Origin of the sequence: Nonomuraea sp. NPDC050547, from assembly GCF_044457345.1 — a bacterium.
Classification (GTDB): domain Bacteria; phylum Actinomycetota; class Actinomycetes; order Streptosporangiales; family Streptosporangiaceae; genus Nonomuraea.
Genome location: NZ_JBITGW010000024.1, coordinates 111,881 through 166,920, shown reverse-complemented (window position 1 = coordinate 166,920; position 55,040 = coordinate 111,881). Strand labels below are relative to the sequence as shown.

Sequence of the window (55,040 nt, the reverse complement as noted above, 5' to 3'; positions counted from 1 at the left end):
GCGAGCCGGCGACCGACGGCGAGCCGGCCACCCGGATCGTCCTGGTCACCCGGCACGCCCGGCCCGGAGTGCTGCGACGCGCCCTGGCCGCCGGGGTGAAGGCGTTCGTCCCCAAAACCACCCCGGCGGAACGCCTGGCCGAGATCATCCGCGAGGTCCACGCGGGCCGGCGCTACGTGGACCCGGAGATCGCCGCCTCCGCCCTGACCGAGAACGACTGCCCCCTGACCACCCGCGAGCTCGAGGTACTGCGGGCGGCCCGATCCGGCCACTCGATCGACTGGATAGCGGGACAGGTACACCTGGCGCCGGGAACGGTCCGGAACTACCTCTCGTCGGCCATGGGCAAGATCGGCGTTTCCAGCAGGCACGCGGCGGCCCGGAGAGCCTGGGAACAGGGATGGATCTAGCCGCGGGATGTATCAGCGGGACGTGCTCGCCCTCCGGGTAGGTGAGGGACGGGGGTCAGGAATGCTGGAGATCAAGCTGTTAGGACACCATCGTTCGGTCGACCGGGGAGAAGGCACCGCGAAAGGCGGCCGCCTGCGGCTACAGCCGGTCGCGGCCAGCCTGCTCGCCTACCTGGTGCTCCGGCGGGAGCGACCTCAGCCGCGTGACGTGGTGGCCGCGGCGTTCTGGGGTGAGCTGTCCACGGCCGAGGCCAGGCGGCGGCTGAACACCGCGCTCTGGCGGCTGCGCAGGGTGATCGAGCCCGCCCACGTGGCGCGGGGCACGTACCTGCTGGTCGAGCCGACGGGGGCGATGTCGTTCAACGGCCGCAGCGACGCCCGCGTGGACGTCGCCAGGTTCGAGGCCGCGGTCACCCCCGCGCTCGGGCCGGGGCGGGTGTCGGGGGCCGACGCCGAGCGGCTGAAGGGCGCGGTCGGCCTGTACGTCGGCGACCTGCTCGAAGGCGCCGACGACGACTGGGTCGTCCTGGAGCGCGAACGGCTGCGCGAGCTGTACCTGCGGGCCCTGGCCAGGCTCCTCACCTGGTACCGGGGCAGCGGCGATCTCGACACGGCGCTCACGTTCGGCCAGGCCATCCTCGACACCGAGCCGCTGCGCGAGGACGTGCACCGCGCCATGATCGAGATGCACGCCGAGGCGGGCCGCCGCGCGCAGGCGCTGGGCCAGTACGAGATCTGCAGGCGGCTGCTCTCCGACGAGCTGGGCGTGGACCCCCTGCCGGAGACGACGGCCGCCGCGGCCCGCATCGCCGCGGGCGCGCCCGCCGCCTGGATACCGGGGCAGGAGCACGCGCTGCGGCTGCTGGGGCAGCTCGAACGCGCGGAAGCCGAACTGCGTGGCCTCGCCGACGTGCTGGGACGCGCCGCCGACGAACTGCGCGCGCTCACCCCGCACCCGGCCGGGTGACGGCCCTGCCCAAGAGGAAAAGGCATGTCGCCTGAAGGGTGGCCGGCGGTGGAGGGAAGCCTCGGACAAGGCACACACGCGTTCCTGCTCCGCGTGTACGTGGAGGCCCGCGAGGTCCCCGGCGCCGCCCCCCGGCTGGTGGCCTGGGTCCAGGACCTGCGTACGGGGGAGGGCCGCCACCTGCGGACCGTGGCCGACATCGAGGACTTCATCCGCCGGACGCTGCACGACTCCGGCGTGGACGTCTCCGGCTGGTGGCCCGCGTGATCGACGCTTTCGGCGCGGGCGGGTGGCTTCGTGACACGGGCCCGGTCACATCTCCTGGCCGGACAGGTCCATGATCGGGCGCACCTCCACGGTGGAGGTGCGGGCGCCGGGCACCCGGGCGGCGATCTCGGCGGCCCGGTGCCCCGAGTCGCAGTCGACCACCAGGTAGCCGGACAGCTGCTCCTCCAGCGCGGCCCCGCGCGCCACGCGCACGGTCACGGTGTTCACCGGATCGGCCAGCACCCCGCCCGCGACCAGCTCGCCGGGCTCGGTCACCTCGTCCGCCAGGTCCGGCCGTTCCGCGACTTCCGGGCCGCTGTAGATCAGGATCAGGTACTTCATCAAGGGCTCCCCTCGGATCACCGGCTTCGTCCAGAAGTCGAAACCCCGGGGACTTTTTCGACATCGCCCGTCTCAGAGACTGGAAAGGCTTGCATGGACATGCAGTGGTGTGTATATATTTTTGCTCGTGTCCAAGGTTCTCACCTCCCTGCCAGTCGGCGAAAGAGTCGGGATCGCCTTTTCAGGCGGCCTCGACACCTCAGTAGCGGTCGCGTGGATGCGCGACAAGGGTGCAATCCCATGCACGTACACCGCTGACGTCGGCCAGGCCGACGAGCCCGACATCGCGTCGGTCCCCGGCCGCGCCACCGCCTACGGCGCCGAGATCGCCCGCCTGGTCGACTGCCGCGAGACGCTCGTCGAGGAAGGGCTCGCGGCGCTCGCGTGCGGCGCGTTCCACATCCGCTCAGGCGGGCGCACCTACTTCAACACCACCCCGCTCGGCCGGGCCGTCACCGGCACGCTGCTGGTGCGCGCCATGCTCGAGGACGGCGTGCAGATCTGGGGCGACGGCTCCACCTTCAAGGGCAACGACATCGAGCGGTTCTACCGGTACGGCCTGCTCGCCAACCCCTCCCTGCGCATCTACAAGCCCTGGCTGGACGCCGACTTCGTGCACGAGCTCGGCGGCCGCAAGGAGATGTCGGAGTGGCTGGTCGCGCACGCGCTGCCGTACCGCGACAGCACGGAGAAGGCGTACTCCACGGACGCCAACATCTGGGGCGCCACCCACGAGGCGAAGTCGCTCGAACACCTCGACACCGGCATCGAGATCGTTGACCCGATCATGGGCGTGCGCTTCTGGGACGCCGCCGTCGAGATCGCCGCCGAGGAGGTGACGATCGGCTTCCAGCAGGGCCGGCCGGTGTCCATCAACGGCAAGGAGTTCGCCTCCTCGGTCGACCTGGTGCTGGAGGCCAACACCATCGGCGGCCGGCACGGCCTGGGCATGTCGGACCAGATCGAGAACCGGGTCATCGAGGCCAAGAGCCGCGGCATCTACGAGGCGCCCGGCATGGCGCTGCTGCACGCGGCCTACGAGCGGCTGGTCAACGCGATCCACAACGAGGACACCCTCGCCGCCTACCACAACGACGGCCGCCGGCTGGGCCGGCTGCTGTATGAGGGCCGCTGGCTGGACCCGCAGGCGCTGATGCTGCGCGAGGCGCTGCAGCGCTGGGTGGGCACCGCCATCACCGGCGAGGTCACGCTGCGGCTGCGGCGCGGCGAGGACTACACCGTCCTCAACACCGCGGGCCCGGCCTTCAGCTACCACCCGGACAAGCTGTCGATGGAACGCGTCGAGGAGCCCGCCTTCGGCCCGGTCGACCGGATCGGCCAGCTGACCATGCGCAACCTCGACATCGCCGACTCGCGCGCCAAGCTGGAGCAGTACGCCAGGCTCGGCATGGTCGGCAGCGCGCATCCGACGCTGATCGGCGCCACGCAGACGGCGGCCAGCGGGCTGATCGGCGCGATGCCCGAGGGCGGCGCCGACGTGATCGCCGCCCGCCCCGAGGGCCCCGACGCCGACGAGCTGCTCGACAACGCCGCCATGGAGGTCGGCACCGACTGACGGTCAGTCGAGGTCGCGCACCTGGCTGACGGCTTGTTCGCGGGTGAGGCCGCTCCCGTCGGCGTACTCCTTGCCGAAGGCGGCCTCGCCCAGCTCCGCCCGCAGCCGCGCCGTCAGCGCGATCACGTCGGGATGGTGGGCGGCGGGCAGGCCGCGCAGCTGCTCGGTGGCGCCCAGCACGCGCGCCGCGCGGGCGGGCTCGCCCCTGGCCGCCCACAGCGCGGCCGCGGCCACCCCGATCGTGGCCAGCACCGGCATGTCCTTGACCGACAGCGCCTGCTCGACCGCGCCACGCACCCGCCGGGCGGCGTCGTCGACGTCGCCGAGCGCCGCCGACAGGTGGGCCCGCTGCGCCAGGATCAGCGCGTGGAACTGCGGTGCGACCACCGGCAGCCGCTCGATCGTGCGCGAGGAGATCGCGTACCGGCGGGCCGCCTCGGTCAGGTCGCCCTCGCGTCTGGCCAGGTCGCCGAGCTCCAGCTGGGCGAAGGCCACGCTGCTGGTGTTCCAGCCGCGCGGCGGCTCGGCCGCCAGCGCCTCCAGCTCGGCCCGTCCGCGCGCGGCGTCGCCCTGCAGGATGCGGGCGCCGGCCAGCCAGACCCGCTGGTGGCCGGTGGTGTTGGCCGAATCGAGGGCGCGGATCAGCTCGATCGCGGTCTCCAGCGCCGTCACCGCCCGATCGAAGTCACCCAGCAGCACGTGCGAGCCCGCCAGAATCGTCAGCGCCTGTGAACGTGCCCAGTGCTCGCCGAGCGCCGCCAGTTCGGCCTCGGCCACCAGCAGGTCGGCGCGCATGCCGAGGGAGTCGCCGCGGTTCTCCAGCAGCGCGCCCCTGGCCATGCGCAGGACCGCCCGGGTCCACGGGTCGGGGTGGTCCAGATTGCGCTCCACCGCCGCCAGCCCGAGCGCGTCGTCGTCGGTGAACAGGCCGAGCGCCGGCTCGATCAGCGCCAGCAGCGGGTGGTCGTCGCCGGGGTCGATCGCGTCGATCAGCTCCTGGACGCCCTCCACGGCCGCGCCGGGGCTGTTCGGCGCGCCGCCGAACGCGCTGTTGGTCAGGAAGACGGCCGTGGCGATGGCACGGGCTCGCACCGGCGCCGGACCGGGCACCGCCAGCGCCGTCTTCAGCCAGCCGACCGAATCGCTGTTGTTGCCCCACGTCATCCAGAACTGGCCCAGGGCCGCGGCCAGCCGTACCGCGGTGTCGGCGTCGTCGCGGGCGGCGGCGTGGTGCAGCGCGGCGAGCAGGTTGTCGTGCTCGCCGATCAGCCGGTTGATCCACTCGCGCTGGCCGCCGCCGCGCAGGTGCGGCTCCGCGGTCTCGGCCAGGCGCAGGAAGTACGCGGCGTGCGCGTCCCGAGCCGCCTCCGCACCACCGCCGGTGGCCAGGCGCTCCAGGGCGAACTCCCTGATCGTCTCCAGCATCCGGTAGCGCCCGCCCGGCGCCTGCTGCAGCAACGACTTGTCCACCAGGGCGGCCAGGGCGTCCAGCGAGGCGCCGACGCAGCCCGCCGCACCGGCGTCGAACGTGCCGGCGAACACCGACAGCCGCTCGGCCAGCGCCCGCTCGCCGTCCTCGGCGAGGTCCCAGCTCCACGCCACGACCGCGCGCAGCGTCTGGTGCCTGGGCAACGAGGTACGGCTGCCGCCGGTCAGCAGCGCGAAGCGGTCGTCGAGCCGCTCGGCCACCTGGCTCAGGGTCAGCGAGCGCAGCCGGGCCGCGGCCAGCTCGATGGCCAGCGGCAGCCCGTCGAGGCGGCGGCAGATCTCGGTCACCTGTGGTCCGGGCTCGAACGACGGGTCCGCCGCGGCCGCCCGCTCCTCGAACAGCCGCACCGCCAGGTCGAGCGGCAGTGGCCCGACCGGGGAGAGCGCCTCGCCGGCGATGCCCAGCGGCTCCCGGCTCGTGGCCAGGACGGTCAGCTCGGGGCAGCGGCCGAGCAGGTCGCCGGCCAGCCGGGCGGCGGCGTCGACGAGGTGCTCGCAGTTGTCCAGCACGAGCAGCACGGGGCCGCCGGACAGCGCCTCGGCCAGCCGTCCCATGGTGTCGCCCGGCGGCCGCCGGGGTGGCATCGCGCCCAGCACGCCCTGCACGGCCTGCGCCACGTCGCCCGGATCGCTGACCGCGGCCAGCTCCACCAGCCACACCCTCTCGCGTACGTCGTCCGCGGTCGTGGCGTCCGGGTCGAGGACGAGGGCGGCGACGGTGGCGGCCAGGCGGGTCTTGCCCGCGCCGCCCGGCCCGACGAGGGTGACCAGGCGGTGGCCGCGCAGCTGACCGAGGATGCGGTCGATCTCGGTGGTGCGGCCGACGAAGCTGGTCAGCGGGGTGCGCAGGTTGGTTTGCGGGGGTGGGGGCGGGGCGGCGCGCAGCAGGTCCAGGTGCAGGGCCCGCAGATCGGGGCCGGGGTCGGCGCCCAGCTCGCCGGCCAGTGCGCGGCGCAGGTGTTCGTAGGCGGCCAGGGCCTCGGCGGTGCGGCCCTCGGCGTGCAGGGCGCGGATGTGAAGGGCGTGCAGGCGTTCGCGCAGGGGGTGCCGGACGGTGAGCTCGCTGAGGCGCGCCACCAGCCCCGCCGCCCCGTGACGATCGGCTTCGGCGAGGTCGTCTCCCCGGGTGAGGAGGGTGAGGTCGGCTTCGGCGAGGTCTTCGAGTGCCGACAGGCGCGATTCCTCCAGGCGGGCGGCGTGGCCGGTGGCGAAGGGCGCGGCGGTGACGTCCGCGAGCGCCGGTCCGCGCCACAAGCCCAGGGCCCGGCGCAGCAGGGTCGCGGACGCGGCGGGGTCGGGGGTGGCGGCGGCCCGCCGTACCAGCTGCTCGAACTCGGCGGCGTCGGTCACGGCCGTCAGACGGTAACCACCGGGGACCGACTCCAGCGCCGACGGCGACGGCAGCGCGCGGCGCAGGCGGGAGACGAGCGACTGCACGGCGTTGGCCGGATCGGCGGGAACGGCGCCCGGCCACAGGGCGTCGGTGAGCTCTTCGAGCGTGACGGCACGGCCGCCGGCCAGGGCCAGGCGGACCAGCAGCCATCGCAGCCGGGGCCCGCCGATGGTGGCGGACCCGGCCGCGAGCGGGCCGAGGATCGCTATGCGCACCCGGTCAAGCGTGCCACTCGCCGGCGCCGCCCGGGATCGGCGACCCCTGCTCGTACGGCTCGCGCGTCAGGATGAAGGTGTTGAGGTCGAGGTGGCCGGCCTCCACCCGCAGGGTCTCGCCGGCGTAGTAGCCGTCGAGGCCGAGCCAGGTGCCGTCGGGCTGGGGGACGAAGCGCGAGCCGCGGCTGGAGTTGGCGACGGCGTTCAGCGACAGCTTGCCGTCGGGCAGCACCCGCAGGTGGAAAGGGGTCGGGCCCCAGTGCCACAGCCCGGTCACCGCCAGCAGCGCGGGGTCGGTGGCGACCGGCCGCCACTCCTCGGGCAGGCGCGGCTCGTGCTCGTCGAGGATGGCCAGCAGCTCGTTGAGCAGCTGGTAGCGCACGCCGGAGGTGGTGTTGGCCAGGAACAGCACGCCGGTGCCCGCGTTCGCGTCGGCCCACACGCCGGCCAGGAAGCCGGGCATGGAGCCGCCGTGCCCGCTCAGGCGGCGGCCGTCGATCCGGGCCAGTTGCAGGCCGAGCCCGAACCCGGCCACCCACGCGTCGCCGTCGGCCACCACGGCGGTCTCGCCCATCTCGGCCAGCGTCTCCCGCGACAGCACGCCGTCGCTCCGGCCGCCCAGGAACGCCGCCCACCTGGCCAGGTCCGCGGCGGTGGACCACAGCTGGCCGGCGGGCCCCATCGCTCCGTGGTCGTGCTCGGGCTCCTCCAGCAGCACGTCGGCCCACGGGTGGACGGCGAAGCCGGTGGCGTGCGGGGCCGCCGGGCGCAGGGTGGTGCGGGTCATGCCGAGCGGCTCCAGCACCTCCCGGCGCAGCGCCTCGTACCAGGTCATGCCGCGGTGCTTGGCGATCAGCCGGCCGAGCAGCGCGTAGCCGACGTTGGAGTAGTGGAAGGTGCGGCCGGGGCGGTGCTTGGCCTCGGCCGGGCCGATCCGGGCGAACAGGTCCTCGGCGGTGAGGCCGGGTGTGCGCTCCCACCACGCGGTCGGCGGTTCGGCCGTCAGGCCGCCGGTGTGTGAGAGCAACTGGGCGATCGTCACCTCGTCGAACGGCGTGCCCGGCACGTGCCCGCCGATCGGGTCGAGCAGGCTCAGCACGCCCTCGTCACGCAGCCGCATGACCAGGGCGGCGACCATGCTCTTGGTGATCGAGCCGAGCCGGTACTGGGTGTCGGCCGTCGGCGCGGCGCCCTCGACCTGCCCGCGGGCGCCGAACCAGGCCATCTCTCCGTCGCGGACGATCGCCGCCGCGAGCGACGGGACCCGGCACTCACTCTGCTCGACGGCGAGCCTGCGCAGCAGGGCCCGCGCCGTCGTCTCCTCAACCTGACTCATGGCAGACCAGGGTATCCGTCAGGGGATGGGGATCAGTTCGGGGCCGATCAGCTCCCCTTGGTGCGGCTGCGGGTGGGCCTGGTCGTGGTAGTAGTGGCCGGCGTACCAGATGACGAGGTTGGCGCCGTTGATGGATTCGCCGTTGACGAAGCGGTTGAGCATGGCGCGGTTGCGGGGGTCGGGGTCGCCGTCGTAGAGCTCGCCCGGGTGGTGGCGCAGGAACCACAGGTCGGAGATGCCGAAGGCGTCGGCGGTGCCGTCGAAGGGGCCGGGGTGCAGTTGCAGGCCGCGGCCGGAGGACTTGTCGCGCACCTGCCAGTACAGGGCGGGGTGGCGGCGCTTGCGGGAGGTCTCGCGGATGATCGGCACCGGTTCGGGGATGATCGAGCCGCTGTCGTTGATCTGCTCGACGACGTCGTTCTCGGCGCCGTCGAGGTCGAAGTCGAAGCGCCAGTACGCGTGGTGGCGGTGGACCTTGCAGGTCATCGGGTTGCGGGTGGCGGCGAAGCCGAAACGGGGCCTGATGGCGCCGTCGTCGCCCAGGCGCCAGTCGGAGGCGTAGCGGTACCAGCCGGCGGCCAGTTCGCTGACGATGCGCAACTGCTCGCCGTCGTGGTGGAAGGCGACGCCCTGGAAGTTGCCGGCGTCGGTGGAGGGACGCTCGATGATGGTGCGCGGCGCGGCGGTGCACAGGCGCCAGCCCCAGCCGACCGGGTCGCTGCCGGTGGCCGAGAAGCGGGTCTCGAAGCTGACGCCGTCGCGGAAGGTCGTGCCCTCCTCGTACTCGACGTTGAGGATGGGCAGGTGGGCCTGGCGCAGCAGCAGGCGGCCCTTGTAGCGGACGTTGCGCAGTTCGACGCCGGATCCGGCTCCGTCCTGGGGTGAGGAGGCGCGCGGCCGTACGACGATGAGGTTCCACAGCTCGCTCTCGCCGCGCACCACGCGCACCCGCACCTGGTCGGGGCCGCCGCGGTCGGCGAGCGCGCCGACCTCCTCCGGGACGGTGTCCTCGCAGTCGTGGTGCATCCGCACGTTGATGCCGGCCGGGGTCCAGTCGACGGTGCGGGCGTGGACGTCGACGGCGACGATGCGGTGGCGAAGGCCGGTGGGGTCACTCGGGGTGTAGAGGCCGAGGGCGGGGCGGCGGGTGGTGGTGCCGTCGGGGTTGTCCAGGTCGGCCAGGGGCGGCATGGGGCGGTAGACCACGACGTCCTCGCCCGCGGGGAAGGCCGGGTGGGCGCGCAGGACGGCGGCGGCTGCGGCGAGTTCTTCCCTGCTGGGCTCGGGGCGGGCGGCGGTGGGCGTGACCTCGGTGTGGCCGAGCCGGTCGAGGGTGCCGCTGAGCTCCAGGCCGCGGTTGCCGACCGGGTCGAAGACGGTGGCGCGGAAGGGCGCGTCGTCTCCCGGGTCGTGGCCGAGGGCCTCGGCGCCGCTGACGAGCAGGCGGCCGGGTTCGGCCACCTCCAGCTCGGCCAGGATCTCGGGATGCTCGGCCACGATCTGGCGGACACGCTCAGCCGACAGGCCGGGGCGCGCAACGGCCTCGATGATGACGCGAACCTCATCGCTCATGGACTCTCCCCGTCGAAGATGAGAAATCTCCCCGAGGTGTTCATACCGCCCCGGCCGTCGCGCCGGAAGGCCCATCAGCCGGTGGTCACCACGATCTTGCCGAACCGGGTTCCGGACTCCATGTGACGGTGCGCGGCCACGATCTCCTCCAGCGGGAAGACGCGGTCGACGACCGGGCGGAAGGCGCCGGCGCGCAGGCCCGCGCCGACGAAGGCGATGGCCCTGGCGAGCCGGCGCGGGTCCCTGGTCGTCTCCATCATCGTGTACGTACGCAGGTTCAGGGCGGGCATGCCCAGGTCGAAGCCCGGGTAGGGCGTGGGCAGGCCGCTCAGCGCGCCGTACAGGAAGTGGGTGCCGCCGGGGGCGGCGGCTCTGGCCAGGTCGGTGACGCCGGGGCCGGCGACGGCGTCGAAGACGTACTCGGCGCCGCGGCCGGCGGTCAGCTCCAGCACGCGCCCGGCCACGTCCTGCTCGGAGACGATCACCTCGGCCGCGCCCTCCTCGATGAGCCGCTCCCGCTTGGCGCCGGTGCGGGTCACGGCGACGGGGACGGCGCCCACGCGCAGCGCGGTGTGGATCGCGGCCAGCCCGACGCTGCTGGACGCCGCGTTGATCACCACCGTGTCCCCGGCCCGCAGGCCGCCCACCTCGACCAGCGCGCCGTAGGCGGTGACGTAGGGCATCCAGACGGCCGCGCCGGAGATCGCGTCCACGTCCGCGGGGCGGTGCACCAGCGCCGCGGCGGGCACGATGGCCCGTTCGGCGTAGACGCCGTAGTCGTTGGCGGAGAAGGCGGGCACCACGCTGACCGCCTGCCCGGCGGCGAACCCCGCCGCGTGCGGCCCGACGGGTGGCCCGACCGCCTCGATCACCCCTGCGGCCTCGGCCCCGAGCCGCGCGGGCAGATCCTTGACCGGCTCGATGTAGTGGCCGCCGCGGAACAACGCCTCCGCCCGGTTGACGCCGATCGCCTCCACCCGCAGGAGCACCTCGCCGGGCCCCGGCTCCCCGGGATCGACGTCCTCCAGCCGCATCACCTCGGGGCCGCCGATCTCGTGGAAACGCACCGTTCTCGTCATGGCCACCACTGTGGGACAGAAGTACGATGGCTGTCAAACTTCGATGTCTGTCGTACTATGGGGCCATGGCCCGCACCCCGCCCCACCCCGACACCTTCGACCTCCAGCAGGTGCTCGAAGCCCTCGTCGATCCGGTACGGCGCAGCATCGTCACCCAGCTCGACGCCTCCGGCCAGGACATCAAATGCGGCGCGTTCGACATCCCGGTCAGCAAGTCCACCGCCACCCACCACTTCAACGTGCTGCGCGAGGCGGGCCTGATCCGGCAGCACTACGTCGGCACCTCGCGCATGAACACCCTGCGCAGGGCCGAACTCGACGACGCCTTCCCCGGCCTGATCGACGCCCTCATCACCCGCCCCGCCGGACGCTGACGGCGTCGAAGGCGTCCAGGATCAGCCCGGCCGCGTCGATGCGGCGGCCGCCGTCCGGGCGTGGCCACACGTGCCCGGCGCCGCCGATCGTGTACAGCCGCAGGCTCGCCCGGTGACGGCAGTCCTTCCAGGTGCGCAGCCGTACGCCGGTCCTGACCTTGGAGGTGGCGGGCTCGGCGCAGCCCATGATGCGCGCCCACCGGCGGGCGGCGCCTTCCACCGAGGCCAGCCGTACCAGCTTGGCCAGGGTCCGCAGCCGCGAGGGCGCCCGCGAGAACGGATGCCCGCCCCGGTAGGGGACGGTGCCGTCGCCGGTGCCGTGGAAGGCCACGATCGTGGTGGGCGCCGCCTCCTCGCAGGGCGGCACGATGGTGAGCCCGCCCACCGGCGCGACGGCGGCCAGCCGGCCCTTCATCGCGCAGACCAGCGCCATGGCCATCCCGGCGCCGTAGCTCATGCCGGCGGCGAACTGCCGGTCCTTGTCCGCGCATCCCGAGGCGACGAGCTTGTCGAGCAGCGCGGTCAGGAAGCCGGTGTCGTCGGGGCCGTAGTAGCCGGGCAGCGTCCAGGCCATGCGGTAGCGGGCCACCTGCGGGGTGACCACCGCGTACCCGCGCGCGGCGCCGGCCTCGGGCAGGCGGCTCTTCTCCGCCTGGCGGCCGGCGTTGGAGCCGAGGCCGTGCAGGTTCAGCACCATCGGCCAGGGGCCCTTGCCCTTGCCGGGTAGTGACAGCAGGTAGGTGCGTTCCTCGCCGGCGAAGCGCAGGCTGTGCCGTCCCGGCTTCAGCACGCACTCGGCCTTGGCGGTGGGGGCGGGCGGGGCGGGGCTGCTCGTGCAGGCAGCCGTCAGGAGTACGGCCGGCAGCGCGCAGAGGACCCGTCTCACCATCCACCGATCATCACACGGCTTTCAGGTGGCGAACCGGGGATCCTGCCTGCCGCCGTAGATGACCGTCATCGTGAAGCGCACCGGCTCGGCGCCCGGGTTGGCGTAGACGTGCGGCCGGTCCCCGCGCATCCGCAGCGCGTCGCCGGGCCCGAGCGAGAACGCCGCTCCGCCCACCGTCACCGCCAGCTCTCCCGTGTTGACGTGCAGAAGCTCGCCGGTGCCCTCGGGGTGGCCGGGGGAGCGCACCTCCTCGCCCGGCGCGATGAGGAAGTCCCACAACTCGGCCCGCCCGTCGTTGATGAGCAGCCGCGCCCGCCCGCCGGCTCCGGCGGGGCGGATCGCCACCTCCGCGGCGCGCACCACGTGGCCCAGTTCCTCCGGCGGCTCGACGAGGCGGCCGACGGAGACGCCCAGCGTGGAGCAGATCCGGGCGAGGGTGGCGATGCTCGGATTGGTCCGGCCGGTCTCGATCTGCTGGAGCATGCCGCGGCTGACCCCCGAACGTGCGGCCAGGTCCTCCAGCCGCCAGCCGCGGGCCTGCCGGGCCGCGCGGAGGTTGGCGGCGAGCGCGCGGCTGATCGGCTCTGCGGGATCCATGTACACACTATATTGCGTCTATGGCGCAATATAGTGCATCTGTTCGCCGGTTACTCGTGTCGGGGCTGGTCGACTATCTGGGCGCCGGGTTGTTCCTGGCCTTCTCCGTCGTGTACTTCACCCAGCTCGTCGGCCTGACCATCGCCCAGGTCGGGCTCGGTATGGGGGCGGCCGGATGCGTGGCCATGGCCGCTGCGACGCCGCTCGGACGGCTGGCCGACCGGGTCGGGGTACGCCGCATGCTGGTGGCGCTTCACCTGGTGCGGGCCGGCGGCACCGCCGCGTACGCGGTCGTGGGGGAGTTCGGGGGCTTCGTGGCCGCCGTGACCGTGGTCACCGTGGCCGACCAGGCGATCGCGGCGCTGACCCAGGCGTTCGTGGGGGAACTGGCCGATGAGGAACAGCGGGGGCGCGTCATGGCCGCCTATCGCGCGATCGCCAACATCGGGATCAGCATCGGCGGGCCGCTCGGCGGGCTGCTGACCGGAGCCTCCGGACGCTCGGCCTTTCAGGTGACGTTGCTGGTCAACGCGCTGGCGTACCTGCTGACCGCGCTGCTGGTCCGCACGATCGGCCGGCGCGGCACCACCGCGCCCGCCCCCGCGCCCGCCCCCGTCCGGCGCTCGCGCGCCCTGCGCGACCGCCGGCTGCTGGCCTTCGCCGGCATCGACACCGTGCTGCAGTTGTGGCTGCCGATACTGAACCTGGGTTTCCCGCTGTGGCTGATCGCCGACGGGCAGGTGCCACGAGCCTGGATCGGGCCGCTGTACGCGATCAACACGGTGCTGGGCGTGGCGCTCATGGTGCCTTCCGCCCGGTTCACCGCCTCGGTCAAGGCGGCCAGGCGCTGCCAGGTGGCGGGAGCCGTCGCGCTGGCGGCCGCCTGCCTGGCGTTCTGGGCGTCCTGGTTCCCGGTGGCGATCGTGGTGCTGACGGTCGGCGAGATCGCGGTGGTGGCCGCGGCTTGGACCCTGTCGTACGCGTTGGCCCCCGGCGAACGCCGCGCGGAGTACCTCGCGGCGTTCGGCATGGGCCGCTCGTTCGGCCGCTACGTGCTCGGCCCGCTCCTGGTCACCGGCTTGCTGCAGGCCGTGGGCGGGCTGACGTGGGCGATCCTGGCCGCGCTCTTCTGCGTGGCCGCTCTGGCCACGCTCGTGCCGGGCGACCCCGGCACGTGAGCGGTCAGATCCTGCTCAGCGCGCGGGCCAGGATGGTCGCCGTCTTCGCGATCACCGTGTTGTCGACCGAGGGCTGGTCCCGGTTGGTGTAGACGGAGATGATGATCGGCGCGCCCGACTTGCCCGGCCAGGCGACCGCGATGTCGTTGCCGGCGCCGATCTCGGTGTTGGTGCCGGTCTTGTCGCCGATGAGCCAGGACTTGGGCAGGCCGGCGCGGATGCGCTCGTCACCGGTCTTGGTCGCGATCAGCCAGCCGTTCAGCCGCTCGCGGTCCTTGGGGTGCAGCGCCTTGCCCGCGGTGAGCTTGACCATGTCGCGTGAGATGGCCGCGGGCGTGGTGGTGTCGCGCCGCTCCTTCGGGTTCCAGTCGTTGAGCTCGGTCTCCCAGCGGTCCAGGCGGGAGATCGGGTCCTTCAGCGTGCGGAAGTACCGGGTCAGGCCGGACGGGCCGCCGATCTGCTTGAGCACCATGTTGCCGGCGGTGTTGTCGCTCAGCGTGATGGTCGCCTCGCACAGCTGCGCGACCGTCAGCCCGTCCTCGACATGCTTCTCGGTGGTCGGGGAGTTGGGCTTAAGATCCGCCTTCGTCCACTTCACCACCTTCTCCATCAGCCCGGGTTCGACGGTGCGCGCCCGGTGCAGCGCCGCCCCGCACAACGGCGCCTTGAACGTCGACAGCAGCGGGAACCTCTCACCCGCCCGGTAACCGAACGTCCTGCCGCTGCCCGTGTCGATCGCGAAGGCGCCGATGCGGCCGCCGAAGGCCACCTCCAGCGCGCGCAGTTCCTTGCGCGCACTGGCCTCCGGCGACTCCTTCGCCTGTACGGCCGGCGCCGTCGTCACACCACCGGCCAGGAGCGCGGCGGCCAGCGCGAGACCGGCTGAGATACGAGAGATGCGCATAGGGCGTGATTTCCTTGCTGATCGCTTGACTGAACGGCAGGAGCCAAACAGGCAAGGCGTCGCCCTGTCCAATAGCGATATCGTCGGCGCACCCATATCCAGTGAGATATCACCACAGGTCCATGGGCGCGCCGGCACGATCAGAGCCAGGTGATCAGCAGATCAAGACGGTAGGTCTTGAAGGGACCGATCTTGACCTTCCGTACACACCGGTACTCCTTGGCCAGCTTCTTGCCGGTCGTGTAGAACTTCCCGGCGGCCTTGCACTGCCACTTCGTTGGGTAGTGCCCGTAGGTGACCCAGCGGGCCATCTGGACGGAGGCCGCCGCGGCCGCGGGCTGCGGAGCCGCCTGGACCGCCGCGGGCGCGCTGAGCCCGAGGGCGGCGACGGCGACGAACGCGGCCGCGCCGATGCGGACCCTTCTGTTCATGACTTCGCCCTTTCAGCAGGTGACGGTCTTGTCGTAGCTGGACAGCGGCGTGCCCCACTTCCAGGCCCTGACGCTGCCCTTGCCCATGCCGTAGCAGGGGCTGTCGGGGCCGCGCTTGATGATCACCTTGACCCACATCTTCTTGTTGCAGGTGTTGCGCAGGATGATCGTTTTGTGGAACGTGCTGACGTAGCGCGCGACGCAGGCCGGGGCCGTACCCAGCGCCGAGAAGGCCGCGGTGGCCGACGTAGCGGCGGATCCCGCGCCGGAGACGCCCGCGGCGTGCGCCGGCACGCTGACGAGCAGTCCCACGGCGATGGAGGTGGCCGCGAGCGATCCGAACAGCTTCACTCTCATGTCGCCTTCCTCTCCTTGATGGAGCGAAAGGTAGGGCGGCCGATGTTGAGAACGTGTTGAGGATCCGCTGAGGCCCACGGCATCCCGAAACTTGACCGCCTCTGGACGGAAAGGCGTCCATAGGACGCCGGGCGCAGGGAAGACATGGAGGTGGCAGGCAGCCGCGATCGCTGAATGAAGGCGGTAAAGAACATGTCCGACTGGCGCGAACTGGCCCGGCAGAACGTCCCGTTCCACCAATGGCCGCTGGACGCGAAGATGGCGGCCGTACAGGACCACACCGCGGCGGTCTTCAGGGGAACGCCCACCGTGGAGGACTGGGAGCTTTTCAAACTCCAGCACCCCTACGTCGCGCAGTTCGCGCAGTTCGTCACCACGATCACGATGACCAACCTCACTCCCGAAGAGCCCCAGCCGCCGACGACGGCCAGGGCGACGTTCACGGGGCCGTTTCAGTACGAGGCGCCCGCGGGTTCACGCACCCGATGGGGGGCCGTCGTTTCTCATAGCGGCGTTCCCGCGAACGGGGATGCGATCTTCGAATTGTTCGGAAGCCTGGGACAGGTGGACCTGAAGCGCATCCGGCTCAACTCGGGATCGGCCAGCTACACGACCGTGAGCCTTCCTCCGGCGCAATACATGCTCCGCGCGCGTTACGAACCGCTCGACAGCGGCCTGACGCCTTCGGCCCAGTTGGTCTTCCTCACCGTGCACTGATCTGGGCGGCACACTCAGGTGCGGGGAGCATGCCGCGATGGTGGCGCGGGCGGGACGGGTGCGGGAGACTGCCTCGATGGCTGCTGAATATGCCCAGAGTGACCAGTTCCGTGGTGCCCGCATCCACCTGTGCGACCTTGCCGGTCTCGAGATCCGCGACTGCGAGGTCAGCGGCCTGAAGATCGTCGACTGCTATGGGGGCGACGTCTACCTCGGAGGCGCCTTCGAGCGTGTCGTGGTCAACGACGTCGACGTGACCGCCTATGTCGAGGCCGAACTCGACCGGCTGCACCCCACGCGGGTGCTGGCGCGTGACGCCGCGTCCCCCGACGACTACCGGGCCGCCTGGGAGGCCATCGAGACGCTGTGGGCGGCGACACTCGACCGCGCCGGTCTGCTGCCCGAGGCCCAGCTGCACGAGCGGGTCAACGGCGAGTGGTCGTTCGTGGAGACGCAACGGCACCTGCTGATGGCCGGCGATGCCTGGCTCGGCAATGCCGTGCTGGAGGAGGAGACGCCGTACCACCCGTTGGGCCTGCCTCACGGCGGGATGCCGCCCGAGGCGGCGGCCAAGCTCGGTCTCACCCTCGAAGCCACCCCGACGCTCGGCGAGGTGCTCGCGCCGCGGCGCGCCCGCATGGCCACGATGCGGCGGGTCGTCGACGGGCTCACCGAGGCCGAGCTCGACCGGGTGTGCGGCCGCAGGCCGGCGGACCCGTATCCCGACCAGGAGTACGTCGTGCGCCGCTGCCTCAAGGTGGTGCTGAAGGAGGAGGCCGAGCATCACCGTTACGCGGTGCGCGACCTCGCCGTGCTCGAGGCCGGTGCCTGAACCGGCCGGAGCCGGGGCGCGGGCGGCGGGCCCGGCGTCCTGGGAGGGTCCGGTGGTGAGGGCGGGGTGCGAGTGTGCGCCGGGGAGGGCCGGGGCTGCGGCAGAATACCCGCATGGCACCTGATCGTCCGCCCGGCAGCGTCCTTGAAGCCGTGCTGGAACGGGTGACCTATGCCAATGAGGAGACGGGCTACACCATCGCGCGGGTCGCGACCGAGCGGTCGGGCACTGAGTTGCTCACCGTGGTGGGGCCGCTGCTGGGGGCGCAGGTCGGGGAGTCGCTGCGGCTGACCGGGCGGTGGACCTCGCATCCGCGCTACGGCAAGCAGTTCGAGGTCTGGTCCTACAGTACGGTCCTGCCGGCGACCATCCAGGGGATCCAGCGGTATCTGGGGTCCGGGCTGATCAAGGGGATCGGGCCCAAGATGGCCGAGCGGATCGTCGGGCACTTCGGCACCGACACGCTGGATGTGATCGAGAACGAGCCCGAGCGGCTGGTCGAGGTGCCGGGGCTCGGGCCCAAGCGGACCAAGATGATCGGCGCCGCGTGGGAGGAGCAGAAGGTCATCAAGGAAGTGATGATCTTCCTTCAGGGAGTCGGGGTCTCCACCTCGATCGCCGTCCGCATCTTCAAGCAATATGGCGATAAATCGGTGGAAGTGGTGAAGAGCCAGCCGTATCGGTTGGCGGATGATGTCTGGGGCATAGGGTTCAAGACGGCCGACACCATCGCCCAGGCAGTCGGCATCCCCCACGACAGCCCGGAACGCGTCAAGGCGGGCCTGCGCTACACCCTGTCCCAGGCCGCCGACGACGGGCACTGCTACCTGCCCGCCCCCAACCTCGTCGGCGACGCCGTCAAGATCCTCGACGTGCCCGCCGAACTGGTCTCCGCCTGCCTGGAGGAGTCGGTGACCGCCGAGGAGGTGGTGCGCGAGGAGATCCCGGCCGGGGACAACACCGTCCCGGCGATCTACCTGGTGCCCTTCCACCGCGCCGAACTGTCCCTGGCCGGCGGCCTGACCTCGCTGCTGCGAGGCGGCCACGACCGGCTCAAGGCCTTCGCCGACGTCGACTGGGAACGCGCCGAACAGTGGCTGCACGGCCAGACCGGCGCGGAACTGGCCGCCGAGCAGCGTCAGGCGGTACGGCTGGCGCTGACGGAGAAGGTCGCGGTGCTGACCGGCGGGCCCGGCTGCGGCAAGAGCTTCACCGTGCGCTCCATCGTGCTGCTGGCGCGGGCCAAGCGCGCCCGCGTCATCCTGGCCGCCCCTACCGGCCGCGCCGCCAAGCGCCTGGCCGAGCTGACCGGCCACGAGGCCACCACCGTCCACCGGCTGCTGCAGCTGCGTCCGGGCGGCGAGGCCACCTATGACCGCGACAACCCTCTCGACGCCGACCTGGTGGTGGTCGACGAGGCCTCGATGCTGGACCTGCTGCTGGCCAACAAGCTCGTCAAGGCGATCGCGCCGGGCGCGCACCTGCTGTTCGTCGGCGACGTCGACCAGCTGCCCTCGGTCGGCGCGGGCGAGGTGCTCAAGGACCTGCTCGCCGCCGAGGAGATCCCGCGCGTACGGCTGACGCAGATCTTCCGCCAGGCCGCCGAGTCCGGCGTGGTCGTCAACGCCCACCGGGTCAACTCCGGCAAGCACCCGGTCCTGGAGGGCATGAGGGACTTCTTCCTGTTCCCCTGCGAGGAGCCCGAGGAGATCGCCCAGCTCACCGTGGACGTGGTGGCCCGCCGCATCCCCCGCAAGTTCGGCCTCAACCCGCGCCGCGACGTGCAGGTCCTGGCGCCCATGCACCGCGGCGCCGCCGGCGCGGGCGCGCTCAACATCGCCCTGCAGGAGGCGCTGACCCCCTCGCGCGAGGACCTGCCCGAACGCCGCTACGGCGGCCGGGTCTTCCGCGTCGGCGACAAGGTCACCCAGCTGCGCAACAACTACGACAAGGGCGCCGCGGGGGTGTTCAACGGCACGGTCGGCGTCGTGGAGGCGATCTCGCCGGATGAGCACCAGCTGACGGTGCTCACCGACGAGGACGAGAGCGTCGACTACTCCTTCGACGAGCTGGACGAGCTGGCCCACGCCTACGCGGTCTCCATCCACCGCTCGCAGGGCAGCGAGTACCCGTGCGTGGTGGTGCCGCTGGCGACCAGCGCGTGGATGATGCTGCAGCGCAACCTGCTCTACACCGCCATCACCCGGGCCAAGAAGCTCGTGGTCATCGTGGGCTCACGCCGGGCGCTGGCCCAGGCGGTGCGTACCCGCGGCGCGGGCCGGCGCCACACCGGGCTCACCCACCGGCTGACACCAGCCGCCGGCCCAGACGCTGGGCGGGCGCTTCCACCCAGCGCCAGGTGAGCGCGCTGAGCGCGAACGTGGCCGGCACCGCCCACAGCGCCGGCATCACCCGCAGCAGCAGCGGGTGCAGCAGGTAGACCGAGTAGCTGACCAGTCCAAGCCAGCTCAGCACGTACGGCACGCCCCGCCCGCGCAGCGCCATCCCGGCCAGGAAGATCGCCCAGGCGGCCACGAAGGCGGTCTTGAGGTTGGTGCCCGGTGACAGCAGCACCCCGGCCACCGGTACGGCCAGCACGATCCACGCCCTGGCCCAGGTGATCTGCCCCTGCTCGGCCCGGTACAGGGCGGTTCCGGAGAACATCGTGGCCACGACGATGAGGCTCTGCCAGGCGGGCAACCGGCCGTTGAAGGCCAGCAGGGCGGTGACCGCCACGAGGAGGACGGCCGCGCCGGCCTGCCGTACCGGACCGTCGCCGCCCAGGACGGCGGCCAGGCCGGCGGCGATGACGGCCAGCGCGAGCAGGGAGGCGCCCGTGAGGGCGCCGGTGGGCAGCAGCGCCGCGCCGGCCAGCGCGACGGCGGCCAGCCCCAGCGCGATCTCGGCGCTGCGCCGGTGCGCGCCGAGCGTGAACAGGGCGGTGACCAGCAGGTAGAAGGCCATCTCGTAGGACAGGGTCCAGAGCACGCTGACCGCGCTCGGGGTGCCGAGCAGGTCCTGCAGCATGCTGAGGTGGGCCAGCGGGGAGCCGGTGACGGGCAGCAGCACCAGCGCGCCGGCCATGCACAGCGCCCACAGCGGGTAGAGGCGGAAGACGCGGCCGATCCAGAACGCGCGCACCTCGCCGCGGCGTTCCAGCGAGGCGGGCACGATGTAGCCGCTGGCCAGGAAGAACACCATGACGCCGCACCAGCCGGCGGCGAACCAGGCGCCGCCGGCGGCGTGCACGGAGGGTGAGAGGCCGGCGACGGCGTGCTCGTAGACCACCAGGACGGCCGCCAGCCCGCGCAGCGCGTCGAGCCACGCGAGTCGTTTGCCAATCCTTTGCGGTCCGGGGGAGAGCATCCGGTCAGGGTACGCCGTACCAGCGGGGTTGACCTGTTCTTGACCTGCGCTTGACGTCACTGAGTGATCGAAATGTGACCGAACTCTCCCGAATGAATCTGCGTCATACATGCAGGAGCATTAAGGTTTTGAGAGTTGTTTTAGGTAAATGGGGGAGAGGTCCGTTGTGAGTACTGTGCCCGGTTGGAGGAGACCCGCGGCGGGCGTGGCGCTGCTGGCGGCCGCCGCGTTGACGGCGTCGTGTTCGGGCGGCGCTCCGGCCGGCCCGGGGCAGCAGGGCAAGCCCGGCCAGGCGGCGACGACGCCGCAGGCACCGGTCATCACGATCACGCCCGAGCAGGGCAGCGCCAAGGTGAGCCCGGACAAGAAGGTCGTGGTCGAGGCGGCCGGGGGCGTACTGGACGAGGTCGTGGTGCAGGCCGGGGCCGAGCAGCTCGAGGGCAAGTTCAGCGCCGACAAGACGCGCTGGGTCTCCAAGAGCCCGCTCAAGCCGTCCACCGACTACAACGTCACCGCCAAGTCGGGGGTCACCCAGGCCGCCAGCGCGTTCAAGACGCTGAAGCCGGAGCGGGTGTTCAAGGTCGTGGACGTCACGCCCAACGCCAAGGGCGAGAAGATCGGCGTGGGGGCGCCGATCATGGTCCGCTTCGACCAGCCGATCAAGGACAAGGCGAGCGTCGAGGCCGCGCTGAAGGTCGAGGCGGAAAAGCCCGTCGAGGGCGCCTGGCGCTGGATCGACGACACCTACGTGATCTACCGCACCGCCAAGTACTGGCCGGCGCACCAGAAGATCAAGTTCCACGCCGACATCGAGGGCATCAAGGGCGGCAAGGGCCTGTACGGCGGCAAGGACCACGAGACCACGCTGCGGATCGGCGCCAAGCAGATCAGCAAGATCGACACCCGCAAGAAGATGATGTACGTCTACGTCGACGGCAAGCGCAAGCAGACCATGCGCATCAGCGCCGGCATGGCCACCACCCGTGAGTACACGACCACCTCGGGCATCCATCTGACGATGGAGCGTGGCAATCCGGTGCGCATGATCTCCCCCGGCCGCAAGAAGGGCGACCCGGGCTACTACGACGTGATGATCAACCACGCGGTGCGCATCTCCAACTCCGGCGAGTACGTCCACGCCAAGAACAACGTCTGGGCACAGGGCGTGCGCAACGTCAGCCACGGCTGCATCAACTCCCGGCCCGACCAGGCCAGGTGGTTCCACGACACCATGCAGCGCGGTGACGTCGTCGACATCGTCGGCACCAACCGCGAGCTGGAGTGGAACAACGGCTGGGGCTACTGGCAGATGTCGTTCAAGCAGTGGAAGAAGGGCAGCGCCCTGCACGGCAAGGCGTGATCGCCGCCATACCCGCAGCGGTGCCGTAGGCGCCACCGGGCGTTCACGCGCCGTTCACGGCCGGTGCCTACGCTCCGGTGGGATGAGAGGCAAGATCGTTCTGCTCGCCGCGGCGCTGGCGGCGGCCGGATGCGGCACGCAGACCGGCGGCCCGGCGTCGATTTTGGACAAGGACGAGCTGGTCGTCGCGGTGAAACCGGACCAGCCCGGCCTCGGGTTCAAGACCGCGGGCGGGAGGTTCGAGGGGTTCGACGTGGACGTCGCCTCCTATGTGGCGGCCCGTCTGGGGAAGAAGGTCACCTTCGTCCCGACCACCTCCGAGGGGCGCGAGGACAAGCTGAACTCCGGCGAGGTGGACATGGTGATCGCCACCTTCTCCATCAGCCCGCAGCGCAAGGCCGAGGTCACCTTCGCCGGGCCGTACTACGTCTCCCACCAGGACATCCTCGTGCGCGCGCGGACCACGGACATCCGCGGGGTGCGTGACCTGCGCGGACGCAGGCTGTGCCAGGCCAAGGGGTCGATCTCGGCCTCGCGCATCGTCGAGGGGCGCCGGGTGATGGCCGACCTCGTCCCCGCCGCCACCTACAGCGCGTGCGTGGACCTGCTGCGCGCGGGCCGGGTGGACGCCGTCTCGACCGGGGACCTGATCCTCGCCGGCTTCGCCGCCGCCGACAAGGGCGCGTTCGCCATCGTGAACGCGCCCTTCACCGAGGAGCGTTACGGCATCGCCCTGCCGCGCGGCGACGTGGCCGGGTGCGAGGAGGTCAACCGGGCCCTGACCGCCCTGTACCAGAGCGGCACGGCGGCCAAGCTCCTGCGGGCGCGCTTCGGTTCGACGGGTCTGCGGCTGACCACCTCGGTGCCGCAGTTCGAGGGGTGTGAGTGAGCCTCAGGCGACCTCGCGGCGCAGGATCATGCCCGGCCACGCGCCGACGCTGAACGGCTTCTCCCGGGTGAAGCCCCAGCGCTCGTAGTAGGCGATCAACCGGCCGTCGTCACCGGCGTAGCAGTCCACGCGCAGCAGCTTCACCTGCCGCTCGCGGGCCTCGCGCAGCGACCGGTCCAGCAGCGCCCGGCCCACTCCGTGGCCGGAGAAGCGCCGGTCGATCACCAAGGCCTGCACGTACAGCTCCGGTTCGGGAGCCGCGTCCACATACGGGTTGGCCGCGCCCACCACCAGGCACCCGGCCGGGTCGCCCTCCACCTCCGCGATCCGCATGCCGTCGCCCTCGGCCCACCCGCGCGCCTGCGCGTGGCGCTGGGGGTTGACGCTGAACGGCTCGCTGCCCCACTGGCCGGCCCGCCCCTGGGCCACCAGCCAGGCCACCGCGCTGTCGAACATCCCGAGTACCGCCGCCACGTCCTGTGGCCCGCCTGTCCTGATCTTCATGGACGTCAGGGTATATTTCCTAGAAATCAGGTAGGAAATATTGCCAATAAGGACGGGTCCGCCTATCGTGAAGATCGTGAGTCCAGGCCTGACCCGTCGCGCGCACATCGACTACTGCCGCGTCGCCAGCGCACAGTGTTGCCGGTCCTAGCGCCGGACCCGATCCGCCGCATGCCGTAACCCGTCTGTCTGCTCTTCCGTCGAAGGACGATTCCGCATGCCCGCACATCCCCGCCCCCTGCCGGCCGTACTCCTGACCTCCGTGCTTCTGGCCGCCTGCGGCCAGGCGGACTCCAGCACCCAGCAGGCCCTCGCCCCCGACGCGCCGCTGCCCACGACCGTGCCCCGGGGAACCAAGCTGATCATCGGCGATCCGTCGACCAAGATCGCGCTGGAGCTGTCCGGCGAGATCGGCACGTTCTCCTTCCCGATCGAGTGGGCCAACCTCAGCGGCGGCCCGCAGACCTCCGAGGCCTTCCGCGCCGACGCCCTCGACGTGGGGGCGGTCGCCGAGATCCCGGCCATCCACGCCACCTGGACCGGGCTGCCCGTGAAGATCATCGCCTCGCGGTTCAGGAAGGACCCGCTCACCCATCCCACCTACGAGCTCGGCATCGCCCCCGGCGTGCTCGTCAAGACCCTGGCGGACCTGCGCGGCAAGAAGATCGCCTACAGTCCCGGCCAGGCCCAGGGCGCGCTGGTGCTCAAGGTGCTGAAGAAGGCCGGCCTCACCAAGCAGGACGTCACCCTCGTCGAGCTGCCCAGCACCGGCGACGTCTACCCCAACGCCCTGGCCGGCAAGCAGGTCGACGTCGCGCCCATCGGCGGCGTCAACATCAAGCGCTACACGGCCAAGTTCGGCAAGGACGGCGCCACCACCATCCGCCACGACCTGCGCGACGACCCCAGCCACCTGTACGTGCGCGCGGAAACCCTGAAGGACCCGGCCAAGGCGGCGGCCCTGCGCGAGTACGTCGCGGCCTGGGTCCGCGCCTCCCGCTGGGTGTATGAGCACCCCAAGGAATGGATCGCCGGCTACTACGTCAAGGACCAGGGACTCACCCCGGAAGACGGCCAGTACCTGGTCGACCTGGCCGGCGAACCCGACCTGCCCACCGACTGGAGCCAGGCCGTCGCCCGCCACCAGGAGACCATCGACATCCTCGCCGCCGAGACCGGCAACCGGCCGCTGAAGGCCGCCGACCTCTACGACCTGCGCTTCCAGACCGTCAGGGACGGTGCCTGATGCTCCTCGCCACCCCGCCCGACACCCTCGTCCAGGCCCGCGCCCGCCGCGGCCTGCGCCCCGGCCGCCCCCTGCGCCTCGGCTTCCTGTACGGCCCGCTCCTGCTGGTGGCCGCCTGGGCGGCGGGCTCGGCCACCGGCCTGCTCGACCCCCGCTTCCTGTCGGCCCCCTGGACCGTCGTGACCACCACCGGCGAGCTCATCGCCGGCGGCCGGCTGCAGGAGCACCTCCTGTCCTCCGTCCAGCGGGTCGGGCTCGGCCTGGCCTTCGGCATCCCCGCCGGCACCCTGCTCGCCCTCGCCTCCGGCCTGAGCCGCTGGGGCGAGGCCCTCATCGACGGGCCCGTCCAGATCAAACGCGCCGTGCCCGCGCTGGCCCTGATGCCGCTGCTCATCCTGTGGCTCGGCATCGGCGAAGGCATGAAGATCACCGTCATCGCGCTCGGCGTCGTCGTGCCCATCTACATCCACACCCACAACGGGCTGCGCGGCATCGACGCCCGCTACGTCGAGCTGGCCGAGAGCGTGGAACTCGGCCGGGCGGCGTTCATCCGCAAGGTCGTGCTGCCCGGCGCGCTGCCCGGCTTCCTGCTCGGCATGCGCTTCGCCGTCACCACCGCCTGGCTGTTCCTCGTGGTCGCCGAGCTGATCAACTCCACCAGCGGCATCGGCTACATGATGGACCTGGCCCGCACCTACGGCCAGACCGACGTGATCCTCGTCGGCATCGTCCTGTACGGGCTGCTCGGCCTGTTCTCCGACGCCGCCGTGCGCCTGGTGGAAAGGAGGGCGCTGTCATGGCGACGCACCCTGGCCGGCTGACGGCGGCAGCCGTACGCATCGAAGGGCTGACCCGCTCCTACGGCGAGCGCGTCATCCTGGACGCCCTGGACCTGGAGATCCCCGCCGGGGAGTTCGTGGCGCTGCTCGGCCAGAGCGGCTCGGGCAAGAGCACGCTGCTGCGCGCCCTGGCCGGGCTCGACTACGACGTGGCCGGCACCGGCCGCGTCGAGGTGCCCGAGCAGGTCTCGGTCGTCTTCCAGGACGCCCGCCTGCTGCCCTGGCAGCGGGTGCTGGACAACGTGATCCTGGGCCTGGACGGGGCCGAGGCCAAGGGCCGCGCCGGCCTGGAGGAGGTCGGGCTCGGCGGGCGCGAGCGCGCCTGGCCCAGCGAGCTGTCCGGCGGCGAGCAGCAGCGGGTCGCGCTGGCCCGCTCGCTGGTGCGCGAGCCGCGCCTGCTGCTGGCCGACGAGCCGTTCGGCGCGCTGGACGCGCTGACCCGGCTGAAGATGCACGCGCTGCTGCGCCGCCTGTACGAGCAGCACCGCCCGGCCGTCCTGCTGGTCACCCACGACGTGGACGAGGCCATCGCCCTGGCCGACCGGATCCTGGTGCTCGCGCACGGCCGGATCGCCGCCGAGCAGCGCCTGGACGGCGCCAGGAGCCACAGCGAGATCAGGTCCGAGCTGCTGCGCGCGCTCGGCGTGAGGGGAGAGGCCCGATGAGACAGCTCAACCTGAACCTGTTCGTCTACCCGGGCGGCCACCACGAGGCCGCCTGGCGCCACCGCGAGGCCCGGCCGGAGCGGGTCCTGGACATCACCTACTACCAGGAGCTGGCCCAGCGCGCCGAACAGGCCACGATGGACGCCGTCTTCTTCGCCGACGGGCCCTCGCTGCCCGACAACGTGCGCTATGCCAGCCGCTTCCGGCTGGAGCCGTTCACGTGGCTGTCGGCGATCGCGGCGGTGACCGAGCGCATCGGCCTCATCGCCACCGCCTCCACGACCTACCTGGAGCCCTACAACCTGGCCCGGCTGTTCGCCTCGCTGGACCACCTGTCCGGCGGGCGGGCCGGCTGGAACATCGTCACCACCGGCGCCCCGCAGGCCGCCCAGAACTTCGGCCTGGACGAGCATCCGGTGCACGCCGAGCGCTACGCGCGGGCGCACGAGTTCCTGGAGGTGGTCAGCGCGCTGTGGGACAGCTGGGAGGACGACGCGCTGGTCATCGACCCGGCCTCCGGCGTCTTCGCCGACTCCGCCAAGATCCACGCCATCGAGCACGCGGGGGAACGGCTGCGCGTACGCGGCCCGCTGAACACCCCGCGCACCCCGCAGGGCCGCCCCGTCTACGTCCAGGCCGGCTCCAGCGAGGACGGCAAGGCCTTCGCCGCCCACCACGCCGAGGCGATCTTCACCGCCCACCAGACGCTGGACAACGCCCGCGACTTCTACGCCGACGTCAAGTCCCGGGTGAAGGCCGCCGGCCGCGACCCCGACCTGGTCAAGGTGCTGCCCGGCATCAGCCCGTTCATCGGCTCCACCGAGGCCGAGGCCAAGGCGCTGCAGCGGGAGTTCGACGAGCTCACCCAGCCCGAGTACTCCCTGCGGCAGTTGCGCCAGTTCCTCGGCATCGACCTCGTCGGCCACGACCTGGACGGGCCGGTGCCGCGCGAGAAGCTGCCCACCCACGAGCAGCGCGGCTACGGCAGCCGCTTCGGCGTCGTGCTCGACATCATCGATCGCGAGAACCCCACCATCCGCCGGCTCCTGCACCGCCTGGCAGGCGCCCGCGGCCACTGGGTGACCGCGGGCACGCCGGAGCAGATCGCCGACCGCATCGAGCAGTGGTTCACCGGCGGGGCGGCCGACGGCTTCAACGTCATGCCGCCCTACCTCAACGGCGGTTTCGAGGTCTTCGCCGACCACGTCCTGCCCCTGCTGCGCTCGCGCGGGCTGTTCAGGCGCGAGTACGGCGGCGCCACGCTGCGCGAGCACTACGGCCTGCCCCGCCCGGCCAGCCGGTACGCGCCCGCGCTCTAGCGCCGCACAGCCGAGCCGTCCGGGTCAGGGGCCGGACGGCTCGGCTCCCGGCGCGGGCGCAGCAGCAGCGCCGTGAGCAGGGCGGCGGCCAGCAAGATCGCCAGCGCCAGCCCCAGCGCGGCGACGTAACCGGGCACCGGCTCGGTGTGCGCGGCGGCCACGGTGTTGAGCAGCGCCACCCCGAGCGCCGCGCCCACCTGCTGGGCGGCGTTGTAGGCGGCCGAGGCGGCGCCGACGTCGTGCCCGCGCAGCCCCGCCGTGGCCAGCGCCGCGGTCGGGGGCAGCACGCAGCCGAGCCCGAGCCCGGTGAGCACGAGCGCCGGCAGCAGGTACCCGCCGAGCACGCCCGTGCCGCCCTCCTCCAGCCGGGTCAGCACGAACATGCCGGCGGCGGCCGCCAGCAGGCCCGCCACGATCGGCACCCCGGGCGGCACCCGCCCGTGCAGCCGTCCGGCGATGAGGGACGCTCCGGCCAGGGCCGCGACCGCGTTGACGATCAGCGCCAGCCCGGCCTGGACGGGCGTGTAGCCGAGCGTGGCCTGGGTGTAGTAGCTCATGAACAGGTAGAAGCCGAACATGGCCACGAACATCAGGGTGATCGCCACGAACGCCCCGGCCCGCGCGCGGTCCAGCAGCACCCGCATCGGCAGCAGCGGCTCGGGCGCCCGCGTCTCCACCACGGCGAACGCCGCCAGCAGCACGACCCCGCCCGCCAGCAGCCCGAGCACCTTGGGCGCGCCCCAGCCGAGCGGTTCGGCCTCGTTGAAGGCGTAGACCAGGGCGGCGAACCCCGCCACGCTCAGCAGCCCGCCCGGCACGTCCATCCGCCCCCGCGCCGCGGTGGGCGTCTCGCGGCCGGTCCTGGCCATGGCCGCCGCGGCCAGCAGCGCGATCGGCACGTTGATGTACAGGCACCAGCGCCAGCTCGTGTACTCCGTCAGCAGCCCGCCGGCCACCAGGCCGATCGCCGACCCGGCGGCGCCGACCGCGGCGAAAGCCCCGAAGGCCCGCCCCCGCTCGCGCGGCTCGGTGAACGTGGTTGTCAGCAGGGACAGCCCGGCGGGCGCGAGCAGGGCGGCGAAGACCCCTTGCAGCGCCCGCGCCGCGAACAGCATGACGGGGCCGGTGGCCGCTCCGCCCAGCGCCGAGGCGGCGGCGAACCCGGCCAGGCCGATGACGAAGGCGCGCCGGTGCCCGAGCGCGCCGCTGATCCGGCCGCCGATGAGCAGCAGCCCGCCGAAGGCCAGCGCGTAGGCGGTGATCGCCCATTGCCGGTTGGCGTCGGTCAGGCCGAGCGCCTGCTGGGCGGTGGGCAGGGCGATGTTGACGATGGTGCCGTCCAGGACGACGAGGAGTTGGGCGGCGCTGACGGCCGCCAGTGTCCGCCGATGTGCGAGATCCATGTCTTCCAGCGTTTCGTTGAACGCCTCCCGGAACCCTGGCCCGTCTCCAGCAGGGCCGGCAGGCCGCCAACCTTCAACCGGCGGGGCAGACGGCCGTCGTGATCTCGCAGGAATGGGGCATTAGGGTGGGGCGCGTGATGTTGCCGCTTTTCGATCTGCAGATGCGCCGGCAGGCGCGGCCCGACGCCGCGGGCGTCCGGGTGGAGTGGACCGGCTCGGTGGTACGCCAGGTGGGCGGGCCCGAGGACTGGAACGGCATCCTGTGGTCGGACCTGGACGATGCCGGGGCCGATGCCGTCATCGCCGAGCAGGTCGCCTTCTACGGCGGGCTGGGCCGTACCTTCGAATGGAAGCTCTACAGCCATGACCGCCCCGCCGACCTCGCGCGGCGGCTGGCCGCGGCGGGGTTCGTCGCCGACGAGGCCGAGACGCTCATGGTGGGGCGCATCGGCGAGCTGAGCCTGAGCGAGGAGGTGCCGGGCGGGGTGGAGCTGCGGCCGGTGCGTGACGCGGCCGGGGTGGAGCTGATGGCCGCCGTGCACGAGCAGGCTTTCGGCGGGGATTCCTCGCGGGTGCGCCACCAGTTGCTGACCCAGCTGGCCGAGCGGCCGCTGGAGGTCGAGGCGGTGGTGGCGATGGCGGACGGGCGGCCGGTCAGCGCGGCGCGCATGCAGCTGCATCCGGGCACCGACTTCGCCAGCCTGTGGAGCGGCGGCACCGTCGCGAGCTGGCGCGGGCGGGGCCTGTACCGGGCGCTGGTGGCCTACCGCGCCCGGCTGGCGGCCGCGCGCGGCTACCACTTCCTGCAGGTCGACGCGGCGCCGACCAGCCGGCCCATCCTGGCCAGGCTGGGGTTCGCGGCGCTGGCGACGACCACGCCGTACCTCAGTCCGTGAACTCTTTCCTGGCCAGCAGGAAGGCCTGAGGCGCCCGCTCGTCCTCCGGCTCGCGTTCCAGCCGGGCGTGGGTGGGCAGCCCGGCCGCGCGCAGCAGCCGCGCCATCTGCTCGGCGCGGCGGCGGTGGAAGAGCAGGTCGATCGGGTGGCCGAGCGCGTCGGTCAGGTGCAGCGGCTCGTCGCCGACCTGGAAGGCCAGCAGCGCGTACCCGCCGGGCGCCAGCACCCGGTGGAACTCCGCCAGCGCCTGGGGCAGCAGCTCGTCGGGGATGTGGATGGTGGAGTACCAGGCCGCCAGCCCCGCGACGGACTCGTCGGGCACGGGCAGTTCCAGCATGGAGCCCTCGACGAAGCGCACGCCGGGCAGCGTCTTTCCGGCCACGGCGAGCATGCCGGGCGACAGGTCCACGCCGAAGACCTCGACGCCCCGCTCGTGCAGGAACCGGGTGAGGTTCCCGGTGCCGCATCCCACGTCGGCCACCGGTCCCCGGCCGCGCACGAGATCGGCGAAGGCGCCGGCCATGGCGCGGTCGAGGGGCTTGCGGTCCATCTCGTCACGGGCCAGCTCGTCGTACTCGACGGCGATGGCGTCGTAGGAGGTGCGGGTACGGGTCAGGAAGTCGGCTTCGATCACGGGGGTGCATCCTAGCCCCGGCCGTTCACGGCGTGAGCGTGTTCGCCTCCCAGGTGACCGGCAGCGCGTGCAGGCCGTAGATCATCATGTCCGTGCGCAGCGGCACCTGCTCATCCGGTACGGCCGGCCGCAACCCGGGCAGGCGGGCGAACAGCGCCGGCAGCCCGGCCGTCATCTCCACCCGGGCCAGCTGCTGGCCGAGGCACTGGTGGATGCCGTGCCCGAAGGCGACGTGCCCGGCGGTCGAGCGGCCGAGGTCGAGGCGGTCGGGGTCGGGGAAGTGCGCGGGGTCGCGGTTGGCGGCCGGGATGGAGACGGTGACCGTCTGCCCCTCGCGGATGAGCTCGCCGCCGAGCTCGACGTCCTGCAGCGCGGCCCGCGCGGTGGCGGGGACGATGCTGAGGTAGCGCAGCAGTTCCTCCACCGCCGGGCCGGGCTCGCGCCGCAGCTTCTCGACGCTGCCGGGGTTGCGCATCAGCGTCCAGGCGCCCAGGGCGAGCATGTTGGCGGTGGTGTCGAAGCCGCCGCCCATGAGCAGGAAGGCGATGGTGACGAGCTCTTCGTCGTTGAGTTCGCCGCCGGTGACCAGGCCGCTGAGCAGGTCGTCGGTGGGGTGGGCGCGTTTGGCGGCGATCAGGTCGGCGATGGAGGCGGTGGCGGCGGCGTAGGCGGCGGCCTTGTCCTCGGTGCCGGCGCGGGTGCTGGCGAAGATGGGCATGTGGTGGCGGAAGCGCTCGCGTTCGTCGTCGGGCACGCCGAGCAGTTCGCAGATCACCACGCCGGGGATCGGCTGGGCGAAGTCGGCGACGAGGTCGGCGGGCGGGCCCTTGGCCTGCATGGCGTCCAGGTGGTCGGCCACCACGGCTTCGATGCTGCCGCTCAGCCGGCGCATGCGCCGTACCGTGAACTCGCCGGTGAGCAGGTGACGGTAGCGGGTGTGCTCGGGCGGGTCCATGGCCAGGAACGCGCCGGGCGGCGCCGGCCGCAGGGGCGCGCGGGCGCCGGCGCCGGGCATGGGGGTGTGCACGAGGTCGGCGCGGTGGCTGAAGCGCCGGTCGGCCAGGACCGCGCGGACCAGCTCGTGGCTGGTGACCAGCCAGCCCTCGTGCCCGTCGGGGTAGGTCATCGGGCTGACGGGGCACTCGCCGCGCAGCCGGGCCAGTTCGTCGGGCGGGTCGAAGGGGCGGCCCGCCGGGGGTTGCAGAGGCATCATGCCTTCAGATAACACCACTCGAAGTAAAGTTACAACCGATGTAAATATACCGATGGTGTAAGGTTCGCGTATGGAGGAGACGCGCCGCGCGCGCAAGAAGCGGCAGACCAGGGAGCTCATCGCCGAGGCGGCCTTCCGGCTGTTCGCCGAGCGGGGTTTCGAGCAGACCACGGTCGCCCAGATCGCCGCCGCGGCCGACGTGGCCACCAAGACGTTCTTCAACCACTTCCCGAGCAAGGAGGACGTGGTCTTCTTCGCCGCGGGCGACTACTACGAGGTGACGCTGGAGGTGCTGGCCGGGCGCCGCCCCGACGAGTCCGTCTCCGACCTGCTGCTGCGCACCTACGAGGAGGTCGTGGCCCGATTCCTCGACCACGGCCCGCTCAGTGACGAGCCGGAGTGGGCCGCGCAGTACCGCACGCTGGTCATGACCGTGCCCTCGGTGCAGGCCAGGGCGCTGATGGTGCTGCTCGACCTGCAGCGGAAGATCGCGGCCGCGTTCGCCGAGACCTTCCCCGAGGAGATCGACCAGGTCACCGCGGCGGCCGCGATAGGCGCCCTCATGGGCGCGCTGCAGGCCGCCTCGCTGGTCAGCCACGAGCTCGGCCACTCCGAACCGCAACGGCGCAAGGCGAGCGAGCGGGCGGCCGAGCTGGCGATGCGCGGCCTGCGCTCGCTGTAGGTCACCTCGCTCGCTGCCGATCACATCGCGCGCCGCAGGGCCTTGTCGCGGCGCTGCGCCACGCTCGAACCGGACTCCTTGCGCGCCATCCTGCGCAGCACCACCGGAGCCAGCAGCAGGCCGAGCACCGCCCAGGCGGCCAGGACGCCGGCCGTCTCCAGATGCCGCCAGGACTGGCCGATCTCGACCATGACCGCCGCGTCCGGCAGCAGCGCCGCCCGCATCCCCAGGCCCAGCCAGTAGAAGGGGAAGGCCTGGGCGATCCACTGCACCCACTCCGGCAGCGTGGTGATCGGGTAGAAGATGCCGGAGATCGCGATCATGCCGAGGATCGGCAGCTGCAGCAGGCCCTGGCCGCGGGCGCTGGGGAACACCGAGCCGAGCACCGCGCCGATCGGCAGCGTGGCCACCATGCCCAGCGCCAGCACCCCCAGCAGCGCCGGCCAGGACGCCGCGCCGGGGTCCAGCCCCTTGACGATCAGCAGGCCGGGCACGAGGAAGATCGCCAGGTCGGCCAGCAGGCCGCCGGAGACCGAGACGACCTTGCCCACCAGGTAGCTCTGGATGCCGTGCGGGGTGGCCTTGGCGCGCAGCAGCGTGCCGTCCTCGCGTTCGTAGGTGAGCTGCTGGCTGAGGCTGACCAGGCCGAGCGCGGCGTTCATGCCCAGGACGCTCGGCAGGGCGAGGGTGCCCAGCAGCAGGCCGGAGGCGCCGAAGGAGCTCTCGCGCAGGAAGTACATGACCACGAGCATCAGCACCGGCCACAGCAGGTGGCTGAACAGGTCGGACCCGTTGGTGAAGGACTGACGCAGCTCGATCACGCCGCGCCGCCACCCGGCGCGCAGGACCACGGCGTTCATCGGCTCTCCTGTTCCGCGTGGCGTACCAGCGCGAGGTAGGTCTGCTCCAGGGAGGCGCGGTGCACCTCCAGTTCCTGTACGGCGGCGCCGTGGCGGGCGAACAGCTCGCGCGCGAAGCCGGTGGAGTCGGCGGCCCTGTGCGTGTGGCGGCGGCCTTCGTGCACCCAGCGGACCTCGTCCTGGCCGGCGATGCCGCGGGCCAGTTCGGCGGCGCTGCCGTCGGCGATCACGCGGCCGCCGTCCAGGATGACGATGCGGTCGGCGAGTTTCTCGGCCTCGGCCAGGTCGTGGGTGGTGAGCAGGATCGTGGTGTGCTGGTCGACGGCCAGGCCGCGCACGAGTTCGTGGAAGTCGTGGCGGGCGGCGGGGTCGAAGGCGGCGGTGGGCTCGTCCAGGAACAGCAGCTCGGGCCGGCCGACGATGCCGATGGCCACGTCGAGCCTGCGGCGCTGGCCGCCGGAGAGCGTTTTGATCTTCTTGCCGGCGTGCGGGGTGAGGCCGACCGCCGCGATGAGCTCGTCGGGGTCCCAGGGGCGGGTGTAGGCGGTGTAGTGGGCGGCGAGGTGGGCCAGCAGTTCGCGTACGCGCCATTTGCCGTGGTCGCGCCAGGACTGCAGGACCACGCCGACGCGGGCGCGCCAGCGTTCGCCGCCGTCGGCGGGGTCGGCGCCGAGGACCTGGACGCGGCCGGCCGAGCGGCTGCGGAAGCCTTCGAGGATTTCGATGGTGGTGGTCTTGCCGGCGCCGTTGGGGCCGAGCAGGGCCAGGACCTCGCCGTGGCGGGCCTGGAAGGTGACATCGTGCAGGACGTCGGTGCTGCCGTAGCGCATGCGCAGACCGTCGACGTCCAGCACGGGTGTGCCGGAGGGCATGGCGGGATTCTCCCTGTAGTGAGTGAGTGCTTACTAACCCATGGCGGCAGGGCCGTTCCGCGCGATGCGGCGAAACGGTGGACGGGCGGCCTGGGTCAGATGTCCTGGGCGCGGCTCAGCAGGGCCTCGCGGTCGACGCCGGCCAGGGCCAGGGCGCGCGGCACGGTGCCGACCTGCGCCCGCAGGATGCCCGCGAGCAGGTGGGCGGAGTCGATGTCCTTCTTGCGGACGGTGGTGAAGGCGCGCTCAAGCGCGAGCTTGGCCGAGGCGCCCATGCCGGGCGACTTGGGCGCGCCGGCGGCCGGGGGCAGGCGGTAGGCGGCGGCGGAGATGCCGACGGCGTTGAGACTGTGCTCGAACTCGCGATCCAGCGCCGCGCGCACCCCGCCGCGGTCCAGGCCCACCTCGGCCAGGAGCCGGTGGGCGTTGGTGCCCTCGTGGCCGGCGATGGCCAGCAGCAGGTGGTGGGCCTCGACGGTGGCCGAGTGGTCCTGGTGGGCTTCGTGTTCTCCTTGGGTCATGATCGTGTGGAAGTAGTGATCGAAGGGGGTCACGGCTCAGCGCCTCCTCAGCTGGACGCCCGCGGCGATGAGCCGCTTGGCGTGCTTCTTGTGAACCGCCTGGCGCGTCACTCCGAGTGCCTCGGCGACCTGCGGCCAGCTCCAGCCCGCCCGCATCGCCTGCTCAACGGCGGAGTCCTCCAGCTGGTCGGCCAGCCGCCGCAGGGCCGCCACCGCGGCCAGGCCGTCGGCGGGGTCGGAGGGAGCAGGGATCTCTTCAGCGGACATGTGAGCAACTGTAGTTGACTAAGCCCTATTGAGCAACTTGGGTTGCTTAAAGCTCTGACTCGTCCCTTAACTGGCATCGCTCCTGCTTTGGTACGATCTTGGCCCACGTTACTGGCTGGAGGCTTGGTGCCCGAGGTGTTGGCCCTGTTGGACGAGGACCCCCGGGCGGTGGGGCCCTACCGCCTGCAAGGGCGGCTGGGGGCGGGCGGCCAGGGCACCGTCTACATCGGGCGCACCGGCCAAGGCGCACCGGTCGCGATCAAGCTGCTGCACCCGCATCTGATCGCCGACCTGCGCGAACAGCAGCGCTTCCTGCGCGAGGTGGAGACCGCCAAGCGGGTGGCGCCCTTCTGCACCGCGCACGTGCTGGACTCCGGGTTCGTGGGGGCGCGGCCGTACATCGTCAGCGAGTACGTCCAGGGGCCGTCCCTGCAGGCCTCCGTGCGCGACAACGGCGCCCGCGGCGCCGCCGCGCTGCAACGCCTGGCCGTCAACACCGCGACCGCGCTGGCCGCCATCCACGAGGCCGGGGTCGTGCACCGCGACTTCAAGCCCGGCAACGTGCTGCTGGGACCCGACGGGCCCGTCGTCATCGACTTCGGCATCGCCCGCGCCCTGGACCTCAGCCAGTCGGTCGTCAGCAGCCAGCCCATCGGCAGCCCCGCCTACATGGCGCCCGAGCAGATCGCCGGCGGCGACATCGGCGCGGCCGCCGACATCTTCGCCTGGGGCGCGACCATGGTCTACGCCGCCACCGGCCAGCGGGCCTTCGTCGGCGACTCCATCCCGGGCATCCTGCACCTCATCCTGCAGGGCGACCCCGACCTCGGCGAGCTGGACGGTCCCCTGCGCCTGCTGCTGGGCGAGTGCCTGGCCAAGGACCCCGCGCAGCGGCCCACCGCGGCCCAGGTGATCGAGCGCCTGCGGGCGCTGCCGCCGCCCGCGTGGGACACCGTCCCGGTCCGCCGCACCGCCGCCACCGGCTTCGCCGCCCCGGACGTTCCCGGCCTTCCCGCCGCCGCGGGCCCTCCCACGACGCCGGTGGCCGTCGCGCCCCCGCGGGCGCGGGCGCGACGCGGCCAGCGCCACCGTACGGCGGGCGCCGGCCGGCGGGGCGCCGCGGGGACCCGCGGCCCCGCGCCGGGGGCCCCCCCCCCCCCGCGGGGGGGGGGCCCCCCGGGGGGGGGGGGGGGCCCCCGCGGCCTGCTCCTCGGTACGGCGGGCGCCGTCCTGCTGGCCGCCGCGGTCACCGGCTACTTCGCGCTGGCGCCCGGCGCGTCCGGCAACCACGCCGCCCTGACCACCCCGGCCGCCGCGAAGGCCTCCGTCCCCGGCTCTCCTACCTCCGCTCCCGCGCCTTCCACGCCCGCGCCGTCCACCCACGTGGGCGCCACCCCGGCCGTCCACGGCACCCCGGCGCCCGGGGCCACGAAACGCTCGCAGTCGGCCAAGGCCGTACCCCCGCCCAGCGGCACCCCGCACCGGGCCACCCCGAGCGCCACCCGCAAGGCGCCCCGCACCCAGGCGCCCGTCGAGCCCACCGACGCCGCGCCCACCCGCAAACCCACGCACAAGCCCACGGCCAAACCGACCAGCGCGCCGCCCAGCGAGCCGGCCGCGCCCTCCCAGGCGCCGATCACCCTCGACGACGCCCACGCCTACTGCAAGACGCAGGGCGCGAGCATGGCCGCCGGCGGCTGGGCCAACCTGTGGTGCATGGGCGGTTCCAACGCCAAGATCTCCGCCTCGACGGTCTGCCAATGGAAGTACCCGGGCCGCAACGCCGTCGCCGAGCAGCCGCAGAACGGGATGGCCCAGGAGGTGACCTGCCGCTTGTCATGACGCGCCCGCACCACGCAGACTGCCGTCATGACGCACCGTCACGACCACGACCCGGCGTGCGAGGCCGCCCACGGCCAGGCCCCCGCCGATCGGCAGGCGCGCACCCTGGTGGCGGTCTTCGCCTCGCCGGTGGCCGAATGCCTGCTGCGCTACGGCGCCGAGCTCGGCTTCCGCACGGTCCTGCTGGAGCCCGACCCCGCCCGCGCCCTGCCCGGCCACCCGGCCGAGCGCGAATCCGGCCCCTACCTCGACGCCGCCGCCGACGTGGTGCTCACCGACCACCACCGCCAGGAGATCGGCCCGCTCCTGCGCGACCTGCTGGCGACGCCGGCCCGCTGGATCGGCATCATGGGCAGCCCCCGCCACACCGGCCCGCACGTGCGAGCGCTGCGTGAGCTCGGCGTGCAGGACGCGCAGATCGCCCGCGTGCACCGGCCGATCGGCCTGAACATCGGCTCCCAGACGCCGCCGGAGATCGCCGTGGCCACCCTGGCCGGGCTGATCGCCGACCGCAACGACCGGCCGGGTGGGTTCGCCTTCTAGAGCCGGTCGCCTCTGCTAGATGGGGCGGGTGCCGGGGATGACCAGGCCGCTTTCGTAGGCGGTGACCACGGCCTGGGTGCGGTCGCGCAGGCCGAGTTTGGCCAGGATGCGACTGACGTGGGTTTTGACCGTTTCCTCGGTGACCGTCAGGCGCAGCGCGATCTCCGGGTTGGACAGGCCCTCGGCCAGCAGGCGCAGCACCTCGGTCTCGCGCGGCGTCAGCGCGCGCAGCGACGCCGCCGCCGACGGGTCCTGCTTGGGGCGTAGCTGGGCGAACTCGCTGATCAGGCGCCGGGTGACCGCCGGGGCCAGCAGGGCGTCACCGGCCGCGATGACGCCTACCGCCTCGAACAGCCGCTCGGCGGTGACGTCCTTCAGCAGGAAGCCGCTGGCTCCGGCCCGCAGCGCGTCGTAGACGTACTCGTCGAGATCGAACGTCGTCAGGATCAGCACGCGCGGGCCCGCACCGGCCGCGACCAGGCGGCGGGTGGCCTCGATGCCGTCCATGCCGGGCATGCGCACGTCCATGAGGACCACGTCCGGCGCGTGCTCGCGGCAGAGCCGCACCGCCTCGGCGCCGTCGGCGGCGGTGGCGACCACGGTGAAGCCGGGCTGGGTGCCGAGCATCTCCGCGTAGCCGGTGCGCACGACCGGATGGTCGTCGGCGACCACGATGCGGACCTGGCTCATGGCGTCTGCTTTCCCGGGAGGTGGGCTTCGATGAGGAAGCCGCCGCCGTGGGCGGCTCCGGTGCTGAGGCGTCCGCCGACGGCGAGGGCACGCTCGCGCATGCCGGCCAGCCCGTGGCGTCCCTGGATGTTGTCGCCGGAGGGGCCGGGGCCGTTGTCGCGCACGCTCAGGTGCAGGCCCTGGCCGTGGTAGTCCAGGCGCACGTCGACGGCGGCGCCGGGCGCGTGGCGGCGCGCGTTGGTGAGGGCCTCCTGGATGATCCGGTACGCCGCCAGCTCCACCCCCGGATCCAGCGCGGCCGGTGTGCCCCGCAGGATGAGCCGCATGCCGGTGCCGGAGGCCTGGCGGGCCTCGTCCAGCAGCTCGTTGAGTTCGCCCAGCCCGAGCCCCGGCTGGGGCCGGCGGGCCGCGGTGCTCGCTCCGGCGTCCTCGCGCAGCACCCCGAGCAGCCGCCGCATCTCGGTGAGCGCCGCGCGGGCGGTGTCACCGATGGCCGACAGCCGCTGCGCCCCGGCGGGCGGCATTCCGGCGACGCTGACGCGGGCGGTCTCGGCCTGCACGGCGACCATGGAGATGTGGTGGGCGACCACGTCGTGCAGTTCGCGGGCGATGCGGGCGCGTTCGCCGCGCGCGGTGTGCTCCAGCAGCGAGTCGGCGATAACCTGCCGGGCCTCGGTGTGCTCGCGCGCCTCGGCGCGGGCGCGGCGGGCGATGGCGGCCAGCGCCGTCGCGGGCGCCAGGCAGGCCAGCACGAGCGTGTGCGTGGTGGTGGCCGCGCCGGTCGTGCCGATGAGCTCCATCACCGGGTACGGCGCCGCCACCGCCACGGCCGCCACCGCGGGCCCGGTCCGTCCGGCCAGGTAGCAGGCCAGCAGCAGCGCCCCCGCCCCGGCGGCGGTCAGCGTCTGGAAGGCCAGCAGCGACAGCACCACCGAGGCGCTCACCAGCGCCGCGCACGCCACCCGCTGCCCGCGCAGCAGCACGAGCGGCGCGGTGGTGGCCAGCGCCAGCAACGGCAGCACCAGCCCGGACAACCACGGCCCCGCGCCCCCGGGCCCCACACCCCCGGGCCCCAGGCTCCCAGCGGCCGCGCTCTCCGAACCCACGCCCTCCGCGGACGGGCCCATGCCGGAGGGCGGGCGGGTGGCGGCCGGGGTGATGTCGCTCACCGACCCCCACCCCTCCATCGACAGGCCACGCACCCGCAGCAGCGCCTCGCCCACGGCCAGCACCGCCAGCGCCACGCCCGCCACCAGCTGCGCCCGTTCCCGCGTCCACCACCCAGCGCCGCCCTGTCGGCGCTGGTCATCGCCCTGTTTCACGCTAGCCATTGTGGCCTGCCCGCCGCGTGCCCGGCATCCCTCCTGGGAGGGAGGCGCCCCGGCCGGGAAGATCGCTCGTGTGCGGGACGACCCACCGGGCAGGGCCGCCTACGCTGCCGGACATGGAGGCGAGTATCGAGGTCGACGGGCTGCGCAAGCGTTTCGGCGCGGTGGCGGCGCTGGACGGCATGTCGTTCACCGCCCGGCCGGGGCGGGTCACGGGTTTCGTCGGCCCCGGCGGCGCGGGCAAGTCCACGACGTTGCGGGTCGTGCTCGGGCTGGACGTGGCGCAGGAGGGCAGGGCGCTGGTGGGCGGCCGGCCGTACCGGAGCCTGGGTGAGCCGTTGCGGCACGTCGGCGCGCTGCTGGACGCGGACGCGCTCCATCCGGGCCGCAAGGCCCGCGACCACCTGCTGTGGCTGGCTCATGCGCAGGGCGCGGGGGCGCGGCGGGTGGATGAGGTGGCCGAGCTGGTGGGGCTGGGGGCGGCGATCCGGCGGCGGGCGGGCGCCCTGTCGCAGGGGGCGCGTCAGCGGCTGGGGCTGGCGGCGGCGCTGCTGGGCGATCCGCCGATCCTGGTGCTGGACGAGCCGTTCGCCGGCCTGGACCCGCAGGAGAGCGCATGGATGGGCGGGCTGCTGCGGGAGCTGGCGGGCGAGGGGCGCGCGGTGCTGGTGGCGAGCCGGCTGATGAGCCGGCTGCAGGACACGGCCGGGCATCTGGTCGTGGCGGGGCGGGGGCGGGTGGTGGCCGACCTGGGCGTGGACGAGCTCGTCGCCGACGCCTCGCGCGGGCGCTTCACCGTGCGCACGGGCGCGCGGGAGGCGGCCATGGCGGCGCTGGCGGGCGCGGGCGCGACGGTGGCGGTCAGCGGGCAGGAGGAGCTCACCGTCTCGGGGCTCGACGGGCGTGAGCGGGTGGCGCGGGTGCTGGACGGCGCCGCCGTGCCGTACACCGAGATCGTCGCCTATCGGGCCACGCTGGAGGAGGCCTACATGGAGCTGACCCGGTGAGCGTGGCGTTCGGCCGGATGGTGCGGGCGGAGTGGACGAAGCTGCGCACCGTGCGCGCCTGGACGGCGGGGCTGGCCGCCGGGCCGCTGGCCGTCTTCGCCCTGGCGGTGGCCACAGCGGCGGGCAGCACGACCGGCTGCGGGGTGAACGACACCGCGGTGGCCTGCCCGGCGCCGCCGATCGGGCCGGGCGGGCAGGCGGTGCAGGACACGGCCTCCTTCGTCCACCGGGAGCTGAGCGGCGACGGCAGCGTCACCGTGCGGGTGGCCTCACTGCGCGCGGCGGCGCCGTGGGCCAAGGCGGGCCTGCTGGTCAAGGACGGCACGCGGCCGGGGGCGTCGTACGCGGCGGTGATGGTGACGGCCGGGCACGGCGCGCGCCTGCAGCACGACTTCACCGAGGACCTCGCCGGCAGCCCCGGCGCGGCGCCCCGCTGGCTGCGCCTGACCCGCACCGGCCAGGACGTGACCGGCGCCGAGTCCGCCGACGGCCAACGGTGGCGCACGCTCGGCACCGTCCGGCCGGCGGGGCTCGGCCCGCGGGTACGGGTGGGGATGTTCGTCGCCTCACCGGAGGAACTGTCGGTCGAAGGGGGCCATCTGGGCGGGGTCATCGCCCGGGGCCGCCCGGTGGCGGCGACCGGCGTCTTCGACCACCTCACCCTTCGGGGGGAGGCTCCCGGGCGGGCGTGGACGCGGTCGGGCGAGGGCGCCATGACCGAGGCCGCGGGCGTGTACACGGTGACCGGTGGCGGCGACATCGCCCCCCTGGGCCCCCACGGCGGCGCGACGCTCCAGCAGCTGCTGAGCGGGGTCGTGCTGGCGCTCATCGCCGTCATCGTGGTGGCCACCGTGTTCGTCACCGCCGAGTACCGGCGCGGCCTGATCGCCGCCAGCCTGCTGGCCGGCCCGCGCCGCGGCCGGGTGCTGGCGGCCAAGGCCGTGGTCGCCGGCACGGTGAGCTTCGCCGGCGCGCTGGCCGCGCTGGTCGCGAGCGCGCTGGTCGCCCTGCCGCTGCTGCGCGCCAACGGCAACCTCGTCCTGCCGGTCACGCCCGTCGCCGAGGCCGGGGTGCTGGCCGGCACGGCGGCGCTGGTGGCGCTGACGGCGGTGCTGGCGGTGGGGCTCGGCGCGTGGCTGCGCCGGGCCACCCCGGCCGTCATCGCCGCCGTCGCCGCCGTCGTCCTGCCGTACGTGCTGGCCACCACCTCGCTGCTGCCGCCGCCGGTGGGGCAGTGGCTGCTGCGGGTGAGCCCGGCGGCCGGCTTCGCCGTCCAGCAGAGCGTTCCCGCCTATCCGCACGTGCCGGGCAGCGGGCTGGCGCAGGAGGGCTCCTTCCCGCTGCCGGGCTGGGCGGGGCTGGCGGTGCTGGCCGCCTACGCCGCGCTCGCGCTCGGCCTGGGCCTGCGCCGCCTCGGCCGCGGCGACGCGTGAACCCCTTCAGCTGAACCCCCTCAGCTGATCCCCTCAGCGTCCCGCGGCCTGCTCAAGGGCGGCGATGATGCGCGGGCGCAGCTCGGCGGCGCCGATGATGGCATCCACCGACCCCACCTCGACGGCCCGCTGGATGCTGTGCACCCGGTCGAACTCCGCGGCGACCTCGCCGAGCTTCTCCGCCCGCACCGCGGACTGCACCTCGGCCAGCTGGGCGTTCAGCGCCGCCCGCTCGGCCCCGCTGGCCGCGGAGACCCGCGCCTGCAGCTCGGTGACCCGGGGGTCGGTGGCGGTGCGGTTGTTCACCTCGCCGGAGAAGACCACGGCCGCCGCCGGGGCGCCACCGAGCACCGAGGCGAACGAGCCCTCCAGCGCCAGCACCGTCATGTTCGGGTTGAGCGCCTTGGAGAAGACCACGAACGCGCCGCCGTGGTAGCGGGAGATGACGCAGAACACGATCGGGCCGTCGAAGTTGACGATCGCCCGGCCGATCTCCGCGCCGTACTCCAGCTGCAGCTTGCGCATCGATTCGGGCGAGCCGTCGAAGCCGGACAGGTTGGCCAGCACCACCAGCGGCCGGTTGCCGGAGGCGGCGTTGATCGCACGCGCGGTCTTCTTCGACGAGCGCGGGAACAGCGTGCCGGCGGTGTAGGTGTCGGGGCCGTCGGTGGGCGGGAAGCCGCGCCGCGGCACCGAACGCGACTCGATGCCGATCAGGCAGACGGGGAACCCGCCGATGTGGGCGTCCTGCACGGCGGAGGTCTCGGCGTCGGCCATGCCCGCCCACCGCTCCAGCACCGGGTGGTCCTGGTCGGAGACCGCGCGCATCACGGTGCGGATGTCGAACGGCTTCTTGCGGTCGGGGTTGTGCTCGGCGGAGAAGATCTCGCCGACGGTGGTGAAGTCGCTGCCGGCGATCTGGTGCGGGTAGGCGCGCACGTCCCGCCCGGCCGGGTCGATCGTGGACGCCCGCCGCGGCCCGCTCTCCCCGGGCACGACGTAGGTGTGGTCGTAGTGCGCCATGAGCACCTCGCGGGCGGCGGCCAGGTTCGGCGCCCAGTACTGCGCCTGCCCGTTGGGCCCCATCACCCGGTCGTAGCCGCCGATGCCGAAGTTGTCCTCGGCCGAGACCCCGCCGGAGAAGTCGAGCGACTGCTTGCCGGTGAGCACCATCGCCGAGTCCGGTGTCATCACCAGGATGCCCTTGGTGTGCATGAGCATCGTCGCCTCGGCGTTCCAGTACGGCTGCGCCCCGACGGTGATCCCGGCGACCACGATGTTGATCTCGCCGCCGGCCTGGGTGAAGGTGACGATGCGTTTGAGCGCGGCCGCGACCCAGTCCATGTTCTCGGTGCCGGAGGTCATCGAGATCCGCGCCCCGGCCGACAGCGCGAACCACTCCAGCGGCACCCGCATGCGCTCGGCCAGGTCGAGGGCGGCGATGACGCGCGCGCACTCCGGCTCCGACAGCGCGCCCAGCGCCTTGGTCGGGTCGCCGAGCAGGACGACGCGGGTGACGCCTTCGGGGTGACGCTCGGTGATCGTGGTGACCACGCCGGCCACGAGCGCGGCGGAGTTCTTGCCCGGGGGGCGCCGCACGGGCACGAGCGCGCCGTGCTCGTCGAGGTCGTGCTCGGCGAAGGCGCCGCGCGGCCCGGCCAGCAGGCCGGTCAGCTCGTAGGGGTAGACGGTGCCGCGGCGGGCGGCGCGCAGCACCTTCTGGCGGTAGTCGTCCAGCGGCTGCAGCGGCTCGGTGGAGGGCTTGCCGACGTGCACGTGCGCGCCGCGGCCCGCGTCGAGCGTGATGCGCACCGACACCTCGGCCAGCTCGCCGGATGTGGTGCGCTGGCGGGCCACGAACTGGACCTCCTCCAGCCCCGCGCCGGCGGTCGTGGGCAGAATGCGCTGGACCAGCATGTTGAGCTCGTCGGTGGAGATCTCCGTCGAGGGCCAGACGTACATCATGATGCGGTTGGTGTCGAAGCGCTTGTTCTGGGGGCGCTGGGCCTGGATGTTGCGGATGGCGTCCAGGCCGGCGGTGATGGCGTCCTCGACCGCGGGCAGCGCCACCAGGCGGCCGTCGGCTTCGCGCAGCGGGGTCAGGTCGCGGACCTGGCCCATCGCGATGAGCCGTTCGTCGGCCGGGTTGCTCTTGGCCACGGCCTTGAACAGGTAGACCTCCTCGTCGGCCGACGGCAGCCGGGTCAGGTCGAAGGCGCGCAGGCGCTGCAGTTGCAGGCGCTGGGCGATCTGCGGGTGCAGGCCGCGGATCAGCCGGTCCTCGGTGAAGCCGCCGGCGCCGTCGGGCCGGAAGGTGAAGTGGTGGTGCATCACGGCGCCGCCGGTGCCGGCGACGGTGGTGGTGATGCGGCGTACGCCGTGGGGGCGGGCGTGCTCGGCCAGGATGCGGCCGAGCCGCTGCGCCATGGCCTCGGCGTCGGGCTGGTCCTCCCAGGTGAGGTAGAGGTCGGCGACCAGCTCGCGCCGCACGCCCTGCTCCCGGCCGCTGGCCCGGCCGCTGTCTTGGCCGCTGTTTGCTTCGGTGTCCGGTTCGGTGAAGGCGGCCAGCGCGGTGACGGCGGCGGGCAGGGCGGCGATGTCGACGGCGGTGGTGACCACGCGGGCCAGCCCGTTGGGGCCGCTGTGCTCGGCGGTGACGAACCGGCTGCCGCCCGCCTGGCTGACGGCCACCTGCGACAGGGCGCGGTTGCCGTAGTAGCGGCGGGTCAACACCTCCAGCAGGGGAGCGTGCTCGCGTCCCGGGCGGCGCATGCGCTGGCCGATCAGGCGCACCAGCGGCTCGGCGCTGGCGACCATGACCTGGATGCGCTCGGCGCGGTCGGGCGCCTCGGGGTTGTGGTCGAGGTAGCGCAGCTCGTCGCGGACGGCGGCGTACACCTTGGCGCGGTTGCGGCGCAGCAACGGCTGGGCGAACCAGCGGAAGACCACGCCGCGGGCCAGGTCGGAGACGGTGGGAAAGCGCACCTGGGTGGCTTCGACCAGGTGCTCCAGGCCGAGCCCGGCGCGCTCATACAGCGACTCCAGCGGGGGCGTGCCGCCCAGCCACTGGCGCAGCAGTTCCGAGACGATGGCGACGTCGGTGCTGATGCGCTGCTGGGCCAGGAAGATCCGGAAGACCGCGGCCTCCAGCTCCGGGGTGCGGTCCAGGCCGGTGATGCCGTAGTGGGCCAGGACGGTGGCGAGCTTGGCCTGGAAGCTCTCGGTGAGGCCGGCGCGTTCGGCGTCGAGGCTCTGCAGGTAGCTGTGGAAGAACTCGCGCGGGCTGTGCACGGCGCTGTCGGGTTCGGCGTCGAGTTCGACACCCGGCTTGTTACGGCTGAGCTCGCACAGGTCGGCGAACAGGGTGAGCAGGTTCAGCTCGCCCTCCAGCAGCCGGCCGCCGAGCTCGGCGCGCGCCGACAGGTAGGCCGACAGGACCCGCTGGCCGTCGTGCGGGTCGACGTCGAAGCCGAGCAGCAGGCTGCGCAGGTCCTGCAGGCCGCGCTCGACGCGTTCGGCGGGGGAGGCGGGGGCGGGTTCGGCGGGCAGTTCGATCTCGACGTCGGCGACGGCGGCCTGCTCCTGGCCGGGGCCGTCGTCCGACAGCGGTTCGAGCCGCATGAGCGGCGCGGCGGTCTCGACCTGGCTGCCGACCGAGACCGGGCATTCGCGCACGCGGGCGCGGAAGGGCGCGCGCAGCACGGTCTCCATCTTCATGCTCTCCAGCACCAGCAGCGGCGCGCCGGCCTCGACCTCGTCGCCGACGGCCAGCGGCGTGGCCACCACCAGCGCGGGCGCCGGCGAGCGCACGACGCCGCCCTCGTCGCGGCTGACGCGGTGGGTGACGCCGTCGACCTCGACCAGGTGGATGGGGCCGTGGGTGGCCGAGACCAGGCGGAAGCGGCGGCCGTTGACGACGATCTGGCCGCAGTGCTCGTCGAAGCGCTCGACCTCGACGTCGGCCGGGTACGGCCGGCCGCCGCCGGAGACGGCGACGCGGAAGCGGTTGTGCCCGACGCGGGCGACGCTGACCCGGTAGCCGACGCCGCGCAGTTTGAGGTCCAGCGGGCGGCCGGGGTCGTGCTGGACCTGGGGCCGGCCGCCGTGGGCGGTCGACAGCAGCCGCTGCCGGCTGACCTCCTCCTCATCCTGGTAGGCCTCGATGGCGGCGGCGGCCAGCGCGATGGCGGAGTGGCGGTGGCTGACCAGGCCGCCTTCGGCGCGCACGCGGTCGATCCAGCCGGTGTCGGCGCGCGCCTGGATGACCTCGGGCTGCTCCAGCAGGTCCAGGACGAAGCTCTTGTTGGTGGCGCCACCCTCGATGATCACCGTGGTGTCGGCCAGCGCGCGGCGCAGCCGGCCCAGCGCCTGCTCGCGGTCGCTGCCGTAGGCGATGATCTTCGCGATCATGGAGTCGAAGTCGGCGGGGATGGTGTCGCCCTCGCTGACGCCGGTGTCGACACGGATGCCCGGCCCCGACGGCAGCACCAGGCGGGCGATGCGGCCGGGCGCGGGCGCGAAATCGCGGTCGGGGTCTTCGGCGTTGAGCCGGGCCTCGACGGCGTGCCCGATCTCGGCCGGCTGCCCGCCTTCCAGCCGCCCGCCCGCCGCCACGTGCAGCTGCAGGCGGACCAGGTCGGTACCGGTGGTGACCTCGGTGATCGGGTGCTCCACCTGCAGCCGGGTGTTGACCTCCAGGAAGGCGAACAGCTGCTCGCCCGGGTGGTAGAGGAACTCCACCGTGCAGGCGCCCCGGTAGCCGACCGCCACGGCCAGCCGTTCGGCCGAGGCCTTCAGCTCGGCGCTCTGAGCGGCCGACAGCACCGGCGAGGCCGACTCCTCGATGATCTTCTGGTTGCGGCGCTGCACCGAGCAGTCGCGCACGCCCAACGCCCAGGCCGTACCCTGACCGTCGGCGATCACCTGGACCTCGACGTGCCGGGCGCCGGTCACCAGGCGCTCCAGGAACACGACGCCGGAGCCGAACGCGCGCAGCGCCTCCTGGCTGGTGCGCTCGTAGGCGTCGGTCAGCTCCTCGCTGGAGGCGACCATGCGGATGCCGCGCCCGCCGCCGCCCGCGCTCGCCTTGAGCATCAGCGGATAGCCGATCTCCTGCCCGGCGGCCAGCGCCTCGGCCAGCGTGGCGACCTCGCCCCGGCTCCACGGCGCCACCGGCACGCCCACCTGCTCGGCCAGGAGCTTGGCGCCGATCTTGTCGCCGAGCCTGCGCATCGCCTCGGCGCTGGGCCCGATGAAGGTGACGCCGAGCTTCTCGCACAGCTCGGCGAAGGCCGGGTCCTCGGCGACGAACCCCCACCCCACCCACGCGGCGTCGGCGCCGCACTCGGCCAGCGCCCGCTCCAGCACGGCATGGTCGAGGTAGGGCCGCGCCGAGGCGGGCCCCAGCGGCACGGCCAGATCGGCCTCCCGCACGAAGGTCGCGCCGCGGTCGGCGTCGGTGTAGAGGGCGACCGTCTCGATCCGCTGCCCGGTCTCCGCTGAAAGATCCCGCACCGCGTGAATGAGGCGCATCGCGGCCTCTCCCCGGTTGACGATGGCCACACGACTGAACACCGGCTGAGCCTCCCCAAGACGTAACGCACAGAAGGCGACGTCCGAAACCCGGAGCGTCGCCTGCACCCTGTCCCCATACCCTGCTCGATCACCGCCGGGTATACCAATGTCCGCATCGCGCATGGTGGGGCCCCCATGTTGTGGAGACCCCACAAAAGACCTCCGGCGATCAGGACGCCGACAGCGCCCGCGCCAGCACGTTCGCCCCCTGCCCGTCGACCGCCTCGGTCAGCATGATGGGCCCCTGCGACATGAAACGGGGCTCGTGGCCGCGGTGCTCGTCGGCGGCGTGCACCGTGTACGGGTGCAGCAGGTACACATCACCCGGCGCCCCCGTCGCATACGCCGGCGGCCGGTGCGCGCTGGCCCGATCCACCAGCGGCCCGGCCACCATCGCGTCCAGCACGTCCTCGCCCAGCACGGCGAAGGCGTCGCGGTGCGAGCCCGCCCGCACCCGCGTCGGCGCGTCGTGCGGCCCCACATGCGACAGCAGCACCAGCAGCAGCATCGTCCGCGAACGGCCGCTGACACCCCAGCTGCCGTCGCCGCGCTGGGTGTTGGCGTCGATGTGCCAGCCGCGGTCCTCGACCGGCGGCAGATGCGGGAAGCGCACGGGCACCATGCCCAGCGCCCCGCGCGGCTGCCAGCCGCCCGGCCCGGCCACGGCGTCGTAGGCCGCGTGCAGCCGCGGGCTCCTCATGATCTGCCCGTACGGGCCCTCTCCGGTGTTGTCCATCGCCCACACGACCGGCTCGCGCCAGGAAGCCGGATCGTCGGGCGACAGGCCGATCTGGCGCCACAGCAGCATGCGGGCCGCATCGGCCACCTCCGGCTCGACGACCGCCTCCACCTTGGCGAAACCGTCTGCGGCGAAACGCTCCACGTCGATGACATCCATGCCCGCCACGCTAACGACCATGTCCACCGATTTACCCCCTGCGCCACCCCAGAGCCGCAGGCCAAGGCCCGGGTAGGGGTTGCCGCCGATCGGCGCCGGCACGAGCGTTACGCCCAGGCACTCCCACAGAAAGGACCACCGGCTCGATGTCGCGCTTATCCCGCATAGCGGCCGTGCTCGTGCTGGCCGTACTTCCGACCACCCTCACCTCGACCTCCGCGGCCGCGCGCACCGGCAGCGCGGTCGACGTCGCCCTGGAGTGGTACGACGCCTCCGCCCTGACCGTCAAGCTCGGCGGCGCCTCCGCCGCGGCGACCAACTCGCGCGTGTGGGCGATCGGATGGACCGCGGCCACCCGCGCGCTGGTGCGCCAGCCGCTGGCCCCGGCCGCCTACCAGCAGGCCGCGCTGGCCTCGGCCGTGCACGCGGCCCTGCTCGACTTCGCGCCGCCCGGAAAGCCGCAGCTGGACGCGGTCCTGGCCGGCACGCTGGCGCGCATCCCCGACGGGCAGGCCAAGGAACGCGGGATCGCCGCCGGCAAGGCCGCCACCGCCGCCCTGCTGGCCGAGCGCGCCGGCGACGGCCTGGACCCGGCTTCGGTCGACGCCGCCTACCACCCGCAGCCGGGCGCGCCGGGCGTCTGGCAGCCCACCCCGCCGGCCAACACCCCCGCCATCCAGTACGGCCTGCGCCAGGCCAAGCCGTTCCTGCTGGACGGCGCCGGCCAGTTCCGGCCCACGCCCGACCCCCTCGACTCCGAGCGCTACCGCCGCGACATGGAGGAGGTCCGCCTCTACGGCGCCGCCGACTCCACCGCCCGCACGCCCGAGCAGACCGCGGTGGCGCAGTTCTGGGCCACCACCCCGCTGCCGATCTTCACCCAGGTGCTGCGGGGGACGCTGGAGCAGAAGGCGTCGTGGCCGCTGGCCGCCCGCGCCGGGCTGGTGGCCGCCTTCCACGTGGCCTCCGTCGACACGCAGATCGCCGTGTCCGACGCCAAGTACGCGCACGTGCGCTGGCGGCCGGTGACCGCGCTGCGCGCCGCCGGCCACACCGGCTGGACGCCGCTGCACGAGACCCCGCCCCACCCCGACTACGTCAGCGGCCACGCCGCCTACGCCGGCGCCGCCGAGCAGGTCCTCACCGCGCTGACCGGTCCCCGCCCGGCCCGGCCCATCACCGCCTCCAGCGTGGTGGCGCCCGGGGCCGACCGCACCTACACCTCCTGGCGGCAGTTCACCCAGGAGAACCTGGACGCCCGCGTCTGGTCGGGCATCCACACCCGCGACGCCGATGACGCCGGCGCGCAACTGGGCCGGCGCGTGGCGCTGCACTCCCTGCTGCACCTGCCCGGCCTGCTCTTCTAGCCTCCGCCGCCCTTGGCGGCCACACCGCCGGGGGCGGGGGTGGAAGGCCGGTGGCGGGCCCCACCCCCAGGGCCGGCCACTACCGGCGCCTGTTCCCCGTGCCCGGGGGACAGGCGCCGCTTCCGTGAAAGACGCGCGATACCGGCAAGCAAGGAGCCGCTGTCGCGGTGAAGAGCAAGCGGCTGCTCCACGGTGACGGGCACAGGGCCGCCGAGGCGGCGGGCACCGCCCCGCTCGCGCCGGCGGGCGGGCCGGTGGCGGAGCACGGCCTCCCCGCGCGGTGCACCTCCCTCACAGCGCGCCCCCGCGCGGTCTTTCCCGGCGCGGTTCGCCGCGAAAGCCGGCGGGGTCGGCGGCGAGAGGGGGTGGTCAGGCGCGGCGGATCGTGATGTCGCCCTCATGGCTGCGGGCGCGGATCTCGACCGTCTCCTCGAACCCCTCCGGCCCCTCACGGGCCTGCAGGGTGTTGACCAGCCGCCCCTCGGCCGTGCTCACATCCAGCAGCGCCGCCGTGCCCTGCCGGATGCCGACCTCTAGGTCGCCGCCGGTGCTCGTCAGGACCACGGTGCCGCGGCTCACCTGCCCGATCCGCACGCTGCCGTACACCGTCTTGGCCTCGACGCCGGCGTGGGCGCGCTCGATGCGCATGTCGCCGTGCACGCCGCTCAGCCGCAGGTCGCCGGTGACCTCGCCGACGGCGCACTCGCCGTCGTCGTTCCTGATGACGGCGCTGCCGTCGATCTCGTGGATCCTGACCTCGCCGGATCCGGTGGTGATCTCGGCGCGGCCGTGGGCGCGCTCGACGGTGATCTCGCCACTGTCGGTGCTCAGGCGGACCGGGCCGGCCTGGTCGAGGCGGATGTCGCCGTAGTCGGTACGCAGCCGGACCTCGCCCAGCCGGCCGATGCAGCGGAACTCCCCGGCCATCGCCTCGCCCTGCACGTGCGAGCCGGCCGGCACCTCGATCGTCACGCTGGGGGAGGACTGACCCCATTCGCCCAGCATGCGCATCAGCCCGGACAGGCTCCAGCCGGGCTTGCTGCCGGCGGTGGCGGCCGCCTGCCGTACCACCCCGGACAGGCCCGGGTCGCGCGGCGCGGCGGAGACCACCAGGGTGGCGCCGTCGTAGACGGCCCGGACCTCCTCCTCCTGCTCGCCGTCGCCCGGCCGCACCTCGATCACGGTGTCGGCGCGGTCGCCGGCGATGATGGTGACGTCGCCGCCGGGCAGGTCGATCCTGACCGTGATCGGCTCGGGCGTGTCGAACGTCGGCATGGGAAACCTCCTGAAGATGCTGGTGTGGACCGCTCAGCCGACCCAGCCGCTGTGGCGGCGCCCGCCGGCGGCGGGGCTGCGCGGGCCGCGGCGGGCGGACGACTCGAACGTGGCGGCGACGGCGCGCACGAGCCAGGTGTTGACCGACAGGCCCTCCTGCCGCGCGGCCTCCTCGATCTGGCCTTTGAGCTGCTCGGGCAGCCGGAAGTTGATCCGCGCGGTACCGCCGTCCCTGGCGTCCTTGCCCGCGGCGGCGGGCGGTTCCGCGTCCTGCTCGGGGGGACGGTCGAAGGCGTGCTCGGCGGGCGAGCGCGTCAGGACGAAGGCCGGCTCGCCTCGGCGCAGGCGCACCTCCACCGAGCCGGGCGCCAGATCGCGGGTGATCTCGTCGGCGGCCTCCGACAGCGCCTCCAGCAAGATGAGCCGCACGGAGGACTCCAGGGGCGCGGCGAGCCGCCCGGCCAGCGCGACCGCCTCCTCGCCGCCGCCCTGCGCGGCGACGGCCAGCTCCCGGCGGAGCCGGTCGGCGTACGACGTGAGATCCATGACGCCACTATGGCGCCAATCCGGCGCCAGCACAAGCCAGAATGGCATCAGGACAGAAGGGCGCTAACCTGCCCACGTGATTGCTTTCCGCCCCATAAGCTCCACAAGCCCGGCTGACCTCGAGCGCGTCACCGCCTGGACCGTGCGCGAGCCCGTCGGCTGGATCGACGCCGAGCGCTACCTCCACGACCTGGCCGCGGGCATGTACCGCCCGGAATGGACCTGGATCGCCGAGGACGCCGAAGGCCGCATGGTGGGCCGGGCGCTGTGGTGGGGACCGGCCACCGCCCCGCACCCGGTCGCGCTGGACTGCCTGGACGTCGACCCGGCGGCACCCGGGCGCACGGCGATCGCCGCCCGGCTGATCGGCGCCGCGCTCGCGTCCATCCCGGGCCCGGTGCAATACGCCGTCAAGGCCGCCGGCGGCTGGCGCGAGCAGCCCGCCACCGCGGCCGCCGTGGGCTGGCGGCGCGCGGCCGCGCACGCCGCCGGGCTCACGCGCGAGGTGGAACGGCTGCAGTTCGCCTGGACCCCCGAGGCCGGCGTGCCCGCCGCCACCGGCGCGCTGCGCTTCGCCCAGGCCGGCGACGAGGAGTTCCTGGACGTGTTCGAGCGCATCGCCGAAGGCAGCCTGGACGCGCAGACCCGCGCGAGCGTCGCGGCCAAGGGCGCGCGCGCCAGCGCCCGCGAGGAGATGGACTTCTACCTCAACGCGCCGGGGGAGCGGCACTGGTGGCGTCTGGCCCACACCCCCGACGGGCAGGTGGCGGGCATGGCGATCCCGTCGGCCACGCCGTACCACGTCAACGTGGGCTATCTCGGCGTGGTGCCGCACTACCGCGGGCGCGGCTACGTCGATGAGATCCTCGGCGAGATCACCCGCCTGCACGCCGGCAACGGCGCGGCGCGCATCACCGCCACCACCGACCTCGCCAACGCCCCCATGGCCGCCGCCTTCCGGCGGGCCGGCTACCAGGTCACCGAAATCCGGCTGAATCTCTCCAGCTGACCTGCCACTGTTGAGCCCATGGATCTCAGCGACGCCACGAAGCTGGCCCGAGCCCTCGAAGAGCTTCTCCGGGACGCCCACCACGAGATCAACCAGTCCAAGCCCACCCCCGAGCTGGTCGCCCGCGTCACCGGCCACCTGGGCAGCCCGCTGCAGCACATCGCCAACGTGACCGCCACCTTCCCCGCCTGGGAGCACGTCAACCTCCAGCGCGGCATCGACGCCTACCTGGCCGAACACGCCCCGCACGCCCAGTGGTTCGGCGTCGCCGGCCAGGGCCGCGAGCACGAGGACTTCGTCAACATGCTCGCCAGCGCCGCCCGCGGCTACGAACGCTTCGAGCCCGGCGCCGTCGACTACACCACCGCGCCCATCGGCCCCGACGAGAGCGCCGAAGTCATCGCGCTCGGCCTGATCCTGGCCCGCTCACCCGACGGCGAGCCCGTCGTCATCGGGCTGCGCGGCCCGCAGCAGCACGGCCCGCCCAAGAGCAACGTCGTCGTGCTGGCCACCGACCGCGCCATCGCCACCCGGACCCGGGAGGCGATCGAAGGGCACATGCGCGCCCACGACATCTACCGCGGCCAGATCCTGTCGTTCGAATGGAGCGAGCACCGCGGCAACGACCTGGTCACCTTCCTGCCCCGCCCCCAGGTGAGCGCCGAGCAGGTCGTCCTGCCCGAGGGCGTGCTGGACGGCATCGAGCGCCACATCATCGGCATCGGCGAGCACGCCGTACGGCTGCGCGAGCACGGCCAGCACCTCAAACGCGGCCTGCTGCTGCACGGCCCGCCCGGCACCGGCAAGACCCACACCGCCCGCTACCTGATGGGCCGCATGCGCCAGTGCACCGTCATCGTGATGACCGGCTCGGCGATCAGGTTCGTCACCCAGGCGGCCGGCCTGGCCAGGCGCCTGCAGCCGGCGATCGTCATCCTGGAGGACGTCGACCTGGTCGCCCGCGACCGCTCCTACACCGAGGACGGCAACCCGCTGCTGTTCGCGCTGCTGGATGCGATGGACGGCGTGGGCGCCGACGCCGACGTCACCTTCGTGCTCACCACCAACCGCGCCGACGTGCTGGAGCGCGCGCTGGCCGACCGCCCCGGCCGCGTGGACCTGGCGGTGCGCATCCCCAAGCCGGACGCGGCCGGCCGCCGGGAACTGCTGCGCCTGTACGCGCGCGACATGCGGCTGGAGGCCGACCTGGAGCCGATCGTGGAGCGCACCGACGGCGCGACCGCCTCGTTCTTCAAGGAACTGCTGCGCCGGGCGGTCCTGATCGCGCTGCGGCGGGCCGAGAGCCTCACCACGCTCACCGGCGAGCACCTGGGCCGGGCGCTGGAGGAGATGCTGGATGAGCGCCAGACGCTGACCCGGGCGCTGCTCGGCTCCGGCGAACGCGTGCACGAGGGCCAGGAGGCCGACCTGTTCGACACCCCGGCCCCGATGTTCGGGCCCGGCATGCACCTGCACGGCCCCTGACCCGGCTACACCAGGGCCAGCTGCGCCGCCTTCGGCACGAGCGGGGGCGGGGGAGCGGGGGCGCCGAAGTCGAGGTGGTAGCCGCGGCACAGCTGCTCGATCTGGCCGAGGATGCGCTGCTCGTAGCCCGGCGCCGGCAACCCGGCCGGATCGTAGAGCTCCTCGTAGCGCTCGGCCAGGGCGGGATGGGCCCGCCCCAGCCACGTCATGTACCAGGCGCGGGTGGCCGGCGGCAGGCGCAGCACGATCGCCTCCACCCCGCCCGCGCCGCTGGCCGCGATCCGCCGCACGGTCGCGCCCAGCTGGTCGGCGGCATCGCTCAGCAGCGGCAGCACCGGCGCCATCAGCACCCGGCACGCCACCCCGGCCTCCACCAGCGCCGCCACCAGCTCCAGGCGGGCCTGCGCCCCGGGCGCGCCCGGCTCGACGGCCCGCCGGATGCGCTCGTCGACGAACGCGATCGAGACCGCCACCCGCGCGCCGGCCGCCGCCAGCACCTCCGCGTCACGCAGCACCAGCGAGCTCTTGGTGTAGACGGTGAACGGCACGCCCGCATCACGCAGCGCCGCCACCACGCCCGGCATCAGCCGGTAGGTGCGCTCGGCCTCCTGGTAGCAGTCGCCGCTCAGCCCCACCGCGACCGGCGCGCCGTCGAAACGCTCCAGCTCCGCCCGCAACCGCGCCACGGCGTTGGCCTTGACCACGATCCGGGTGTCGAAGTCGCGCCCGGCGTCCAGCCCGAGCTTGCGATGCCCGGCGCGGGCGCCGCAGCCGCGGCAGGCATGGGCGCAGCCGCGATAGGGGGAGACGCCCCACTGCTGGGCGATGCCCGCGGCCGGCGGCACCCGCTCGATCATGGTGCGGGCCTGGGTCTCGTAGAAGCCGCCGCGCAGCACCGCACGCCGTTCGATCAGCGGCTTGTGCTCGCCGGCCTCGAGTAGCGAAAGCGCGTCCCACTCCACGAGCCCAAGTGGAACACGTATTCGACTGTGTTGGCAAGCGGATCCGCCGCATCTAAACTGGCACGAACGTACCACTTTCTGGGAAGGGCTCCACCCCCATGGCCTGGATCCTGCTCGCCCTCGCCATCGCCAGCGAGATCGCCGCCACCTCCGCGCTCAAACTCGCCAACGGCTTCACCCACCTCGGCTGGAGCATCGGCGTCATCGCCGGCTACGCCACCTCCTTCGCCCTGCTCGGCAAGGCCCTGCAACTCCAGCTGGAGATGGGCACCGCCTACGCCATCTGGTCCGGCGCCGGCACCGCGGCCATCGCCCTCATCGGCTTCGCGTTCATGGGCGAGAGCCTGTCCCCGCTCAAGATCGGCGGTATCGTGCTCATCATCGCCGGCGTCGTCGTCCTCAACCTCGCGGGAACGCATTGACCAAAAAACCCCAGGCCCGCGCCACCCAGCGCCGCACCGCCCTGCTCAACGCCGCCGTCGGCCTGCTCACCGAGAACGGCTTCGCCGCCCTGACCCACCGCGCCGTCGCCCAGCGCGCCGCCCTGCCCCTGGCGGCCACCACCTACTACTTCGCCTCCCGCGACGACCTGCTCGCCGAAGCCTTCACCCACCTGGTCGA

General features: G+C 73.1%; 52 protein-coding genes (2 of these 52 running past the window's edge). 26 read left to right on the top strand and 26 right to left on the bottom strand.

The features are described 5' to 3' along the window. From ACIBHY_RS46140 to ACIBHY_RS46130, 3 genes are all read left to right on the top strand, one after another. A protein-coding gene (locus ACIBHY_RS46140) for a response regulator (RefSeq protein ID WP_397310051.1) crosses the window boundary here: on the top strand, positions 1-410 show its 3' portion. 211 nt of this gene lie to the left of the window's left edge; the window shows 410 of its 621 coding nt (coding positions 212-621); its start codon lies off the left edge, out of view; the stop codon is at positions 408-410. Between the two features lie 61 nt (positions 411-471). Beyond that, positions 472-1,377, top strand: coding sequence for a BTAD domain-containing putative transcriptional regulator (locus tag ACIBHY_RS46135; protein ID WP_397252972.1), 906 nt, complete (start codon positions 472-474; stop codon positions 1,375-1,377). 24 nt (positions 1,378-1,401) lie between these two features. Continuing rightward, entirely contained in the window at positions 1,402-1,644 is a 243-nt protein-coding gene (locus ACIBHY_RS46130; protein WP_397310050.1) for a hypothetical protein, read from the top strand. A gap of 45 nt (positions 1,645-1,689) precedes the next feature. On the opposite strand, the gene ACIBHY_RS46125 is transcribed toward ACIBHY_RS46130, so the two are convergent. After that, a complete protein-coding gene (locus ACIBHY_RS46125) occupies positions 1,690-1,986 on the bottom strand; it encodes a YciI family protein (protein ID WP_397310049.1) in 297 nt (98 codons plus the stop codon). 127 nt (positions 1,987-2,113) lie between these two features. Between ACIBHY_RS46125 and argG the strand changes: the two genes are divergently transcribed. Then, a complete protein-coding gene (argG, locus tag ACIBHY_RS46120) occupies positions 2,114-3,562 on the top strand; it encodes an argininosuccinate synthase (RefSeq protein WP_397252975.1) in 1,449 nt (482 codons plus the stop codon). Positions 3,563-3,565: 3 nt separating this feature from the next. Here argG and ACIBHY_RS46115 read toward each other — a convergent pair whose 3' ends face one another. The 4 genes from ACIBHY_RS46115 to ACIBHY_RS46100 form a co-directional block, all read right to left on the bottom strand. Then, positions 3,566-6,658, bottom strand: a complete 3,093-nt coding sequence (locus tag ACIBHY_RS46115; RefSeq protein WP_397310048.1) for a BTAD domain-containing putative transcriptional regulator — start codon at positions 6,656-6,658, stop codon at positions 3,566-3,568. A 4-nt stretch (positions 6,659-6,662) separates the two neighbouring features. Beyond that, on the bottom strand, positions 6,663-7,994 hold the full coding sequence (locus tag ACIBHY_RS46110; protein WP_397310047.1) for a serine hydrolase domain-containing protein: 1,332 nt from the start codon (positions 7,992-7,994) through the stop codon (positions 6,663-6,665). Between the two features lie 18 nt (positions 7,995-8,012). After that, positions 8,013-9,566 (bottom strand): hypothetical protein, encoded by a 1,554-nt coding sequence (locus tag ACIBHY_RS46105; protein ID WP_397252978.1) that lies wholly within the window; start codon positions 9,564-9,566, stop codon positions 8,013-8,015. A gap of 74 nt (positions 9,567-9,640) precedes the next feature. Continuing rightward, the gene (locus ACIBHY_RS46100; protein WP_397310046.1) at positions 9,641-10,645 is read right to left on the bottom strand and encodes a zinc-dependent alcohol dehydrogenase family protein; all 1,005 of its coding nucleotides are present in this window, start codon (positions 10,643-10,645) and stop codon (positions 9,641-9,643) included. 65 nt (positions 10,646-10,710) lie between these two features. On the opposite strand from ACIBHY_RS46100, the gene ACIBHY_RS46095 reads away from it, so the two are divergent. Beyond that, positions 10,711-11,019: an ArsR/SmtB family transcription factor gene (locus ACIBHY_RS46095; RefSeq protein WP_397310045.1), complete on the top strand. Its 309-nt coding sequence runs from the start codon at positions 10,711-10,713 to the stop codon at positions 11,017-11,019. Here ACIBHY_RS46095 and ACIBHY_RS46090 read toward each other — a convergent pair. Then, positions 10,997-11,908 carry an alpha/beta hydrolase family esterase gene (locus tag ACIBHY_RS46090; RefSeq protein WP_397252981.1) on the bottom strand — a complete coding sequence of 304 codons (912 nt, stop codon included), beginning with the start codon at positions 11,906-11,908 and terminating at the stop codon, positions 10,997-10,999. The two genes, ACIBHY_RS46095 and ACIBHY_RS46090, sit on opposite strands and share 23 nt — an antisense overlap. A 21-nt stretch (positions 11,909-11,929) precedes the next feature. Next, on the bottom strand, positions 11,930-12,505 hold the full coding sequence (locus ACIBHY_RS46085; protein WP_397252982.1) for a helix-turn-helix domain-containing protein: 576 nt from the start codon (positions 12,503-12,505) through the stop codon (positions 11,930-11,932). 20 nt (positions 12,506-12,525) lie between these two features. Between ACIBHY_RS46085 and ACIBHY_RS46080 the strand changes: the two genes are divergently transcribed. Then, positions 12,526-13,683, top strand: a complete 1,158-nt coding sequence (locus ACIBHY_RS46080; protein WP_397310044.1) for an MFS transporter — start codon at positions 12,526-12,528, stop codon at positions 13,681-13,683. A 4-nt stretch (positions 13,684-13,687) separates the two neighbouring features. On the opposite strand, the gene bla is transcribed toward ACIBHY_RS46080, so the two are convergent. The 3 genes from bla to ACIBHY_RS46065 form a co-directional block, all read right to left on the bottom strand. Next, on the bottom strand, positions 13,688-14,587 hold the full coding sequence (gene bla, locus ACIBHY_RS46075) for a class A beta-lactamase (RefSeq protein ID WP_397252984.1): 900 nt from the start codon (positions 14,585-14,587) through the stop codon (positions 13,688-13,690). 140 nt (positions 14,588-14,727) lie between these two features. Then, a complete protein-coding gene (locus tag ACIBHY_RS46070) occupies positions 14,728-15,018 on the bottom strand; it encodes a hypothetical protein (RefSeq protein WP_397310043.1) in 291 nt (96 codons plus the stop codon). A gap of 12 nt (positions 15,019-15,030) precedes the next feature. Then, a complete protein-coding gene (locus ACIBHY_RS46065; protein ID WP_397310042.1) occupies positions 15,031-15,375 on the bottom strand; it encodes a hypothetical protein in 345 nt (114 codons plus the stop codon). A gap of 174 nt (positions 15,376-15,549) precedes the next feature. Between ACIBHY_RS46065 and ACIBHY_RS46060 the strand changes: the two genes are divergently transcribed. The 3 genes from ACIBHY_RS46060 (at position 15,550) to ACIBHY_RS46050 (ending at position 19,287) form a co-directional block, all read left to right on the top strand. Then, positions 15,550-16,092 carry a hypothetical protein gene (locus ACIBHY_RS46060; RefSeq protein ID WP_397252987.1) on the top strand — a complete coding sequence of 181 codons (543 nt, stop codon included), beginning with the start codon at positions 15,550-15,552 and terminating at the stop codon, positions 16,090-16,092. A gap of 76 nt (positions 16,093-16,168) precedes the next feature. Further along, positions 16,169-16,924 (top strand): DinB family protein, encoded by a 756-nt coding sequence (locus ACIBHY_RS46055; RefSeq protein WP_397310041.1) that lies wholly within the window; start codon positions 16,169-16,171, stop codon positions 16,922-16,924. Positions 16,925-17,037: 113 nt separating this feature from the next. After that, a complete protein-coding gene (locus tag ACIBHY_RS46050; protein ID WP_397310039.1) occupies positions 17,038-19,287 on the top strand; it encodes an ATP-dependent RecD-like DNA helicase in 2,250 nt (749 codons plus the stop codon). On the opposite strand, the gene ACIBHY_RS46045 is transcribed toward ACIBHY_RS46050, so the two are convergent. Further along, positions 19,220-20,290 (bottom strand): acyltransferase family protein, encoded by a 1,071-nt coding sequence (locus tag ACIBHY_RS46045; protein WP_397252990.1) that lies wholly within the window; start codon positions 20,288-20,290, stop codon positions 19,220-19,222. The two genes, ACIBHY_RS46050 and ACIBHY_RS46045, sit on opposite strands and share 68 nt — an antisense overlap. A gap of 205 nt (positions 20,291-20,495) precedes the next feature. Here ACIBHY_RS46045 and ACIBHY_RS46040 point away from each other — a divergent pair, with 205 nt between their 5' ends. Further along, the gene (locus tag ACIBHY_RS46040) at positions 20,496-21,650 is read left to right on the top strand and encodes an Ig-like domain-containing protein (RefSeq protein WP_397252992.1); all 1,155 of its coding nucleotides are present in this window, start codon (positions 20,496-20,498) and stop codon (positions 21,648-21,650) included. Positions 21,651-21,732: 82 nt separating this feature from the next. Beyond that, positions 21,733-22,539 carry a glutamate ABC transporter substrate-binding protein gene (locus ACIBHY_RS46035; RefSeq protein WP_397252994.1) on the top strand — a complete coding sequence of 269 codons (807 nt, stop codon included), beginning with the start codon at positions 21,733-21,735 and terminating at the stop codon, positions 22,537-22,539. A gap of 3 nt (positions 22,540-22,542) precedes the next feature. Here ACIBHY_RS46035 and ACIBHY_RS46030 read toward each other — a convergent pair whose 3' ends face one another. Beyond that, positions 22,543-23,043: a GNAT family N-acetyltransferase gene (locus ACIBHY_RS46030; protein WP_397252996.1), complete on the bottom strand. Its 501-nt coding sequence runs from the start codon at positions 23,041-23,043 to the stop codon at positions 22,543-22,545. 217 nt (positions 23,044-23,260) lie between these two features. On the opposite strand from ACIBHY_RS46030, the gene ACIBHY_RS46025 reads away from it, so the two are divergent. From ACIBHY_RS46025 to ACIBHY_RS46010, 4 genes are read left to right on the top strand one after another with little or no spacing between them, the layout of a single operon-like run. Further along, positions 23,261-24,289, top strand: a complete 1,029-nt coding sequence (locus ACIBHY_RS46025; RefSeq protein WP_397310038.1) for an ABC transporter substrate-binding protein — start codon at positions 23,261-23,263, stop codon at positions 24,287-24,289. Next, complete coding sequence (locus tag ACIBHY_RS46020) at positions 24,289-25,110, top strand: ABC transporter permease (protein ID WP_397253000.1); 822 nt, start codon at positions 24,289-24,291, stop codon at positions 25,108-25,110. The genes ACIBHY_RS46025 and ACIBHY_RS46020 overlap by 1 nt, the downstream gene beginning before the upstream one ends. Further along, positions 25,086-25,793: an ABC transporter ATP-binding protein gene (locus tag ACIBHY_RS46015; protein ID WP_397310037.1), complete on the top strand. Its 708-nt coding sequence runs from the start codon at positions 25,086-25,088 to the stop codon at positions 25,791-25,793. Before ACIBHY_RS46020 ends, ACIBHY_RS46015 begins: the two co-directional genes overlap by 25 nt. Next, entirely contained in the window at positions 25,790-27,112 is a 1,323-nt protein-coding gene (locus ACIBHY_RS46010) for an LLM class flavin-dependent oxidoreductase (protein ID WP_397253004.1), read from the top strand. The genes ACIBHY_RS46015 and ACIBHY_RS46010 overlap by 4 nt, the downstream gene beginning before the upstream one ends. On the opposite strand, the gene ACIBHY_RS46005 is transcribed toward ACIBHY_RS46010, so the two are convergent. After that, entirely contained in the window at positions 27,109-28,515 is a 1,407-nt protein-coding gene (locus ACIBHY_RS46005) for an MFS transporter (protein ID WP_397310036.1), read from the bottom strand. The genes ACIBHY_RS46010 and ACIBHY_RS46005 overlap by 4 nt on opposite strands. A 137-nt stretch (positions 28,516-28,652) precedes the next feature. On the opposite strand from ACIBHY_RS46005, the gene ACIBHY_RS46000 reads away from it, so the two are divergent. Further along, positions 28,653-29,411, top strand: coding sequence for a GNAT family N-acetyltransferase (locus ACIBHY_RS46000; protein ID WP_397253265.1), 759 nt, complete (start codon positions 28,653-28,655; stop codon positions 29,409-29,411). Here ACIBHY_RS46000 and ACIBHY_RS45995 read toward each other — a convergent pair. Together ACIBHY_RS45995 and ACIBHY_RS45990 are read right to left on the bottom strand one after the other, a co-directional pair. Continuing rightward, positions 29,401-30,045 (bottom strand): class I SAM-dependent DNA methyltransferase, encoded by a 645-nt coding sequence (locus tag ACIBHY_RS45995; RefSeq protein ID WP_397310035.1) that lies wholly within the window; start codon positions 30,043-30,045, stop codon positions 29,401-29,403. The genes ACIBHY_RS46000 and ACIBHY_RS45995 overlap by 11 nt on opposite strands. A 25-nt stretch (positions 30,046-30,070) precedes the next feature. After that, positions 30,071-31,258, bottom strand: coding sequence for a cytochrome P450 (locus ACIBHY_RS45990; RefSeq protein WP_397310034.1), 1,188 nt, complete (start codon positions 31,256-31,258; stop codon positions 30,071-30,073). A gap of 70 nt (positions 31,259-31,328) precedes the next feature. Here ACIBHY_RS45990 and ACIBHY_RS45985 point away from each other — a divergent pair, with 70 nt between their 5' ends. Continuing rightward, positions 31,329-31,940: a TetR family transcriptional regulator gene (locus ACIBHY_RS45985; protein WP_397253012.1), complete on the top strand. Its 612-nt coding sequence runs from the start codon at positions 31,329-31,331 to the stop codon at positions 31,938-31,940. Positions 31,941-31,960: 20 nt separating this feature from the next. Here the strand turns inward: ACIBHY_RS45985 and ACIBHY_RS45980 are convergent, their stop codons facing one another. The 4 genes from ACIBHY_RS45980 to ACIBHY_RS45965 form a co-directional block, all read right to left on the bottom strand. Then, positions 31,961-32,800, bottom strand: a complete 840-nt coding sequence (locus ACIBHY_RS45980; RefSeq protein ID WP_397253014.1) for an ABC transporter permease — start codon at positions 32,798-32,800, stop codon at positions 31,961-31,963. Further along, on the bottom strand, positions 32,797-33,672 hold the full coding sequence (locus tag ACIBHY_RS45975; protein WP_397253016.1) for an ABC transporter ATP-binding protein: 876 nt from the start codon (positions 33,670-33,672) through the stop codon (positions 32,797-32,799). The genes ACIBHY_RS45980 and ACIBHY_RS45975 overlap by 4 nt, the downstream gene beginning before the upstream one ends. A 95-nt stretch (positions 33,673-33,767) precedes the next feature. Then, positions 33,768-34,226 (bottom strand): Clp protease N-terminal domain-containing protein, encoded by a 459-nt coding sequence (locus ACIBHY_RS45970; RefSeq protein ID WP_397253018.1) that lies wholly within the window; start codon positions 34,224-34,226, stop codon positions 33,768-33,770. A 3-nt stretch (positions 34,227-34,229) separates the two neighbouring features. Continuing rightward, on the bottom strand, positions 34,230-34,460 hold the full coding sequence (locus ACIBHY_RS45965) for a hypothetical protein (RefSeq protein WP_379622907.1): 231 nt from the start codon (positions 34,458-34,460) through the stop codon (positions 34,230-34,232). A 135-nt stretch (positions 34,461-34,595) separates the two neighbouring features. Between ACIBHY_RS45965 and ACIBHY_RS45960 the strand changes: the two genes are divergently transcribed. Together ACIBHY_RS45960 and ACIBHY_RS45955 are read left to right on the top strand one after the other, a co-directional pair. Beyond that, complete coding sequence (locus ACIBHY_RS45960; protein WP_397310033.1) at positions 34,596-36,302, top strand: protein kinase; 1,707 nt, start codon at positions 34,596-34,598, stop codon at positions 36,300-36,302. A 27-nt stretch (positions 36,303-36,329) separates the two neighbouring features. Next, positions 36,330-36,845, top strand: coding sequence for an XdhC family protein (locus ACIBHY_RS45955; protein WP_397310032.1), 516 nt, complete (start codon positions 36,330-36,332; stop codon positions 36,843-36,845). Between the two features lie 15 nt (positions 36,846-36,860). On the opposite strand, the gene ACIBHY_RS45950 is transcribed toward ACIBHY_RS45955, so the two are convergent. Then, positions 36,861-37,535, bottom strand: coding sequence for a response regulator (locus ACIBHY_RS45950; RefSeq protein ID WP_397253024.1), 675 nt, complete (start codon positions 37,533-37,535; stop codon positions 36,861-36,863). Beyond that, positions 37,532-38,857 carry a sensor histidine kinase gene (locus tag ACIBHY_RS45945; RefSeq protein ID WP_397310031.1) on the bottom strand — a complete coding sequence of 442 codons (1,326 nt, stop codon included), beginning with the start codon at positions 38,855-38,857 and terminating at the stop codon, positions 37,532-37,534. Before ACIBHY_RS45945 ends, ACIBHY_RS45950 begins: the two co-directional genes overlap by 4 nt. Before the next feature lie 122 nt (positions 38,858-38,979). On the opposite strand from ACIBHY_RS45945, the gene ACIBHY_RS45940 reads away from it, so the two are divergent. Both ACIBHY_RS45940 and ACIBHY_RS45935 read left to right on the top strand, forming a co-directional pair. Next, positions 38,980-39,870 (top strand): ABC transporter ATP-binding protein, encoded by an 891-nt coding sequence (locus ACIBHY_RS45940; protein WP_397310030.1) that lies wholly within the window; start codon positions 38,980-38,982, stop codon positions 39,868-39,870. Then, a complete protein-coding gene (locus ACIBHY_RS45935; RefSeq protein ID WP_397310029.1) occupies positions 39,867-41,303 on the top strand; it encodes a hypothetical protein in 1,437 nt (478 codons plus the stop codon). Before ACIBHY_RS45940 ends, ACIBHY_RS45935 begins: the two co-directional genes overlap by 4 nt. A 33-nt stretch (positions 41,304-41,336) precedes the next feature. On the opposite strand, the gene ACIBHY_RS45930 is transcribed toward ACIBHY_RS45935, so the two are convergent. Both ACIBHY_RS45930 and ACIBHY_RS45925 read right to left on the bottom strand, forming a co-directional pair. After that, positions 41,337-46,877: a carboxyl transferase domain-containing protein gene (locus ACIBHY_RS45930; RefSeq protein ID WP_397310028.1), complete on the bottom strand. Its 5,541-nt coding sequence runs from the start codon at positions 46,875-46,877 to the stop codon at positions 41,337-41,339. 169 nt (positions 46,878-47,046) lie between these two features. Then, positions 47,047-47,775: a phytanoyl-CoA dioxygenase family protein gene (locus ACIBHY_RS45925; protein WP_397310027.1), complete on the bottom strand. Its 729-nt coding sequence runs from the start codon at positions 47,773-47,775 to the stop codon at positions 47,047-47,049. Between the two features lie 146 nt (positions 47,776-47,921). Between ACIBHY_RS45925 and ACIBHY_RS45920 the strand changes: the two genes are divergently transcribed. Continuing rightward, complete coding sequence (locus tag ACIBHY_RS45920) at positions 47,922-49,142, top strand: vanadium-dependent haloperoxidase (RefSeq protein ID WP_397253036.1); 1,221 nt, start codon at positions 47,922-47,924, stop codon at positions 49,140-49,142. A gap of 369 nt (positions 49,143-49,511) precedes the next feature. Here ACIBHY_RS45920 and ACIBHY_RS45915 read toward each other — a convergent pair whose 3' ends face one another. After that, on the bottom strand, positions 49,512-50,417 hold the full coding sequence (locus ACIBHY_RS45915) for a DUF4097 family beta strand repeat-containing protein (protein WP_397310026.1): 906 nt from the start codon (positions 50,415-50,417) through the stop codon (positions 49,512-49,514). Positions 50,418-50,450: 33 nt separating this feature from the next. Then, positions 50,451-50,963 carry a hypothetical protein gene (locus ACIBHY_RS45910; RefSeq protein ID WP_397310025.1) on the bottom strand — a complete coding sequence of 171 codons (513 nt, stop codon included), beginning with the start codon at positions 50,961-50,963 and terminating at the stop codon, positions 50,451-50,453. A gap of 142 nt (positions 50,964-51,105) precedes the next feature. On the opposite strand from ACIBHY_RS45910, the gene ACIBHY_RS45905 reads away from it, so the two are divergent. Next, on the top strand, positions 51,106-51,972 hold the full coding sequence (locus tag ACIBHY_RS45905) for a GNAT family N-acetyltransferase (protein WP_397310024.1): 867 nt from the start codon (positions 51,106-51,108) through the stop codon (positions 51,970-51,972). A gap of 18 nt (positions 51,973-51,990) precedes the next feature. Then, positions 51,991-53,457, top strand: a complete 1,467-nt coding sequence (locus tag ACIBHY_RS45900) for an AAA family ATPase (RefSeq protein WP_397310023.1) — start codon at positions 51,991-51,993, stop codon at positions 53,455-53,457. A 5-nt stretch (positions 53,458-53,462) separates the two neighbouring features. Here ACIBHY_RS45900 and ACIBHY_RS45895 read toward each other — a convergent pair whose 3' ends face one another. Next, the gene (locus ACIBHY_RS45895) at positions 53,463-54,419 is read right to left on the bottom strand and encodes a radical SAM protein (RefSeq protein WP_397253046.1); all 957 of its coding nucleotides are present in this window, start codon (positions 54,417-54,419) and stop codon (positions 53,463-53,465) included. A 98-nt stretch (positions 54,420-54,517) separates the two neighbouring features. Between ACIBHY_RS45895 and ACIBHY_RS45890 the strand changes: the two genes are divergently transcribed. Next, positions 54,518-54,841 (top strand): DMT family transporter, encoded by a 324-nt coding sequence (locus ACIBHY_RS45890; RefSeq protein WP_397253048.1) that lies wholly within the window; start codon positions 54,518-54,520, stop codon positions 54,839-54,841. Next, on the top strand, positions 54,838-55,040 hold the 5' end (the start) of the coding sequence (locus ACIBHY_RS45885) for a TetR/AcrR family transcriptional regulator (protein ID WP_397310022.1). It continues 331 nt past the right edge of the window; 203 of the gene's 534 nt are visible here — the first part of the coding sequence; it begins with the start codon at positions 54,838-54,840; its stop codon lies beyond the right edge, outside the window. The genes ACIBHY_RS45890 and ACIBHY_RS45885 overlap by 4 nt, the downstream gene beginning before the upstream one ends.

Bases quoted from the DNA above. Each gene is read 5' to 3' on its own strand.
- ACIBHY_RS46105 (WP_397252978.1), bottom strand. From the start codon at position 9,566: ATGAGCGATGAGGTTCGCGTCATCATCGAGGCCGTTGCGCGCCCCGGC.
- ACIBHY_RS45990 (WP_397310034.1), bottom strand. From the start codon at position 31,258: ATGATGCCTCTGCAACCCCCGGCGGGCCGCCCCTTCGACCCGCCCGAC.
- ACIBHY_RS45920 (WP_397253036.1), top strand. From the start codon at position 47,922: ATGTCGCGCTTATCCCGCATAGCGGCCGTGCTCGTGCTGGCCGTACTT.
- ACIBHY_RS46080 (WP_397310044.1), top strand. From the start codon at position 12,526: ATGGCGCAATATAGTGCATCTGTTCGCCGGTTACTCGTGTCGGGGCTG.
- ACIBHY_RS46110 (WP_397310047.1), bottom strand. From the start codon at position 7,994: ATGAGTCAGGTTGAGGAGACGACGGCGCGGGCCCTGCTGCGCAGGCTC.
- ACIBHY_RS46000 (WP_397253265.1), top strand. From the start codon at position 28,653: ATGTTGCCGCTTTTCGATCTGCAGATGCGCCGGCAGGCGCGGCCCGAC.
- ACIBHY_RS46030 (WP_397252996.1), bottom strand. From the start codon at position 23,043: ATGAAGATCAGGACAGGCGGGCCACAGGACGTGGCGGCGGTACTCGGG.
- ACIBHY_RS46095 (WP_397310045.1), top strand. From the start codon at position 10,711: ATGGCCCGCACCCCGCCCCACCCCGACACCTTCGACCTCCAGCAGGTG.
- ACIBHY_RS46130 (WP_397310050.1), top strand. From the start codon at position 1,402: ATGTCGCCTGAAGGGTGGCCGGCGGTGGAGGGAAGCCTCGGACAAGGC.
- ACIBHY_RS46010 (WP_397253004.1), top strand. From the start codon at position 25,790: ATGAGACAGCTCAACCTGAACCTGTTCGTCTACCCGGGCGGCCACCAC.
- ACIBHY_RS46065 (WP_397310042.1), bottom strand. From the start codon at position 15,375: ATGAGAGTGAAGCTGTTCGGATCGCTCGCGGCCACCTCCATCGCCGTG.
- ACIBHY_RS45900 (WP_397310023.1), top strand. From the start codon at position 51,991: ATGGATCTCAGCGACGCCACGAAGCTGGCCCGAGCCCTCGAAGAGCTT.
- bla (WP_397252984.1), bottom strand. From the start codon at position 14,587: ATGCGCATCTCTCGTATCTCAGCCGGTCTCGCGCTGGCCGCCGCGCTC.
- ACIBHY_RS46045 (WP_397252990.1), bottom strand. From the start codon at position 20,290: ATGCTCTCCCCCGGACCGCAAAGGATTGGCAAACGACTCGCGTGGCTC.
- ACIBHY_RS46050 (WP_397310039.1), top strand. From the start codon at position 17,038: ATGGCACCTGATCGTCCGCCCGGCAGCGTCCTTGAAGCCGTGCTGGAA.
- ACIBHY_RS46025 (WP_397310038.1), top strand. From the start codon at position 23,261: ATGCCCGCACATCCCCGCCCCCTGCCGGCCGTACTCCTGACCTCCGTG.
- ACIBHY_RS45965 (WP_379622907.1), bottom strand. From the start codon at position 34,460: ATGTCCGCTGAAGAGATCCCTGCTCCCTCCGACCCCGCCGACGGCCTG.
- ACIBHY_RS46015 (WP_397310037.1), top strand. From the start codon at position 25,086: ATGGCGACGCACCCTGGCCGGCTGACGGCGGCAGCCGTACGCATCGAA.
- ACIBHY_RS45950 (WP_397253024.1), bottom strand. From the start codon at position 37,535: ATGAGCCAGGTCCGCATCGTGGTCGCCGACGACCATCCGGTCGTGCGC.
- ACIBHY_RS45915 (WP_397310026.1), bottom strand. From the start codon at position 50,417: ATGCCGACGTTCGACACGCCCGAGCCGATCACGGTCAGGATCGACCTG.
- ACIBHY_RS46125 (WP_397310049.1), bottom strand. From the start codon at position 1,986: ATGAAGTACCTGATCCTGATCTACAGCGGCCCGGAAGTCGCGGAACGG.
- ACIBHY_RS46020 (WP_397253000.1), top strand. From the start codon at position 24,289: ATGCTCCTCGCCACCCCGCCCGACACCCTCGTCCAGGCCCGCGCCCGC.
- ACIBHY_RS46090 (WP_397252981.1), bottom strand. From the start codon at position 11,908: ATGGTGAGACGGGTCCTCTGCGCGCTGCCGGCCGTACTCCTGACGGCT.
- ACIBHY_RS46060 (WP_397252987.1), top strand. From the start codon at position 15,550: ATGAAGGCGGTAAAGAACATGTCCGACTGGCGCGAACTGGCCCGGCAG.
- ACIBHY_RS46100 (WP_397310046.1), bottom strand. From the start codon at position 10,645: ATGACGAGAACGGTGCGTTTCCACGAGATCGGCGGCCCCGAGGTGATG.
- ACIBHY_RS45975 (WP_397253016.1), bottom strand. From the start codon at position 33,672: ATGCCCTCCGGCACACCCGTGCTGGACGTCGACGGTCTGCGCATGCGC.
- ACIBHY_RS45890 (WP_397253048.1), top strand. From the start codon at position 54,518: ATGGCCTGGATCCTGCTCGCCCTCGCCATCGCCAGCGAGATCGCCGCC.
- ACIBHY_RS46005 (WP_397310036.1), bottom strand. From the start codon at position 28,515: ATGGATCTCGCACATCGGCGGACACTGGCGGCCGTCAGCGCCGCCCAA.
- ACIBHY_RS45980 (WP_397253014.1), bottom strand. From the start codon at position 32,800: ATGAACGCCGTGGTCCTGCGCGCCGGGTGGCGGCGCGGCGTGATCGAG.
- ACIBHY_RS45925 (WP_397310027.1), bottom strand. From the start codon at position 47,775: ATGGATGTCATCGACGTGGAGCGTTTCGCCGCAGACGGTTTCGCCAAG.
- ACIBHY_RS45955 (WP_397310032.1), top strand. From the start codon at position 36,330: ATGACGCACCGTCACGACCACGACCCGGCGTGCGAGGCCGCCCACGGC.
- ACIBHY_RS45985 (WP_397253012.1), top strand. From the start codon at position 31,329: ATGGAGGAGACGCGCCGCGCGCGCAAGAAGCGGCAGACCAGGGAGCTC.
- ACIBHY_RS46035 (WP_397252994.1), top strand. From the start codon at position 21,733: ATGAGAGGCAAGATCGTTCTGCTCGCCGCGGCGCTGGCGGCGGCCGGA.
- ACIBHY_RS46070 (WP_397310043.1), bottom strand. From the start codon at position 15,018: ATGAACAGAAGGGTCCGCATCGGCGCGGCCGCGTTCGTCGCCGTCGCC.
- ACIBHY_RS45910 (WP_397310025.1), bottom strand. From the start codon at position 50,963: ATGGATCTCACGTCGTACGCCGACCGGCTCCGCCGGGAGCTGGCCGTC.
- ACIBHY_RS46135 (WP_397252972.1), top strand. From the start codon at position 472: ATGCTGGAGATCAAGCTGTTAGGACACCATCGTTCGGTCGACCGGGGA.
- ACIBHY_RS45940 (WP_397310030.1), top strand. From the start codon at position 38,980: ATGGAGGCGAGTATCGAGGTCGACGGGCTGCGCAAGCGTTTCGGCGCG.
- ACIBHY_RS46055 (WP_397310041.1), top strand. From the start codon at position 16,169: ATGGCTGCTGAATATGCCCAGAGTGACCAGTTCCGTGGTGCCCGCATC.
- ACIBHY_RS46085 (WP_397252982.1), bottom strand. From the start codon at position 12,505: ATGGATCCCGCAGAGCCGATCAGCCGCGCGCTCGCCGCCAACCTCCGC.